The following is a 57,671-nucleotide window of genomic DNA, read 5'->3' as shown; positions in this document are numbered from 1 at the left end:
CGACGACCTGATCGACGTACTGGTCGAGCACACCGCCCGGGTCGCCTCGCCCCGCTCGTACACGCTGGTCTTCCACCTCGGCGGCGCGGTCGCCCGGGTGCCCGAGGACGCAGGGGGGTTCGGCGTCGTGTGATCGAGGCCTGGTCCGGCCCAACTCCGCACCAGGCCGCAGACGCCTCGTGACACCGCTGACCTGCGCCCCTTCCAGGTTGCTCCTACCCTGGTAAGAGTGATCACCGGTGATGAGCGGGCGGTCGATCAGGCCAGGGCCGCTGCCGGCCGAGAGGCATGGGCAGAGGCGTACACGCTTCTGCACGATCTCGGCCCTGCTCGTCTGAGCCCCGACGACCTCGCCGTGCTCGCAGACGCGGCCTGGTGGACCAGCCGGGTCGAGGAATCGATCACGGCGCGGACCGGGGCCTACTCCGGCTATGTGGCGGCGGGCGCGGGCCGGCAGGCCGGATTCAGCGCCTGGATGCTCTTCTACGAGTACCAGCTCGCGGGACGCACGGGCGCGGCCACCGGCTGGCTGGGGCGGGCGCGGCAGCAGCTGACCGGCGAACCCGAGTGTGTGGAGCAGTGCTATCTCTTCTGGGCTGATGCGGAGGAGGCGCAACGGCGAGGCGCGTTCGACGAGGCAAGGGGCTGCGCCCGGCGCATGGCCGACATCGCGCGACGATGCGGGAGCGTGGATCTTCTGGCCATGTGCACCCAGGTGCAGGCGAGCGTGCTGCTGGCCGAGGGCCGGGTGGCCGACGGGCTCGCCCTGCTCGACGACGCCATGTGCTCGGCCTTGGCGGGCGAGCTCAGCTCGTTCTTCACCGGATGGATCTACTGCCTGGGTCTGCAGGCGTGCATGGCGTGCGCCGACCTGCGGCGAGCGGTCGAGTGGACCGATGCCGCCATGGCCTGGTGCGCGTCGATGCCGGAGGAGAACAACTACCGGGGGCTGTGCCGCGTACACCGCGTGGAGGTCGCCGAGCTGACCGGCGACTGGCCCCGTGCGGCCGGCGAAGCCGCTCTGACCTGCACCGAGCTGTTGCCTTACGAGGCCCGGATCGCCGCAGAGGCGATCTACCTGACGGCCGGCATCGAGCGGCGGTGCGGTGACCTGGCGGCAGCCGAGGCGTCGTACACCCGGGCCCATGAGCTCGGCCGCGATCCGCAGCCGGGCCTTGCCCTGCTGCACCTCGCGCAGGGCAGGACCGACTCCTCCTCCGCCGCGCTCAGGCTCGCGCTGGCGGGCGGGGAGGGTGGGGAGAGCGGTGCGGGGCCCGGGCCGCTCGGCCGCTGCCGGCTGCTCGCTGCCCAGGTCGAGGTCTCGCTCGCCCTCGGAGACCTCGACCAGGCTCGGACGGCGGCGGACGAACTGGAGTCGAACGCGCTGGAGTGGCAGCGGCGGTGCGCGTCCGAGTCCACCGTGCTGCATGCGACCGCGACGGCCGCACGCGGCGCGGTCGCGTTCGCCGACCGCGACCTGGAGCGTGCGGTGCCCCTACTGCACCGGTCGCTGTCGCTGTGGCTGGAGCTGGGAGTCCCGTACGAGGCCGCGCAGGTCCGGATGACTCTCGCGGCCGCCGCCCGGGCCGCCGGTGATGCCGAGGGCGCCCGGATGGAGCTGCAGGCGGCGCGGGCGGTCTTCCAGAGGCTGGGAGCGGCGCCGGACGCGCGCCGGGCCGCCGCCCTGCTCAGCGGCGTACAGCACCGGCTCCCGGGCGACCTCACCGATCGTGAGGCCCAGGTGCTGCGCCTGGTGGCAGCCGGGGGGACCAACCGGTCCATCGCCTCCGAGCTGGTGATCAGCGAGCACACCGTCGCCCGTCACCTCAACAACATCTTCGCGAAGCTCGATGTGTCGTCCAGGGCCGCGGCCACGGCCTACGCGTACACCCACGGCCTGGCGTGATCGCGGGGGTACGCGATCCGGGGCATCGGGCATCGGGCATCGGGCATGGGCTGTTCCGCCCATGCCCCGGATCTGCGAAATGGGCTGTTCCGGCGATGAGACACGACCGGTCTCCGTCCTACAACAGTGGTGAAGGGAAAGGCGGTGGCGGCCATGACCACCTACACCTCAGTACTCGGCGAAAAGCTGTCGGAGCAGCTGCGCGGCGCTGTCCGCGGGGACGTCATCCAGCCGGACGGCCCCGGCTACGAGGACGCCCGCAAGGTTTACAACGCGATGCACGACAAGTGTCCGGCTGCCATCGTCCGAGCCGTCGACGCGGGCGACATCATCGCCACCGTGGACTTCGCCCGGGAGCAGGACCTCCGGCTGGCGGTGCGCGGCGGCAGCCACGGCGTCGCCGGATACGGGACGTGCGACGGCGGCGTGGTGCTGGATCTCGGGAGCATGCGCGGCGTCCGGGTCGACCCCGAGGCACGCACGGCCCGGGCCGAGGGCGGCTGCACCTGGGCGGACCTCAACCACGCCACGCACGCCTTCGGCCTGGCCACCACGGGCGGAGTCGTCTCCAGTACCGGCGTCGGCGGTCTGACCACGGGCGGCGGCATGGGCTATCTGGCCCGGCGGTGCGGCCTGGCCTGCGACAACCTGATCTCGGCGGACGTGGTCACGGCCGACGGATCGTTCGTGACCTGCACGGCGGAGCGCGACGCCGACCTGCTGTGGTCCGTACGCGGCGGGGGCGGCAATTTCGGGGTCCTCGCCTCGCTCCAGTACCGGCTGCATCCCGTGGCCGACATCCTGGGCGGACCGACGTTCTATCCGCTCGACCCGGATGTGATGCGCCGGTACCGGGAGCTGATCGCCGATTCCGGCGAGGAGTTCAGTGCCCTGCTCGTCGTGGCACTCGGCCCGCCGCTGGCCTTCCTGCCCGAGCGCTGGCACGGGCGGCCGCTGTGTGGGGTCGTCACCTGCTGGACCGGCCCCGAGGACCAGGACGACCGGATCCGGGCCCGCCTCGCGGCGCTCGGGCCGGTCATCGGCCAGAGCCTCGGGCGCATGCCCTACCCGGTGATCAACACGCTCTTCGACGAGCTGCTGCCCGCCGGTCTCTTCCACTACTGGAAGGGCACCTTCAGTCAGGGCCTGCCCGACGGCGCGATCGACGCGTATGCCGAGTACGGCGCCACGACCCCTACGATCCAGAGCGCGACGGTGGTCTTCCCCATTGACGGCGCCTGCCACCGGGTGGGGCTCGACGAGTCCGCATTCGCCTACCGAGACGCCGACTACTCGACGGCCCTCAGCGCGACACTCCTGACCCGCGCCGAATGCGAAGACTCCATCGGCTGGGTGCGGGCCTTCGCGGCCGCGCTCGAACCCCACTCCAGTGCAGGGGCCTACGTGAACTTCATGGACGTGGACGACCAGGACCGCGCCCGGAACAACTATCGGCAGAACTACGACCGCCTGACCGCGATGAAGCGGCGCTACGACCCCGGCAACCTGTTCCGCCTGAATCACAACATCACGCCGGACCCCGCCCCGCGGATCTCCACATCGTCCGCAGGGTGACCGGAGGGAGCCGAAACTCCGGACGGGAACTCCGGACGGGAACGCAGAAGGCCCCGGCCGGTTTGGCGTACCACGACGTCCGCCGAGAAGCCGGCGTGCCTCAGCGGCGCGGCGGCCTCGATCATCCCAGCGAGTGCCACTCCTGGAACACGCCCTGGATGCATCGACCCGCGGCGTCGTGCGGCAGCGGGTCGATAATCGCCGCGTGGACACCGACACCGATCTTGCCCGAGGCCGTGCGTGCTACGCCGCCGAGGCCTGGCTCGATGCCTTCGAGGGCCTGAGTGCCGCCGACGGAGTCACACCGATGGGCCCGGACGACTTGGAGCTACTGGCCAGGTCCGCCTACATGCTCGGCCGTGACGACGCATACGTGGCTGGACTGGAGCGCGCACATGCGATGTGGCTGGACGCCGACGACGTACCCCGCGCCGTCCGCTGCGCGGTCTGGATCGGTCACAGCATGCTGTTCCGGGGCCACGGCGCCCGGGCGAGCGGCTGGTTCTCCCTCGGTGAGCGCCTCCTCAAGGCCGACGGGCGGGATTGCGTCGAACGCGGGTATCTCCTCATCCCCGTGTGGCTGAGCCAGATGGGCGGTGGTGACTGGCAGTCCGGCCACGCGACGGCGACCGAGGCCGCCGAGATCGGCGAGCGGTTCGGCGACGCGGACCTGGTGTGGTTGGCACGCGACGAGCAGGGCCGGGCCTTGGTGAACCTGGGCCGCGTGCACGAGGGCCTGCGCCTGGTGGACGAGACGCTCGTAGTCGTCGATTCCGGTGCTCTTTCGCCGATCGTCAGCGGCATCGTCTACTGCAACACCATCGTCTTCTGCCGCGACCTGTTCGACCTGAGTCATGAGCGCGAGTGGACGGACGCTCTGACGCGGTGGTGCGAGCGCCAGCCGCAGATGGTCGCGCACAACGGTCTGTGCCTGGTACATCGGGCCGAAGTGCTGCAGTACGGCGGCGCCTGGGCCGCCGCGCTCGATGAGGCCCGCCGAGCCTCCGAACACTTCGCGCGGGGCGTGTTGAACCAGATCGCCTGCGGCCAGGCGTTCTACCGGCAGGGCGAGATCCACCGGCTGCGGGGCCGGCCGGCCGAGGCCGAGGACGCCTTCCGGGAGGCCAACCGCCGCGGTTTCGAGCCGCAGCCCGGGTTCGCGCTGCTGCGGCTGGCCCAGGGCAACGACGAGGCCGCGGCGGCGACGATCCGTCGTGCCGTGTCCGAGCACACCCGGGAGCTGGAGCGAGCGGCCCTCCTTCCGGCGTACGTCGAGATCATGCTGGCCGGGGCCGACGTCGACGCCGCGGCTGAGGCCGCCCACCAGCTCGGGGCGATCGCGGAGCACCAGGACAGCGCGGTGCTTCGCGCGACGGCGGCGTACGGCGTTGCCTCCGTGGCGTTGGCGAAGGGTGACGCCACCGCCGCTCTCACGGCAGGGCGGCGGGCGTGGCACGCGTGGCAGGAGCTCGGGGCGCCGTACGAAGCCGCCCGGGCGCGCGTCCTCGTGGCACTCGCCTGCCGCTCGCTCGGTGACGACGACACGTCTGCCCTGGAGCTCCAGGCGGCGCGCGCGGTGTTCGCCGAGCTTGGGGCCGGGCCCGACGTCGCTCACGTCGATTCCCTCGCTCGTGGCGGGCCGGACAGGGACACCCACGGTCTCTCGGCACGCGAGCTCGAGGTGCTCCGCCAGGTGGTCGGCGGCGCGAGCAACCGGCAGATCGCCACCGCCCTGGCGATCAGCGAGCACACCGTTGCCCGGCACCTGCAGAACATCTTCGGCAAATTGGGGGTCTCCTCGCGAACGGCGGCGAGCACGTTCGCGCTGGAGCACGGCCTCGTCGAGCTGCGTGGTCAGGAATGACCATCCCGGTCCGCAGCGGTTTGGTGACCATTCGCGATGCGGCGTCCACCTCCGCACGCCTAGCGTCGAATCGTCCGAACGACACGACACCGAACGAGGAGGACACCATGTACGTCGTGGTCCAGCACCGAATCCTGAACCCGGAGACCGCCTTTCCCCGCGGCCAGGCCCTGATGAACGGCACCGGAGCGCCCGATGGCACCCGGGTGCTGCAGTTCTACCCGCACGTCGACGGGTCCGTCGTGACGTGCCTCTGGGAGACGAAGTCTGTTGGGGACGTCCAGCGCTTCGCCGACACGACTCTCGGGGACTCAAGCGTCAACGTCTGCTACGAGGTCGACTCGCAGAACGCATTCGCCGACCGTCCACTCGGCCTGAAGCCGTCTCCGGCACCTGTCACCCACTAGCCAGCGGGCCCTGCTGAACTTACGGGCCGGCTAGCGGAGTTCCAGCCCTCGCGCGCCCTGTTGCCTGTCGGCGATCGTTCCTATGGCGGACGGATGGCCAATGGCGTGTGGCACACCGAATACGGCATTGAGATCAACCTGACGCAGCCTGACCTCGGGGTCAGCGGCTATCCCGGCTTGCTCGAAGAGATCATGACTAGTGTCTCGGAGCGGAACCCCCAGCTGCTGGAGTGCCTCGCGCACAAGGCGCGGCGTCACCGACGCCGTGGGTGATTCCGTCGGTGCGGCCCTCGGCGACGGCCTCTCAGGGCGGCCTCTTCGCCGGGGAAGCGCAGGGTGGCATAAAGACTCCCGCCGCTCGAACAGTCATGCGTCCACGCGGCTGCCGTGGCGGCGATGCTAACTGCTGCGACTTGTAGCCACTCTCGACGTGCCGTGCTTGCGGCTGCGGGACACAGCTGGCGGAGACTCGGCGGATGGGTCTCACCAGAGCTCGGATTCGGGTCGTTTTCGGCCCCCTCCAGGGCCGCCCGGCCTAGGGTGGTTTTCAGGCATGAGCCCGTGGACCACAGCGTGGAGGAGCCGATCAAGAGCACTGCCCCGAATCTGCCTCTCCCGCCGCGCAGACCTGAGGAGACTCATCCGCTGAGGACCATCCGGGAGATCCGGGAGTCCCTGCCCGAGCATCAGCTCGGGCACTTCGATGCCGAGCTCGCCGACACCGACATCGATGCCCTGCCCGACATGCTTCACCGCTGGGCGACGCTGGGCAGCGACGGGTTTCTCGAGCGGCTTACGGGGGCCCCGTTCGAGGGGCTGGAGTTCGGGCAGCGGTCCTACGCCGATGCGGCGAACGGCGAGTGATCTATCTACTCGACACTAACGTCGTCGCTGAGATCACTACCCGGCCGAAGCCTGCCCCAGCCGAAGCCTGCCCCGGCCGTCGTCGCCTGGGCTCGCTCGGTTCCGGCTCCTGCCTTCTACCTGAGTGTCATCACGGTCGCGGAGATCGAGGCAGGCATTGAGGGCATGCCTGATCCGGTGCGTCGTGCCGCTTTCGAGCGGGCGCTCATGGACATTCGTGCTCAGTACCGAGACCGGATCGCCGCAGTCGGAGAGCGGGAGGCACTCGCCTACCTCGTTCTTCACCGGAGGCTGAAGAACGCCGGAACCAGCATCGATCCGCCTGATGCGCTGATCGCAGCTACCGCGCTGGCGCACGGCTGGACGCTGGTGAGCCGCAACATCAAGCATCTGGCGCGATCAGGCGCACTCTTGCTGAACCCCTGGGAGTACGAGGGATAGGCCACCGAAACCGCAATGTGGCGAAACCTCCGGTTATGCCTCGAGTGTATGAGACTCGAACTGAGACCACGGCACGCAGAAGGCCCCGGCCGGTTTCCCGGTCGGGGCCTTCAAGTGCCCGGTGAGGCACTGGCGGAGGATACGAGATTCGAACTCGTGAGGGGTTGCCCCCAACACGCTTTCCAAATGTTCGCATGCCCGTCCGGCGAGGGCCGTACCCGTCCTGACCTGCAGCGGAGCCATCGGGGTGGCCCTATCTGGACAGGCCCGGACGGGAGCGAATGAGACCGGAACTGAGACCAGACGCGGTCGGCCGGGCTGCTCTCCAGGTCCCGCTCGTGGCGGCTCTTGGCCTTGCCTGTGCGGTGAGGGCTGCCCTGCGGGATTGCCTTGACCGGGCCGGTCTCTCCCTCCACACTAGGTGTATGACATTTGTACGACAGGCTGGAGGAGGCGTGGACACCGCAGCAGCTCCCAAGAAGAGGGCGGCCAAGAAGGCCGCCGTGACGGCGGTGAAGCGAAATACCGCGGCGGCCGTGCTCGGGCCCAGTCGGCTGGCTCAGGTCCGGCTCCGTGGCGATGAGATGCAGGCCCTTCAGGAGGTCATGCGGACACTGCACCTCAAATCGACCTCGGATGCTCTTCGCGAAGGGCTGAGGCTCCTCGCGCGGGAAGCGGCCGAGGTAGGGGCGGCCGAGGAGATTCGTGCCTTCTACCAGGAGCAGGGTGCGCCTCTGCCCGAGGGTGTGGTCGAGCCGGATGACGAAGAGCTTGCGGCAGCAGACGAGATGCAGTGGTGAACCCAGGCACGGCGCTTCGCGGCGAGGTGTGGGTCTGCGCACTGCCACAACCGGTGGGGCCGCACCCCGTCGTCGTCCTTACCGTCAACCGGATCGCGGAGCCGCTCGCCTCGGTGACGGTCGCGCTGATCACCGGCACATCCGGTCCGCAGGTCACGCATGTTCCGATCGGGCCTGACGCCGGACTGACGAAGTACGACGAGTCGTACGTGAACTGCGCGGACCTTCACACGGTGGCGAAGTCGCGGTTGCGACGGAAGCTGGGGCTGCTTGCTCCGGGTGAACTGCACCGCGTGGAGGGCTCGGTTCGTCTGATCCTCGGGCTGCAGCGCTGACCTGGTGTGCGCGGCCTGGCCTACACCGGCATGACGCTGTGGATGCGGGACAGCGTGAAGACTCATTCGGCGTCCCGCAGGTGGCACCACGCTTCGAGGTAGGGCGGGTCGAGTTCGAGGCGGCTGAGGGTACGGACGGTGCGGCTGCCCGAGGCGGCTGAGGGTACGGACGGTGCGGCTGCCCGAGGCGGCGACGTATTCGACCGTGATGGCGGTGCCGACGTCGAGGGCGTGGCCGAGCTGGCGGACGTCGGCGTACGTCAGCTGCCTGGCGTACCCGGCGACGATCTCCTCGGTATCCGTCCCGAAGGGAACTCCGGTGCCGAAGGGATCGGGCTCCGGGGCGGTTGGCGGGGCGTTCAGCAGCCAGGCCGCCAAGGTGTGTGAGTCGACGACCGTCGACGCCTCTGCCGCTCGGTGCGCCGCGCGTCCTGTGCCGGCCTTTGCGGAGGCCTTCCGTGGCGTCGGAACAGCGGCGGCCCGCCGAGGTGGGACCTTCTCGATGCGTACGGTCCCATCCGCGGCCTCGGCGACGGGGGCATAGCCCTGATCCCGGAGCGCGGCCAGGGTCTGGTCAGGCGTGCCGGCGCTGACGAGCACCGTCGGCGCGAGCCGACGCAGCCCGAGCGGGGCGAGTCCTCGGTGGGCGGCGAGTTCGGCCAGGAGTGCCGGTTCGTCGCTAGCGCTGCGCGAGCCGCCGTGCGTTCTGGGTGACCTGTCGGCTCTCCGCGGCGGCCGCACGAGCGCCTGGGTGACAGCGATCACGGACGCGACCGCCGTGCGGATCACGGCTTCCGCCTTCACGGACTACCTCAACGGCCTGGGGATGTCCGGCCGGTTCCTCGCCGAGGTACTGGACTGGACGTACGGAGAGGACCTCAAGCGGGCACGAGAGCGTGCACTGCCCCTGCGAATTCAGGTGGCCGCGTTCCTGCTCACCGTGGCCGGGCAAATGGCCTCCGGGCGTCTGGAGGGCTGGGACCAGGAGCAACTGGCGGCTCTCTTCCACGTATCTGGCCGGACCCTCCGGGACAAGGCCCTGCGGCCCCTGGAGCAGGCCGGCGCCGTCGTCTGCGGGCGTCGGCGCGTCACGATCGCAGACGAGAGGGCGTTGCGCCGGGAGGTCGTCAGGTTTGGTGCCCGCTGAACGGACCGCTCCGGAGGGCAAGCACAAGCGGCCGGTCGTCTGCCGGAAACCCTTCCGGCTGCGCGAGGCGGCCGCCGCACATCCTCGGATCAGGCGCAGCAGTGCCTGATCCGATGCTTCCCTCGTCAGGAGGACGTCCGTGTCCGAACCGCACCTTGTTCCCTGGGGCGAGAGCCGCGCGATGCACCCGTACGTCGGTGTCCTCGCCGTCGATGCCAAGGACTTCACCCGCCTCCCGGCCCTCGCGCATCCCGATGTCAGCCGCAGTGTCCCGGAGCTCGTGGACCAGGCCCTGCGGGCCGCCGGACTCGCAGACCTGACCAGCGCCAAGCGGTTCCCGGCCCACACCGGCGACGGCATCGCCTTCGGTTTGCCCACCGCTCTTCTGCCCTTCGGTGTCTGGCCCTTCGTGGATCGGCTGCAGGACGCCCTCGCCGAACACAACGCACGCGTCGACAGCCGCTTCGCCCTCCGTCTCCGCGCGAGCGTGCATGTCGGCCCCCTCCCCGACACCGGACACGCCGGCGACGGCGAGGGCACGGCGCGGCGCGCAACGACACCCACCGGCTCCTGGACTCCGAGCCGGTGAAGGAGGCCCTCGCCCGTTCCAGCGCGGTGGTCACGTCGCTGGCGGCAGTCTTCTCCCAGAGGGTCTACGAGGACGTGATCCTCAGTGGCTTCGCGGGCCTGCACCCGGACCGCTGCGTCCGCGTCGATGCTGCTGTACCGGGCAAGGCATTCCGGCAACCGGCGTGGCTCTACGTCCCCAGCCCCTCCGGCGACCTTCTGGGTGGCGGGCTGCGTCGTCCGGACGGCGCAGTCCCCGCGGCCGACGGGGCCCGAGCAGCCGCCCCGCAACCCACCCCTGGAACCCAGCACGTGGGACACGGAGTCGCGGTCATGGGATCCGTCTCGGGCGGGCTGAGTTACCAGCAGGGCCCGGCTGCGCGCGCCGGGCGAGGAGCCACACCTCCGGCCGCTGCGCCCCGGTGACCAAGTTTCGGTACCAGGCGGTCGGCCAGGGCATCGGTGTCCAGGGCGAGGTCAACGGAGGCATGACGCAGAACACCTTCCACATCGTCGTCGGCGTGCCACCGCCCCAGACCATCCCCACCGCACAGCAGCCGCCGTCCGGGCCCTTCGAGGCCTGGCTGGAGGCCCTCATTGCGCTGGGCCGGGCTGCCTTCCTGTCCGCCCGGCACTTCCTGCCCCCGCACGTGACGATAGGAGACGACTACACATGGGAATGACCCTGTTCAGCTTCCTGGAACGAGAGGTCGACAAGGCAGCCGCCGATGCCCACAGCCCCCTCCTGATCACCACGCCTCTCGCCGGGGGACCGGTGTGCTTGACCCCGTGGGCGGCCCGTGACTTGATCCGGCAGCCGCTTGAGGAGGCCACTGTCGCGGTGTGGCGGGAGGTCGTCGGTGCTGCACAGAAGGAAGCGGAGGGCCCCGGTCGCTGGAAGCTGCTCGCTCTCTGGCTGGCCCTGCCGAGGCTGCGCGGCCCCGTCGCGTTTGCTGTGCGTCGGTTTTTCCTGGACGCGGCGGACGCCGAGTCCGAGGCGGCGGCCGCCTTCCTGGACGCGCTGGCCGCAGCCGACCCGGAGGACCCCCGCCTGGGCTCCGCGTTGGCGGACACGACGTGCCGTCGGCTCTGGGCGTACGGAGCCCGTACGCTGCGCGAGGTCCCCGTCGTCGATGTCGCGGCGATCGCAGCGGCTCGGACCGCGGGCCTGCCCACCGAGGAGGACTTGCCGGACGAGACGGGTTGGAACCTCTACATCGCTCCCCCTGACCGGAAGGACGGACTCTCCGCGTCGCTGCGCTTCACCCTCTCGTCCGCCGCTGTCGAAGAGGTCCGCCTTACCGCCCTTGCGGACCGGATGGGGCTGAGGGACACCGTGTTCCGGGCCCGGAGGCCCGGTGAGGGCCCGCCGATCGGCACTCTGTCCCTGCGTCCGGTGGGAGCACGCCGGTGAGCGCCTGGGAACGACGACGGTCGCTGTCCTTCTCAGAGGCCTTCGATCTGCCTCTCTCAGTCGACCTGCGGACTGCTGCCCGAGCCTTCGGAATCTGCTCTGCGACTGCGTACAAGCTCATCCACCTCGGCAGGTTCCCCTGCCCCGTCCTCAGGGTCGGCCACTCCTACCGCATTCCGACGGCCTTTCTCTTGCGCGCTCTCGGCATCGAGGAGAGGCCCGTGTATGCGGTGCCTCTCGAAGAGGCCCCGGCCGTCCCGTCCACTCGCCGAGACGACCGTCCCGGAACGGAGGACCGTACATGACCACCGTCACGCCCCCCGCCGCCCGCGCCCCCGAAGACCTGGCAGACCCCCCGCGCACCTGGTCGTGCTTCGTGATCACCCCGATCGGCAACGAGCACGCAGAGCAGGGAAGCCCCGAACGGGACGCCTACGAGCACTCGTTGCGGATCTTCGAAGAAGTCGTCCTGCCCGCCTGCTCCCGCTACGGGGTCACACCGGTCCGCTCAGACGGCATCGCCGAGGCGGGCGAGATCACCGACCAGATCTGCCGCCACGTGCTCCAGGACGATCTCGTCATTGCCGACGTGGGTGGTGGCAACCCCAACGTCATGTACGAGCTCGGGCTGCGCCACGCCACAGGCAAGCCGGTCATCCACATCGGCGAACACGGACGGCTGCCGTTCGACATCTCGCCGATCAGGACCATCCAGTTCCAGGCCACCACCCGAAGCGGTCTGGTCGGCGCCCGGAAGAAGCTCGAAGCCGCCTTGGAGACCGTGCTCCGTGGTGCCTTCGAACCGCTGACGCCGGCCAGGATCCTCCGCGGCCTGCGCACCGACCCGTTCTCCCCGGCCCGCGTGGGGGAGGGCGAGGAGGACGAGGGTGAGGACACGCCCGGCCTCGTGGAGCGCATGGCCGTCGTCGAGGAACAGATGGAGGCGATGACTGAGGACTTGGACGGTGCCACCGACGCCCTCCAGCGCATTACCGATGCCGCCCAGGAACTCCTGCCGACGCTCTGGCAGCCCGATTCCCCCTCCAGCACCCAGCAGGCGATCCTGCACCGGTTCGCGCAGGCGATCGAGGAGCCGGCCGCCGACCTGAAGGGCTGTGCCCAGCGGTTCGCGGACAAGATGGGTTCCCTCGACGCCGCGGTACGGGCGGGCCTCGCCTTCCGGCGGAGCATGCCGTCGCATGCTCCGGACACACCCTCGGAGGGTCCGGCCGACCTGCTGGAACAGCTGACTGGGATGTCGGCATCGGTCCAGGAGGGTGTCGAGGCCATCATCCTGTTCGAGGCCATGTTCAAGGCCTTCTCCTCGCTCAGCCGCTCCCTGCGCGCCCCGGGCCGGGAGATCACGGCGGCGCTGAGGCTCTTCCGCCAGTCGGCCTCCTACTTCGCGCAGTGGGAGCACCTGGCCCGCACCGAGGACGGCTGAATCGCACCGCGCATCGGAGGGGAACGCCAGAGGGCCGGTCCGCTTATGCGGTCCGGCCCTCTGGGCTGGCGGACGATACGAGATTCGAACTCGTGAGGACCAGAACTGAGACCGGGGAACGCGAAGAGCCCCACCGCAAGCGGTGGGGCTCTTCAACGTATTGCCCGGTGAGAGCAATGGCGGAGGATACGAGATTCGAACTCGTGAGGGGTTGCCCCCAACACGCTTTCCAAGCGTGCGCCCTAGGCCACTAGGCGAATCCTCCGCCGCAAACAATACAAGACGTTGAGGGGTGCTCGCGAACGTGATCGTCGGCGGCCGGTCCGGGAAGACGCCGGGTCGATTCCAGGGGTCTCCATCCGCTAGTGTGGGGCCCAGCCCCTCACGTGGCGCTATCTCACCCAACTCCCCCAGGGCCGGAAGGCAGCAAGGGTAAGTGGGCTCTGGCGGGTGCGTGGGGGGCGCTTTGCGTTCCGGGGCGGTCCCGGCAGGGTCGGCGGGCCGTCGATGTCGGTGGGCCCGGATAACCTCGTAGATGTGTCGTCCCTTGCGCTGTACCGCCGCTATCGCCCCGAGTCGTTCGCCGAGGTCATCGGGCAGGAGCATGTCACTGCACCCCTGATGCAGGCCCTGCGCAACAACCGGGTCAATCACGCGTACCTGTTCAGCGGGCCGCGAGGCTGTGGCAAGACCACCAGCGCGCGCATCCTCGCCAGGTGTCTGAACTGTGAGCAAGGTCCCACGCCGGACCCCTGCGGGGAGTGCCAGTCGTGCCGGGACCTGGCGCGCAACGGACCGGGTTCGATCGATGTCATCGAGATCGACGCCGCCTCGCACGGTGGTGTGGACGACGCCCGTGACCTGCGGGAAAAGGCTTTCTTCGGGCCGGCCGCCAGCCGCTACAAGATCTACATCATCGACGAGGCGCACATGGTCACCTCGGCGGGCTTCAACGCCCTGCTGAAGGTGGTCGAAGAGCCGCCGGAGCATCTGAAGTTCATCTTCGCCACGACCGAGCCGGAGAAGGTGATCGGGACCATCCGGTCCAGGACGCACCACTATCCCTTCCGGCTGGTGCCGCCCGGCACCCTGCGGGAGTACCTGGGCGAGGTCTGCGCGCGGGAAGGGGCCACCGTCGAGGACGGTGTGCTGCCGCTCGTCGTGCGGGCCGGGGCCGGGTCGGTGCGTGACTCCATGTCCGTCATGGACCAGCTGCTCGCCGGCGCCGCCGACCAGGGTGTGACGTACGCCATGGCGACCTCGCTCCTCGGGTACACCGACGGTTCGCTGCTGGATTCGGTGGTGGACGCCTTCGCCGCAGGTGACGGGGCCGCCGCCTTCGAGGTCGTCGACCGGGTGGTGGAGGGCGGAAACGACCCGCGCCGGTTCGTCGCCGACCTGCTGGAGCGGCTGCGCGACCTGGTGATCCTGGCCGCCGTGCCCGACGCCGGCGAAAAGGGCCTGATCGACGCCCCGGCCGATGTGGTGGAGCGGATGCAGGCCCAGGCCTCCGTCTTCGGGGCGGCCGAGCTGTCGCGCGCCGCCGACCTGGTCAACACGGGGCTGACGGAGATGCGCGGCGCGACCTCGCCCCGGCTCCAGCTGGAGCTGATCTGCGCCCGGGTGCTGCTGCCCGCCGCCTTCGACGACGAGCGGTCCTTCCAGGCGCGGCTCGACCGGCTGGAGCGCGGCGGCCTGGGCGCGGCGGCCGCGATGGCCGCCGCACCGCACGCCGGCATGCCGGCCATGGGGTACGTGCCCGGGCCCGAGGCGCATGCCATGGCCCCCGCCGGGCCCGCCGGGGGTGTCGCGGCCGCGCGTGCGGCTGTACCGCGTGCCGCTGTACGGGGTCCAGGGCCGGAGGAGTCGATTCCGCAGCCGGTGGCCCCGGCAGCCGCGCCCGCGCAGCCGGTCCAGCCTGTTGCCGCGCCCGCCCCCGCGGCCCCCTCCGCCCCCGCGCCCGGTGCCTGGCCCGGGGCCGCTCAGCCGGGTGCCGGTGCCCCGGGTGCCTGGCCGGGAGCCGCTGCCCCGGCGGCCCAGGCCCCGGCGGCCCAGGCCCCAGCAGCCCAGGCCCCAGCAGCCCAGGCCCCGGCGGCCCAGGCTCCGGCGGCCCAGGCTCAGCCCGCCGCCCAGCCCCCCGCCGCCGGTGCCTGGCCCAGTGCGGCCGCGCCCGGGCAGGGTTTCCCCGCGCCCGTCGCCACCCCGGCGCCCGCGCACGCGGCGGCCGCCCCCGCCGCGCCCGCGCCCTCCCCCGGCATGGCCGCCGGAGCCGGGCAGGTCCAGGCGATGTGGCCCGGCGTGCTGGAGGCCGTCAAGAACCGCCGCCGCTTCACCTGGATCCTGCTCAGCCAGAACGCCCAGGTCACCGGCTTCGACGGGACGACCCTCCAGCTCGGCTTCCCCAACGCCGGGGCCCGCGACAACTTCGCGAGCAGCGGCAGCGAGGACGTGCTCAAGGCGGTCCTGGCCGAGCAGTTCCAGGTCAACTGGAAGATCGACGCCGTCGTCGGCGGAGGCGGAGCTGGCGGCGGAAGCCAGTCGGCGCCGGCCGCGAACGCGTACGCCGCCCCGCCCGCGCCCGCCTACAGCCCCCCGCCCGCCGCCGCGGCCCCTGCGCAGCAAGCGCCCGGCCCCCAGCAGTCCCAGTACCAGCCGCCCCAGCAGGCCGCTTCCGCCCCGCAGCCCCCCGTACAGCAGGCGCCGCCGCCGGTCGCGCCCGAGGACGACGTGCCGGAAGAGGACGATCCGGACCTGGTCGAGAGCGCCCTGACCGGACACGACCTCATCGTGCGCGAGCTCGGAGCCACCGTTGTAGAGGAATATACGAACGAGTAGGGCCGTCTCATTGGGTGGCCGCACGAAAGAGAATCCGGAGCGCGGGCTACGCTTCATGGCGTGAAGGTCCTCGTCATCGGCGGCGGCGCCCGCGAACATGCCCTGTGCCGCTCTCTGTCCCTCGACCCCGACGTCAACGCGCTGTACTGCGCTCCCGGCAACGCCGGCATCGCCGATGTGGCCACACTGCGCCCGGTCGACGCCCTCGACGGTGACGCCGTGGCCCGTCTCGCCACCGATCTCGGCGCCGACCTGGTCGTCGTCGGCCCGGAGGCCCCGCTGGTCGCCGGAGTCGGCGACGCCGTCCGCGCGGCCGGCATCCCCGTCTTCGGCCCGTCCGCCGAGGCGGCCCAGCTGGAGGGCTCCAAGGCGTTCGCCAAGGACGTGATGGCCGCCGCCGGGGTCCCGACCGCGCGCAGCTACGTCTGCACCACCCCGGAAGAGGTGGACGCGGCCCTCGACGCCTTCGGCGCCCCGTACGTCGTCAAGGACGACGGCCTCGCCGCCGGCAAGGGCGTCGTGGTCACCGAGGACCTGGCCGCCGCCCGCGCGCACGCGCTCGGCTGCGACCGCGTCGTCATCGAGGAGTTCCTCGACGGCCCCGAGGTCTCCCTTTTCGCCATCACCGACGGCGTCACCGTGCTGCCCCTCCAGCCCGCGCAGGACTTCAAGCGCGCGCTCGACGGCGACGAGGGCCCCAACACCGGCGGCATGGGCGCGTACTCCCCGCTGCCCTGGGCCGACCCGAAGCTGGTCGACGAGGTCATGGCAAGCGTCCTCCAGCCGACCGTGGACGAGCTCCGCCGTCGCGGAACCCCGTTCTCCGGGCTGCTGTACGCGGGCCTCGCGATCACCTCGCGCGGCGTCCGGGTCATCGAGTTCAACGCCCGCTTCGGCGACCCCGAGACCCAGGTGGTCCTGGCCCGGCTGCGCACCCCGCTCGCGAGCGTGCTGCTGAACGCCGCCAACGGCACCCTGCACACCGAGCCCCCGCTCAAGTGGCGCGAGGACGCGGCCGTCACCGTCGTCATCGCCTCGCACAACTACCCGGACACCCCGCGTACCGGGGACCCGATCGAGGGCCTGGTCGAGGTCGTCGCCGAAGACGAGCCCGAGGCCTACGTGCTGCACGCCGGGACCCGGCGCGAGGGCGACCAGATCGTCAGCGCGGGCGGACGCGTGCTGTCGGTGACGGCGACCGGTTCCGATCTGGCGCAGGCACGCGAGAGGGCGTATAAGGCCGTCTCGCGGATCCGCCTGGACGGTTCGCAGCACCGTACGGACATTGCGGCGAAGGCGGCCGAAGGCCACTGACCAGCGGATCCGCTCACCCGCGGGCCCGGCGCGCACACCCTGCGCCCGGGCCCGCGCGCGTGTTCGCGTGCGACTGCATCCGGCCGCGTTCGAACGCACCCACCTTTACCCAAAGCCATTCCATCGGGTGATGGTGGCCCGGTCTGCCTGACGGCCGCGCCGACCCCAACTAGGGTGCGGCGCAAGCATTCCGGCACATGGCCCACCGGCATTGCGATGTCAGTGGCGGGTGTCACAGTGGGGGAGTGAGCAAAGCCGCCGCAGGGCAGAGGGGGTGAGGTCCGGCCGTGTCCGGAACCGGTTCGATCATGGAAGTGGGCGTGCCGTCCGCGCGTTCCCGGGCCCTCGCCGTGCTGCGGGTCCGCAGCAGGGCGCTGGCCGTCGTGCTGCTGCCCGCCGCCCTTGCGGTGGTGCTGGTGGCGGCCCGGATGACGGGCCGGCTGGCCGGGGATCCCTGGCCGGCCGTGACCTTCGCCGTGTGCGTGGTCGCCGCGCTGGTGCTGCTGGTCGGCGGGATCTTCGCCGCGGTGGTGCTGCGGGCGCGCCCCGCCGTGACGCCGACGGTGCCGTTGTCGGAGGCCTCCGCGCCTGATCTGTACCGGCTGGTGCGGGATCTGGCCGACCGGATGGATGTGCCGGCGCCATCGGCGATAGCCCTGACGCCGGACTGCGACAGCTGGCTGGAGGACCGTACGCATGCGGCCCACCGCCGCGCGGGTTCCCCGGACGGCGAGCTCGGGGGCGGTATATCCGCCGGTCCCGAGTCCGAGCCGGGTGCGGCTCCCGTGCTGGTGATCGGTTCGCCGTTCCTGTGGTGGATGCGGGTCGCGGAGCTACGGGCGGTCCTTGCGCCGGTCGTCGCCGGTACGGGTCCTTCCGCGCACCCGGACATAGCCGACGCGCGGGGCTTCATACGGGGGCTGGACGCCGCCGTGGATGTGGGCAACGGGCGCGGCCTGAGCTGGATCGCCGGTCCGGCGCGGCTGCTGCTGCGGCTGTGCCGGGTGGACGCCGCCGAGATGGAGCGCGGGGTGGCCGCGGCCGCCTCGGAGCGTGCGCAGAGTGTGGATTACGGGCTGCGGATCGTGGCCCAGGAGCAGGTCGGGCTGGCCTATGCGGGCTGGGACCGGCTGCTCACCCGGGTCGCGCTGCCGGCCTGGCGGATGGGCCGGTGGCCGGCGCGCCTCGACGCCGGAGTGGTCTCCGCGCTGACCGAGCTGTCCCGGCGGGACCGGCTGGCCGAGGGGTTCACCTCGCGGCTGGGCGAGCGGCCCGCCTGCGACCTGCTGGAGCAGCCCGGGGTGATAGACGAGGCGGCTTCGCTGCTGGCCGCGCGGCTGTTCCACGGTGGTCCGGCCGAGGCCGGGCCGGACTGGTCCCCGGTGGACTGGGCGGCGTATCCGGAAGAGGTCGTGGACCGCAAGTGGCGGGCCGAGGCGGCCCGTCTCCATGCCGCCCTGGACGCGCTGGCCGTACCCGCGGGCCCGGCCGCCGGGCCGCTGGGGCCGACGCTGGAGCGGGTGCTCGGGTACCTCGCGGATCCCGGCGGCGAGGGCGCGGCCGGGGAGGCGCTGGCCGGGCGGCTCAGCGGGGACCTGGCGCGGGAGGAACGCTCCGCCGGCTCCGGGAAGGCGCGGACCTCGGATGCCGTGCCGCTGGTTCCGCTTCAGGCACCGCGGAGCGGGCGGGACCTACTGGCCGACCATGTGACGGCGATGGTGTGCTGCGCCGCCGTGGACTCGGCCGGGGCCGCACCCGGGCTGGACTGGCTGGACGGTCCGATCCTGCTCCTCAGTGGTCAGCGGCGGTCGGATCTGGCCCCCCGCGTTCTGAGCCTGGTGGAGGACGGGGACCCCGAGCCCCTGCGGGACTGGCTCGCGGAGGTCGGCGTACGCCCGGAGAAGCCGGTCCGGCTGGTGTGACGGGCTCCGCGCCCGCGCCCGCGGCGCCCACCATCCACGGCGCCCGCGCCACGGGGCCCGCGCCAGCACCACGGCGCCCGCGCCAGCGCCCGTACTCCGGCCATCCCCTGCGCCCCGGGCTCCCCTCGGCGGACGGACGACAATGGTCCGCTCACGTCAATTCGCGACGAACGGTGACGGAGTGCGTGCGTTATGTGATGTGCTGGGACCGGTCGCGGCTGCTTGTCCTGAGAGCGGCCGCGTGGAAGGCGTTCGGGGGAGCGAAGGAGGGGAACGGTATGGGTGCGGACCAGATCCGGCGGTGGGAGTCAGGTGCGCTCGCGCACGCGGTGACCGACCCCTTCGGGCAGGGCCCCCTGCCGTGGTTCCGGGGCAGCGAGCTCTACTTCGACGACACCGGCCAGGTCGTGCCCTGGTACGTGGACCCCGCGGCGGTCGATCCCGCCACTGCGGCCACCATGGCCGCCACGGGCCGGATCCCGCGCCCCCGCGGCAACGGCGGCCCCCGTACCGCCGACGACGTGCACCGGCAGATCCAGGGCTTCGCCTCCACCGGAGCCGTCGCCCCCGGTGAGGCCATCGACTTCCACATCACCGTGGACCCGCCCCAGCAGTTCTCCGTCGACGTCTACCGCATCGGCCACTACGGCGGGGACGGCGCCTCCAAGATCACTACCAGCCCCCGCCTCTCCGGCATCGTCCAGCCAGCCCCCCTCACCGCCGACCGCACCGTCTCCTGCCACCACTGGTGGCTCTCCTGGCGGCTCCAGGTCCCCTCCTACTGGAACCTCGGCGCGTACGTGGCCGTCCTCACCACCGCCGACGGATACCGGTCCCACATCCCCTTCACGGTGCGCGACGACCACCCGGCCGATCTCCTGCTCCTGCTCCCCGACATCACCTGGCAGGCCTACAACCTCTACCCCGAGGACGGCCGGACCGGCGCGAGCCTCTACCACGCCTGGGACGAGGACGGCCGGCTCCTCGGCGAGCAGGACGCGGCCATCACCGTCTCCTTCGACCGCCCCTACGCCGGCGCGGGCCTCCCCCTGCACGTCGGCCACGCCTACGACTTCATCCGCTGGGCCGAGCGCTACGGCTACGACCTCGCCTACGCCGACACCCGCGACCTGCACGCCGGCCGCGTCGATCCCACCCGCTACCGCGGCCTGGTCTTCCCCGGCCACGACGAGTACTGGTCCGCCCCCATGCGCCGCACCGCCGAGCGCGCCCGCGACCACGGCACCTCGCTCGTCTTCCTCTCCGCCAACACCATGTACTGGCAGGTCGAACTGGCCCCCTCGCCCTCCGGAGTGGCCGACCGGCTCCTCACCTGCCGAAAACGCCGCGGCCCCGGCCGCCCCAGCCTGTGGCGCGAGGTCGACCGCCCGGAGCAGCAGCTGCTCGGCATCCAGTACGCGGGCCGGGTCCCGGAGCCCGCGCCCCTGATCGTGCGCAATGCCACGCACTGGCTCTGGGACTCCACCGGCGCCACCGAGAACGACGAACTCGACGGCCTGGTCGCGGGCGAGGCCGACCGCTACTTCCCGCGCACCCAGCTCCCCGAGCACCAGGACCGGATCCTGCTCGCGCACTCCCCGTACCTCGACAGCGAGGGCGCCAAGCGCCACCAGGAGACCTCCCTCTACCGGGCGCCCAGCGGTGCCCTGGTCTTCGCCTCCGGCACCTTCGCGTGGTCCCCCGCGCTCGACCGCCCGGGCCATGTCGACGAGCGGGTCCAGCGGGCCACCGCCAACCTCCTCGACCGCATCTGCAAGAGGGACTGAGACCCGGCACCGCACACCCCTGGGCAGCGCACGAGCCCCTGTACGGGAGAATGGGTTCGCGCTCGTACAGAACCACAGGGAGACCCCGTGTCCGGATTCGTCGAAAAGCCCGAGCCGGTTCAGGTACCCGGCCTCATCCACCTTCACACCGGCAAGGTGCGAGACCTCTACCGCGACGAGGAAGGCAACCTCGTCATGGTCGCCAGCGACCGCATGTCCGCGTTCGACTGGGTACTCCCCACCGAGATCCCGGACAAGGGCCGCGTCCTGACCCAGCTGTCCCTCTGGTGGTTCGACCAGCTCGCGGACCTCGTCCCGAACCACGTCATCAGCACCGAGCTGCCCGCCGGCGCCCCCGCCGACTGGGCCGGCCGCACCCTGATCTGCCAGAGCCTCGACATGGTCCCGGTCGAGTGCGTGGCCCGCGGCTACCTCACCGGCTCCGGCCTGGCCGAGTACAACCAGACCCGTACGGTCTGCGGCCTCGCGCTCCCCGAGGGCCTCGTCGACGGCTCCGAGCTGCCCGCCCCGATCTTCACCCCCGCCGCCAAGGCCGAGGTCGGCGAGCACGACGAGAACGTCTCCTACGAGGAGGTCGCGCGCACCACCGGCGCCGAGACGGCCGCGCTGCTGCGCCAGGCCACCCTGGCCGTGTACGGCCGCGCCCGGGACATCGCCCGCGACCGCGGGATCATCCTGGCCGACACCAAGTTCGAGTTCGGCTTCGGGCAGGACGGCACCCTGGTCGCCGCCGACGAGGTGCTGACCCCGGACTCCTCCCGCTTCTGGCCCGCCGACCAGTGGGAGCCGGGCCGCACCCAGCCCTCCTTCGACAAGCAGTTCGTCCGCAACTGGCTGACCTCCCCGGCCTCCGGCTGGGACCGCACGGGCGAACTCCCGCCGCCGGCCCTCCCGCAGGAGGTCGTCGACCAGACCCGCGCCAAGTACATCGAGGCGTACGAGCGGCTCACCGGCCACACCTGGTCCGCCGACATCTGGAGCTGAAAGACGAAGAAGCCCCCCGGTCACCGACCGGGGGGCTTCTTCTACTGAGCGGACAACGCGACTCGAACGCGCGACATCCACCTTGGCAAGGTGGTGCTCTACCAACTGAGCTATGTCCGCATGCGCCGTAACGCGAGACCTACTATACCCAACCTCGCTCCCGTGCGAGACGTACCGCCGTGTGCCGGTTCTCGGCGCCGAGCTTCGTGGCCGCCGAGGACAGGTAGTTCCGTACGGTCCCCTGGGACAGCGAGGCCCGCTCCGCGATCTCAGCGATCGGCGCCCCGTCCCCCGCCAGTTCCAGTACCTCCGCCTCGCGCGCGGTCAGCGGCGAGTCCCCCGCGCTGATCGCGTCGGCCGCCAACTCCGGGTCCACATAACGTCCTCCGGCGTGCACGGTCCGGATCAGCTCGGCCAGCCGCTGCGCGGACACCGTCTTCGGCGCGAAGGCCCGTACCCCCGCCGCGAGGGCCCGCTTCAGGTGCCCGGGGCGGCCGTGGCTCGTCACGATCATGACCCGGCAGTCGGGGAGTTCGGCCCGCAGCGATGTGGCCACACTCACACCGTCGGCCCCCGGCATCTGCAGGTCCAGCACCGCCACGTCCGGCCGGTGCGCCCGCGCCATGGCGAGCGCCTCCGGCCCCGAGGCCGCCTGGGCCACGACCAGCAGATCGTCCTCCAGCGCCAGCAGCGCGGCCAGCGCACCCCGGATCAGGTGTTCGTCATCGGCCAGCAGCACACGTACGGGGCTCACGCCCGCACCTCCAGTCTCTGTCCCGGTATCTCCGCCAGCAGCCGGAAGCGGCCGCCCCCGACCAGACCGGCCTGCAAGGTGCCGTCCACCACCGCGAGCCGCTCCCGAAGCCCCGCGAGCCCCGAGCCCGGCGGCCCGGCCGGCGTCTCGGGCGCCCCGTCGTTCTCCACCAGCAGCGTCAGGGGGCCGGACGATTGCGCTGACAGCCGGATCACACAACTGCGCGCGTCCCCGTGCCGCAGTACGTTCGTGGTCGCCTCCCGCACCACCCAGCCGAGGGCCGACTGCACCTCGGAGGGCAGTACGCGACCGGCCTCGAACTCGACCCGGCAGTCCATCCCGGCGGCGCTCAGCACCCCGCGCGCGCCCTCCAGCTCCACCGTGAGATCCGCCTCCCGGTAGCCGCGCACCACGTCCCGCACCTCGCGCTGCGACTCCCGCGCGATCCGCTGGACCTCGATCATCTGATCCACCGCCTCGGGGCGTTCGCGCCGGGCCAGCTGCACCGCCAGCTCGCTCTTGAGCGCGATCACCGCGAGATTGCGGCCCATCACATCGTGCAGGTCCCGCCCGAAGCGCAGCCGCTCCTCGGCCACCGCCAGCTGCGACTGGAGCTCCCGGGCGCGGTCCAGCTCGTAGACCGTGTTCAGCAGCCAGCCCGAGAACCCGCAGGCGAGGCTGAGGAACAGACCGGTCAGCGTCACCCCGACCGTGTACCCGGCGGCCTCGCCCACCGACAGGCCCAGTACGAGGACCGCCGCGCCCGTGCCGATCCCGGCGGCCGGGGCGACGCACCACATGTGCCGGACCTTCTTCAGGCACAGCACCAGTGATCCGGTGGCGAAGCAGGTCATGCCCGTCACCAGCGACGGGGCCACCGACGCGCTGAGGCCCCCGCTCTTGCGCAGCACGAGGACGGCCAGGCAGGCCACGGCCGTCAGGACCCCAGTCACCACCGCGAGCCGCACCGGGCGTTCACGGCTGCCCACCAGCCAGTCCAGCGCCCTGGAGGAGAGGAACCCGACCATCACGGCGTGCCCGGAGATCATCACGAGGATGGCGAGCAGTCGCATCGTCGGGGCCTCGGTGGCCGTGGAGGCCAGCCCGGCCAACCCGAACGACACGATCTCGATGAGCACGAACAAGTGGAACGACCAGCGGGTGTACAGCTCCACCTTCCCCGCGCTGCTGCGGTTCTTCCACCACCCGGTCAGCTTCGACACGGTTCCCGTCCCCCGACTCGCTCTTGCCGCGCGGCTCCGGGCGGAACCGCCGCTGAACAGCAAACACGGTGATCATGATGCAGGCCATGGTTCAAGCCTCGCGGCGGCCCGGCGACGGCAGCAGTGCGCGCTGTCATCACCACCGATGACATTTGTCAGCGCGGTGATCGGCATATGGCCGGACAGCCGGACATACGACAAAGGCCCCGATCAATGATCGGGGCCTTTGCAGTCTGAGCGGACGACGCGACTCGAACGCGCGACATCCACCTTGGCAAGGTGGTGCTCTACCAACTGAGCTACGTCCGCATACCCGCGACGGCAATTGCCGAGCGGTGCGAGCATCACTCTACCCGATCCACCGGAGTGGTCGGTAAAGCGTGCAGAGCGGGTGACAGGGATCGCACACTGCGCCTTCCCCCTGGAAGAGGGATGTTCTGCTACTGAACTACACCCGCACGACCTTCGGGGCGTTGACCTTGCGGCCCGGCCCCTTGGCGTGATCCACACACTAGCCGATGCCGGGGGGTGGATGGCAAATCCGCACTCAGTGAGCCGCGTTGTAGGCCTCGTAGACGCGCTTCGGGATGCGCCCGCGCGGCGGCACGTCGAACTGGTTCGACCGGGCCCACGCCCGCACGACGGCCGGGTCCGGCGCGATCGCCGTGTGCTTGAACACCTTCCCCGAACGCGACTGGCGGCGGCCCGCGGCCACGAAGGGGGCGAGCTCCGTCCGCAGTTTCTTTGCGTTGGCGGCATTGAGGTCGATCTCGTACGACTTACCGTCCAGGGCGAAGGCGACCGTTTCCGCCGCTTCTCCGCCGTCGATGTCGTCGGAGATTGTGACTACTACGCGCTGCGCCACGGATATCGGTCCCTTCGCGCGCCATCGCCACCCGTTGACGTGCGGTGATGTCGACTGTGTGGATGTTTCGGAGCAATGCATCATTCAGTCGGAAACCCGGCTGATTCCTTTGTACCGCGATTCTCATTGCATTGCGAAGCCCATTTAATTGTCTCCGCGTGTCCCGCCGCAATCCCGGGCGCGTGGTTTTCCGGGGGATTTTGCGAAGCGTTGGTGAAGCCGAAACGCCCTCGGGATCACGGCCGCCCGATATCTACCCGCGTAGAAATTTCGGCCGGGTACGCTGAGGGAACCGCCTTCGCACCAACCACCCAACGGGAGTGCCAGTGGCACGCGTCGTAGTCGACGTCATGCTCAAGCCGGAGATCCTCGACCCTCAGGGCCAGGCGGTGCAGCGTGCACTGCCGCGCCTGGGCTTCGAGGGAATCGCCGACGTCCGCCAGGGGAAGCGTTTCGAACTGGAGGTGGAGGGACCGGTCGACCAGGCCGCCCTCGACCGCATCCACAAGATGGCCGAAACGTTCCTCGCCAACACCGTCATCGAAGACTTCACCGTCCGCGTCGAGACCGCGAAGGTCGAGGCCTGACGGTGACCACTCGCATCGGAGTCGTCACGTTCCCCGGAACGCTCGACGACCGTGACTCGCTGCGCGCCATCCGCCTCGCGGGAGCCGAGCCGGTCTCGCTCTGGCACCGCGACAAGGACCTGCACCAGGTCGACGCGGTCGTCCTCGCGGGCGGCTTCTCCTACGGGGACTACCTGCGCGCCGGGGCCATCTCCCGCTTCTCGCCGGTGATGGAGACGATCATCGAGCAGGCCAAGGGCGGCATGCCCGTCCTCGGCATCTGCAACGGCTTCCAGGTCCTCACCGAGGCCCACCTGCTGCCGGGGGCGATGCTTCGCAACAACCACCTGCACTTCATCTGCCGCGAGCAGAAGCTGCGCGTGGAGAACGCGGGGACCAGCTGGACCGGTGACTACACCGCCGGCCAGGAGATCTCCATCCCGCTGAAGAACATGGACGGCCGCTACACCGCCGACGAGCACACGCTCGACGAACTGGAGGCCGAAGGCCGAGTGGCCTTCCGCTACCTCGACGGCAACCCCAACGGCTCGCTCCGTGACATCGCCGGCATCACCAACGCCGCGGGCAACGTCGTCGGCCTCATGCCGCACCCCGAGCACGCGGTCGAGCCGCTGATCGGGACGGGCCGCACCGACGGCCTCGGATTCTTCACCTCGATCCTGAAGAAGCTGGTAAGCGCATGACCCTGGACACCGTCAAGAACGCCACGGAGACCCCGGACTCGGCGCAGCCCTGGAAGGAGCTCGGCCTCAAGGAGGACGAGTACGCGCGCATCCGGGAGATCCTCGGCCGCCGCCCCACCGGCGCCGAGCTCGCCATGTACTCCGTCATGTGGTCCGAGCACTGCTCGTACAAGAGCAGCAAGGTCCACCTGAAGCAGTTCGGCGAGAAGGCCCCCGAGAACACGGCCATGCTCGTCGGCATCGGCGAGAACGCCGGCGTCGTCGACGTCGGCCAGGGCTACGCGGTCACCTTCAAGGTCGAGTCGCATAACCACCCCTCGTACATCGAGCCCTACCAGGGCGCGGCCACCGGCGTCGGCGGCATCGTCCGCGACATCCTCGCCATGGGCGCCCGCCCGGTCGCGGTCGTGGACCCGCTGCGCTTCGGCGCGGCCGACCACCCCGACACCAAGCGCGTCCTGCCGGGCGTGGTCGCGGGCATCGGCGGCTACGGCAACTGCCTCGGCCTGCCCAACATCGGCGGCGAGGTCGTCTTCGACGCCTGCTACCAGGGCAACCCGCTGGTCAACGCCGGCTGCATCGGCGTGATGAAGCACGAGGACATCCACCTCGCCAAGGCCTCCGGCCCCGGCAACAAGGTCGTCCTCTACGGCGCGCGCACGGGCGGCGACGGCATCGGCGGCGTCTCGGTCCTCGCGTCCGAGACCTTCGACGACTCGAAGCCGACCAAGCGCCCCGCCGTCCAGGTCGGCGACCCCTTCCAGGAGAAGCTCCTCATCGAGTGCACCCTGGAGATCTTCAAGGAGAAGCTGGTCGCGGGCATCCAGGACCTCGGCGGCGCCGGCCTGTCCTGCGCCACCTCCGAGCTGGCCTCCGCCGGTTCCGGCGGCATGCGCGTGGAGCTGGACACCGTCCCGCTGCGCGACGCGACCCTCTCGCCCGAGGAAATCCTCATGAGCGAGTCGCAGGAGCGCATGTGCGCGATCGTCGAGCCGCAGCACGTCGACCGCTTCATGGAGATCTGCGAGAAGTGGGACGTCATCGCCACCGTCATCGGTGAGGTGACCGACGGCGAACGCCTGGAGATCTTCTGGCACGGCGAGCAGATCGTGGACGTGCCGCCGGGCACCGTCGCCCACGAAGGCCCGGTGTACGAGCGCCCGTACGCCCGCCCCGAGTGGCAGGACGCCCTCCAGGCCGACGACGCCGGCAAGCTGCCCCGCCCGCAGACCTCCGAGGAGCTCCGCGCGCAGGTCCTGGCCCTGGTCTCGTCCCCGAACCAGGCGTCCAAGTCGTGGGTCACCGACCAGTACGACCGCTTCGTGCAGGGCAACACCGTCCTGTCGCAGCCCGAGGACGCCGGCATGGTCCGCATCGACGAGGAGACCAACCTCGGCGTGGCCATGGCGACGGACGGCAACGGCCGCTTCGCGAAGCTCGACCCGTACACCGGTGCGCAGCTCGCGCTGGCGGAGGCGTACCGCAACGTCGCCGCGACCGGCGCCAAGCCGCTGGCCATCTCCGACTGCCTGAACTTCGGCTCGCCGGAGGACCCGGGCGTCATGTGGCAGTTCGCCGAGGCCTGCCGGGGCCTGGCGGACGGCTGCCTGGAGCTGGGCACGCCGGTGACGGGCGGCAACGTCTCGCTCTACAACCAGACGGGCGAGACCGCGATCCACCCGACCCCGGTCGTGGCGGTCCTCGGTGTGATCGACGACGTCAACCGCCGTACGCCGATGGCGTTCGCGGAGGCCGGCCAGCTGCTGTACCTGCTGGGCGACACGGCCGAGGAGTTCGGCGGCTCGGCCTGGTCCCAGGTCGTCCACGACCACCTGGGCGGCCTGCCGCCGAAGGTGGACCTGGGCCGCGAGAAGCTCCTGGCGGAGATCCTGATCTCGGCGTCGCGCGACGGCATGGTCGACGCCGCGCACGACCTCTCGGACGGCGGCGTCATCCAGGCGCTCACCGAGTCCTGCCTGCGCGGCGGCAACGGCGCGCGGGTCGTGGTCCCGGAGGGTCTGGACGCGTTCACCTTCCTGTTCTCCGAGTCCGCGGGCCGGGCCATCGTGGCCGTCCCGCGCAGCGAGGAGCTCCGCTTCACCGACATGTGCGGCGCGCGCGGCCTGCCCGCCGCCCGCATCGGTGTGGTGGACGGCGAGGCCATCGAGATCCAGGGCGAGTTCACCCTCCCCCTGGCCGAGCTCCGCGAGGCCCACGAGGCGACGATCCCGGCACTGCTGGCCTGATCCCCGCTTCCGCTCCCGAGCCCCCGTCCGGAACTCCCGGCCGGGGGCTCGGCCGTTCCCGCGCAACCGCTGAGCGGCCGTAGCGATTCCGTGCCCCGCAGGCCCTTTGAGCTGCGGGGGGAGGTCCGCATACTGACGCCGTGAGCGACATCGTCAAGAACCTGCCCGAAGCGGCCATACCCAAGGGCGGCGCCCCGGCCTGGGAGCTTGAGGCCGCACGGCGCTGGCGCGACGCACGCGTCCCCGCGGTCTTCGCGCCCATCCCCGTCGGCTGGGCCCTCGTACCCCTGGTCGTCCTCGCGTTCATGCTGGTCGGCTCGGACGAAACCCACGTCGCCCCGGCGCACGACACCCAGTGGGCCGGCTTCCACTCCGCGGTCCTGTTCCTCGCCCTGCCCGCCTGGTACCGCTTCCTGCCGGCCGCCACCATACTGTCCGCGCCCGTCATCGCCCTGGACCTGGTCGTCCGTAAGAACGGGCTGGCCTCCGCCGAGAGCGCGACACGGGCCGGAACGTGGCTGGTCGTCGCCCTCTGCGCCTGGACGTTCACCGGCGCCGTGCTGCGCCTGCGGTCCCGACGGCGACAGCGAGCCCTCTTCCTCGAAGCGGCCGGGGACGCCCGCCACCCGGTTCCGGAGCACCTCCCCGCCGGCCACCGCCACCGCGGCCGGGGGCCGATCCTCGCCGGAGCGCTGCTCTGCCTCGTCGGCGGCGCGTCCCTGCTCTGGGCCGTCACCGAGGACCTGCGGGCGGGCGAGGGGGCCCCGTACGACGCCATCGGCCAGCAGATGCTGGCCCTGCTGCTGCTCATCCCCGGGATCCCGCTCCTCGGGCGCGGCCTCACGGCACGGCGCGCCGCCCGGCGGCTGCACGACGGGCCGCAGCCAGTGCTGCGTGTCGGGGTCCGCCGTGAGGTGCTCAGGCACACCTGGCTCGTCGCGGACGCCCGGACGACGACCGCCTCGGCCCTGATCGGGTTCCGCGACCGGTTCCAGGACAATCACCGGTTCGGGAGCCGGGGCGCGCGGACCCGCGTCGGCGGGGCGGAGAGCCGGCTGCGCGCCGAGCACCACGACATCGACGAGACCCATGAGCCCTACGAGGCGCTCCTGTACGGCGTGCCCTGCGAGGGAGCCGAGGTGATCCTGGAGTACGCCGTCTACTCGGGCGGCAGCACGATCGTCTCCGAGGTGCGGGCCGCCCCGCTGCTGCCCGTACGCCGTCACCGCCTGCGCCCGTGGAAGCCGGCCGGCACTTCGTACCACCTGAGGCGCGAGGCGGACGCGGAGGAAAGGCGCAAGAAGCGGGCCGCCCGGGCCGCCCGCGGCGGCGGTGACTCCGGCGGCTACGGCTGTGGCAGCGACAGCAGCTGTGGCAGCGACAGCAGTTGCGGCAGCAGCTGCGGTGGCGGCTGCGGCGGCGGCGACTGATCGGGCAGACTCGCCGCATGGCACCCAGGATCCGTACGTACGACGCCGCCAAGATCCGCGCGGCCGTCACCGCGCAGTTCGGGCACATCGCCGACGCCGTCCGGGAACTGACCCCCGAACAGCTCGGCCGGGACAGCGGGCTCGGCGACTGGACCGTGGCCGACCTGGCCGCGCACATCGCGTGGATCGCCGACTCGCTGGCGGGCGGGCTCGCCCGCCCGCCAGCGATCATGGCGGAGCTGACGGCCGTCGAATGGCCCTCCGCCACCGCATCCCTCGCCGGGAAGATCGCCGAGGCGGCCAAGGAGACCCTGGACGGCGCCCCGCCGTCCGAGCTCCCCGAGCTGATCGACCGCGCCGGCGCCCGCATGGCCGAGGCGCTGGCCGCGAACCCCGGCAGGCGGGTGCTGAACCTGTGGATCGGCGACATGACCCTCGCCGATTTCCTCGTCACCCGGACGGTGGAGCTGGTGGTGCACACCGACGACCTGAACCGGGCCGCCGGAGTGGACATCCCGATCGAGCGGCAGGCCCTGGCCGCCTGCACCCGGCTGCTCGCCGACGCCCTCGCGCTCAAGGCGCCGGGCGGCTCCGTGGAGGTGCGGATCCCGCCCTTCGCGGTGGTCCAGTGCATCGAGGGCCCCCGGCACACCCGGGGCACCCCGCCGAACGTGGTGGAGTCCGACCCGCTGACCTGGATCCGGCTGGCCACTGGGCGTACGGACTGGGCCTCGGCCGTGGAGGGCGCGCAGGTCAGGGCCAGCGGGGAACGGGCCGACCTGTCGGCGCTGCTGCCGGTGATGAGCTGAGCGGAACCGCCTCGGCACGGTATCCGTCCCAGGGACATGCCTACGCTCCGGCACCTCCCCGCCGCCCTGGTCGCCGTACTGGCCCTCGCCACCGCCACCACCGCCTGCGGTGACGGCGGGGGCACGCCCGGCACTTCCGCCGACGGGAACACCATCGTGATGACCGACGAGCCCCCCGCGCCGGGCGCCCCGCTCACCGCGACCCGATGGACCGTGGACTCGCTGGTCAGCGGCGAGACCGTGTCCTCCGTCCCGCCCGAAGCGACCGGGAAGGCCGCCTTCACGATCGCCGCCGACGGCGCCGCGAGCGGCACCCTCGGCTGCAACCGGTTCAGCGCCAAGGCCGCGGTCGACGGCCCGAAGCTCACTTTCGGGCCGCTGACCACCACCCGGATGGCCTGCCCGGGCCCGCGCGGCGAGCTCGAGCGGACGCTGACCGAGCTGTTCGGCGCCGGCCCGCTCACCTGGAAGATCCACGCCCAGGCCCTGACCCTCACCGCCGCCGACGGCAAGGGCCTCACCGCCCGGGCGGCCTCCGCCGCGGAGTGAACCGTCAGCCCGGGTAGCTGTTCGGACGCCGGGAGTGCCGGCCGCGCGCGGCCCGGAACTCGCGCTCATCAGCGGCCGACGGGGACCCGGCCTCCCGGGCCTCGGCGCCCTGGGCGGGGGCGGCGCCCAGCCCCACCGCCGCGGCGGCCGCGGTCACTCCGACGGCGCCGCCGAAGGCACGCCGGGACAGCTTGCTGTTGTACGAAGACACAAGTACTTCAAGGCGCAGCTCACCCACCCGCCCCGGGCGGGGCGCGGGACGGCGCGCGGCACGGCAGGGCAGGGCTGGGGAGAGCGGAAATGTGAAAAGAGGGAAAAGAGTTGTGGCTACGCGAAACAGCGACAGATGGCGCTCGCGGCACGGACCAGGTCTACGTGGCGGCGCTCGACGAGGGTGACGGATCGGTCACCGAGGGGCTGCATGGGCGAGCGCCTGTACGAATGCGCTTGTAGCTGTCAACAAGTCCATCCGAATACCGAGACGGGGGCGTCCGGTCACCCTCTGTGCTGTGACATTTCCCGGCCGTCCCCAATTCGGACCAGTGGTCGATCTCGCCTACACTCGGGAGCGTGCCTCGTGGTGATGGACGACTCAACCACGACCTGCTCCCCGGCGAAAAGGGCCCCCAGGACGCTTGCGGCGTCTTCGGTGTCTGGGCTCCGGGTGAAGAGGTCGCCAAGCTCACCTACTTCGGACTGTATGCGCTGCAGCACCGTGGACAAGAGTCCGCGGGAATCGCTGTGAGCAACGGTTCCCAGATCCTCGTCTTCAAGGACATGGGCCTCGTTTCCCAGGTCTTCGACGAAACCTCTCTCGGCTCGCTCCAGGGTCATATTGCGGTCGGTCACGCCCGCTACTCGACCACTGGTGCCTCCGTCTGGGAGAACGCGCAGCCCACTTTCCGCGCGACCGCCCACGGCTCCATTGCCCTGGGTCACAACGGCAACCTGGTGAACACCGCCGAGCTTGCCGAGATGGTCGCCGACCTCCCCCGTCAGGACGGCCGCGCCACCCAGGTGGCGGCCACCAATGACACCGATCTCGTGACGGCCCTGCTGGCCGGCCAGGTCGACGACGACGGCAAGCCCCTGACCATCGAGGAGTCGGCCACCAAGGTCCTCCCGAAGGTCAAGGGCGCGTTCTCGCTCGTCTTCATGGACGAGGGGACCCTCTACACCGCCCGTGACCCGCAGGGCATCCGCCCGCTGGTCCTCGGCCGCCTGGAGCGCGGCTGGGTGGTCGCGAGTGAGACCGCCGCCCTCGACATCTGCGGCGCCAGCTTCGTCCGCGAGGTCGAGCCGGGCGAGCTCATCGCGATCGACGAGAACGGCCTGCGCACCTCCCGCTTCGCGGAAGCAAAGCCCAAGGGCTGTGTCTTCGAGTACGTCTACCTGGCGCGCCCGGACACCGACATCGCCGGCCGGAACGTCTACCTCTCGCGTGTCGAGATGGGCCGGCGCCTGGCCAAGGAAGCCCCGGTGGACGCCGACCTGGTGATAGCGACGCCGGAATCCGGCACGCCCGCCGCCGTCGGGTACGCCGAGGCCAGTGGGATCCCCTACGGCTCCGGCCTGGTCAAGAACGCCTACGTCGGCCGGACCTTCATCCAGCCCTCGCAGACGATCCGCCAGCTCGGCATCCGCCTCAAGCTCAACCCGCTCAAGGAAGTCATCCGGGGCAAGCGCCTGGTGGTCGTCGACGACTCGATCGTCCGCGGCAACACCCAGCGCGCCCTCGTGAAGATGCTCCGCGAAGCCGGCGCGGCCGAGGTCCACATCCGGATCTCCTCGCCGCCGGTGAAGTGGCCGTGCTTCTTCGGCATCGACTTCGCCACCCGGGCCGAGCTGATCGCCAACGGCATGACGGTCGATGAGATCGCCACGTCGCTCGGCGCGGACTCGCTCTCGTACATCTCGCTCGACGCGATGATCGAGGCGACGACCATCCAGAAGCCCAACCTCTGCCGTGCCTGCTTCGACGGCGAGTACCCCATGGAGCTGCCCGACCCGCAGCTCCTGGGCAAGCAGCTTCTGGAGAGCGAGCTCGCGGGCGGCACCGACGCCGCCGACGCGCTCCGCCGTCCGTAAGGCCCCGCCTCCGGCTCAACCTGCGCAGGGGCCTGTCTTTCAGGCTTTTCCCAGGTCCCTGCACCAACAGCAGTAACGACACGAAAGCTCTCTCCTGTCATGACAGAGAAGACCACCGGTGCCAGCTACGCCGCCGCGGGCGTCGACATCGAAGCCGGAGACCGCGCCGTCGAGCTCATGAAGGAGTGGGTGAAGAAGACGCAGCGCCCCGAGGTCCTCGGCGGCCTCGGCGGCTTCGCCGGCCTCTTCGACGCCTCCGCCCTCAAGCGCTACGAGCGCCCCCTGCTCGCCTCCGCCACCGACGGGGTCGGCACCAAGGTGGACATCGCCCGGCAGATGGGCGTCTACGACACCATCGGCCACGACCTGGTCGCGATGGTCATGGACGACATCGTCGTCTGCGGCGCCGAGCCGCTCTTCATGACCGACTACATCTGCGTCGGCAAGGTCCACCCCGAGCGGGTCGCGCAGATCGTCAAGGGCATCGCCGAGGGCTGTGTCCTCGCCGGCTGCGCCCTGGTCGGCGGCGAGACCGCCGAGCACCCCGGCCTGCTGGGCCCGGACGACTTCGACGTGGCGGGCGCCGGCACCGGTGTCGTCGAGTACGACCGGCTGCTGGGCGCGGATCGCATCCGCACGGGTGACGCCGTCATCGCGATGGCGTCCTCCGGCCTTCACTCGAACGGGTACTCGCTCGTCCGGCACGTCCTCTTCGACCGCGCCGGCATGTCCCTGGAGAGCCACGTCGAGGAGCTCGGCCGGACCCTCGGCGAGGAGCTCCTGGAGCCCACGAAGATCTACTCGCTGGACTGCATGGCTCTCACCCGTACGGCCGAGGTGCACGCGTACTCGCACATCACCGGCGGCGGCCTCGCGGCGAACCTGGCCCGCGTGATCCCGGACCACCTGCACGCCACGGTCGACCGCTCGACCTGGGCCCCGGGCGCGGTCTTCGACCTGGTCGGCAAGGCCGGACAGGTGGAGCAGCTGGAGCTGGAGAAGACCCTGAACATGGGCGTCGGCATGATGGCCGTGGTCCCGCAGGAGTCGGTCGACGTGGCCCTGACCGCGCTGGCCGACCGGGGCGTGGACGCCTGGGTCGCGGGCGAGATCCTGGACCGCGGCGACCACACCGAGGGCGCGACCCTGACCGGTACCTACGGGGTCTGAGCAGCACTAAACCCGGTCCGGGGCCATGGCCCTGGACCGGGTTCTTTGCTTGACTGCGCTCACCGGTCGCCTACCGGTAGGTGGAAACGCGAAAGGCGTCAAGCGCCGCGACGCTGTGCCGACGGACCGGACTCTTCGTCCTCGTCGTCGTCATCGCTGTTGTACAGATCCGCGTACTTGGCGTACGGGTCGTCGTCGTCATCCAGATCGTCATCGACTTCGACCGGTTCGCTGACAGGCAGCGGATCCGTCGGCGATGCGCCCAGCTCATTGGCCAGACGCGAGAGGTCAGTCCCGCCGCTGTTGTACTTCAGCTGGCGGGCGACCTTTGTCTGCTTGGCCTTGGCCCGGCCGCGCCCCATGGCTCGACCCCCTCGGTGACGGGGCTCGACGGCCCCAGAGTCTGACACGCGTTCATGGTTCGGAGCGGGCTCTCCGTGGAGAGACCGTCCGTAGGGGTTTAACGGTACCTGCTTCCGCGGCCATACGGTACGCCGCCCGCATGACGCGCCTCGATGCAGAACCAGCGAAGCGCCCCGTCCTCGCTGGTCAGCTGCGATTTTAACCCTTTCCTGGCGGGCGACCCGCCGAAGTGCAGTGAGTTCCGTCTCGCCGCACCCCGGCGGGCGCACCCAGGTCCCGGAGAGGGTCAGACCGCGCGGGCCGCGCGCGCGTCGGCCATCCGCTGCTCGGCGATCCGGTCGGCCGCCGCGGCCGGCGGAATGCCGTCCGTCTTCGCACGAGCGAATATGGCCAGGGTGGTGTCGAAGATCTTCGCGGCCTTGGCCTTGCAGCGGTCGAAGTCGAAGCCGTGCAGTTCGTCGGCGACCTGGATGACACCGCCGGCGTTGACCACGTAGTCGGGCGCGTAGAGGATCCCGCGGTCCGCGAGGTCCTTCTCCACACCCGGGTGGGCGAGCTGGTTGTTCGCCGCGCCGCACACGACCTTGGCGGTCAGGGCGGGCACGGTGTCGTCGTTCAGGGCGCCGCCCAGCGCGCACGGGGCGTAGATGTCGAGGCCCTCGGTGCGGATCAGCGCGTCCGTGTCGACGACCGCGGTCACCTTGCCCGGGTGCTTGTCGAGGATGCGCTGCACGGACTCCTGGCGCGGGTCCGTGATGACGACCTCGGCGCCGTCCTCCAGCAGGTGCTCGACCAGGTAGCGGCCGACCTTGCCGACGCCGGCCACGGCGACCTTGCGGCCGCGCAGGGTCGGGTCGCCCCAAAGGTGCTGGGCGCTGGCCCGCATGCCCTGGAAGACACCGAAGGCGGTGAGGACCGAGGAGTCGCCGGCGCCGCCGTTCTCGGGGGACCGGCCGGTCGCCCAGCGGGTCTCGCGGGCCACGATGTCCATGTCCGCGACGTACGTGCCGACGTCGCAGGCGGTGACGTAGCGGCCGCCGAGGGACTCCACGAACCGGCCGTAGGCCAGCAGCAGTTCTGTCCTTTGCGAGGCCTCCATGACCTCGGGGTCACCGATGATCACGGCCTTGCCGCCGCCCAGGTCGAGACCGGCGAGGGCGTTCTTGTACGACATGCCGCGCGAGAGGTTCAGCGCGTCGAGGACGGCCTCCTCGTCGGAGGCGTACGCGTGGAACCGCGTACCACCGAGGGCGGGGCCCAGGGCGGTGGAGTGGATCGCGATGACGGCCTTCAGGCCGGTGGCTCGGTCCTGGCACAGCACGACTTGCTCGTGGCCGCCCTGCTCCGTACGGAACAGGGTGTGCAGGACGCCGTCGGTCATTTCGGTCACGGTGGTGACTCCCATGGAAGAGATGCGGCGGAAATACGCCCGCCCTGCGGGTGGGGGAGGGCGTGCTGGGAGCAGCGTAAGACCTAGGGGGCCCACCCAGTCGACCTGTCCGAGGATCGGAACTCTCCCGGAGTATGTGAGGCCTCGCTGGAGGGTCGGCTGACGCCCGGCGGAGTACCGCCGGGCGGCGCGGGGGAGTACGAGAGCGTGAGCGAATCCCCCGACCCCCCGCTGCCCTCCGCGCGCCGGGCGCCGACCGTCCCGTACGCCTCTTACCTGCGCGTCTACGAGCCCCTGGCGGCTTTCCCGGAGGCGGAGCGCGCGCACTGGGCCGACTACGCCCGGCGCGGGGTCGCGCCGACCGCCCAGGACGAACTGCGCCGGTCCCTCACCGACTTGGTCCGGGTGCCCGTGGTCGCGGTGCCGGTGCACGAGAGTGCGGACGCCTTCACGGCGGAGGTGGGCGGGGCGCTGCTGGTCTGCCCGTGGCGGACCCGGCTGCGCGGCTGGCTGGCGCTCCAGGAGCTGGTGGCCGAGTTCCCGCGTCCGGTGCTCGACGCGGCGCTGCCGCCGGGGGTGCGCCGGCGGGTGACCGACGACTACGAGGCCTGGCGCGCGCGGAACCCGGACGCGCGGCCGTGGATCCGGACCGGGGTGTGGCAGGTGCCGCTGCGCTGGTTCGTCCTGGTGGCCGACGAGGAGCGGGAGTACCTGCCGGGCGAGCGGCTGCGTTACCGGACGCCGATGGTGCAGGCCCGCAGGCGGCTCGCGCGGGGGCTGCGGACACTGCGGGAGGCGGACGGTTACGCGGGGCTGGCGGAGGGCCTGGTGGAAGTCGGGAGGTGGCTGGAGGAGTTCCACCCGCGCTCGATGGTCGAACTGGACTACGGCGGGCTGCTGCACGCGCTCCCGGCGGACGGGCTGGCGGGCGACCGCTCGGCGCGGGACCTGGCGGCGGGGATCGCGGCGCTGCGGGCCGGGGACGCCGAGGGGGCGGCCGAGGCGTACGGGGAGCTCGCGGACCGGTGGCGGGCGGTCCGGGAGAGACTGTTCGCGAATTAGCCGCGGGTCGCGGGTCGCGGGTCGCACGTCGCGGGTAGCCCGCGAGCCGGGGTACGTGCTCGAGATCACATTTCGGGGTTTCGCGTTCCGCCCGTATCGGTCGATCGGGCATAATCCGCAGATCAGGGCCTTGATCACCGCATTAAGGTCTTAGTGCCAGGACCTACGTCCCGATACGGGCCATTGGCCCAAGGGTGACGGACCGCACTAACTACGCCCTTGCGCCCTTCCCCTACCCTCGTGCCAAAATAGGACAAGGAGTCCGGGGAGGGTTCCTTCCGCCCAACTAAGGGCGGAATGCTCGGTATTGCACTCTACGGGGGGTCTGACGACTCCTGATCGCTCTGTGACTGATCGTCACAGTAGGGTGACTGTCCGTTATGGGGCGGTCCATCGGCTTCCGCCGCTGATGAACACCTCGGAGGGCAATTCCATCGGTTTGGCCGTCGAGGCTGGACGGATGGTGTAGTTGTAGTGCCGAGGACAAGCCGTTCGTCCTATAACCGACTCGGCCTGCGTATGTCCATTTCGGGCAACGCGGGCCAAGGTGCAGAATTTAGAGGAAAGAACCGAGATGGTTCGGTTCTCCCGAGGAGGCCGCTCATGACCGCTCGCACCCCTGATGCCGAGCCGCTGCTGACCCCGGCTGAGGTTGCCACGATGTTCCGCGTGGACCCGAAGACGGTCACCCGCTGGGCCAAGGCTGGCAAGCTCACGTCCATCCGCACCCTGGGTGGACACCGCCGTTACCGCGAGGCTGAGGTTCGCGCACTGCTTGCGGGAATTCCGCAGCAGCGCAGCGAGGCCTGAGGTCCCGCTACACCCCGTTTTAACGGGTTCATATCGGGTCCCCCAATCCGATGAAACCCACATAGCTTCATACGGCCGGATCTGCCCCAACAGGTCCATCGGTCGTCGATCGCGCTGGACTCCGCCGGGTCCAGCGCGATCTTTTTTATGCCCAGGTCAGGGTGCGTCGGCGGGAAGTCGGGGCCCCGGCGGGATGGGTGCCATTGCACATATTAAATCGAGCGCGCGTAGGGGTGCGATAAATGTGTGAGTCCCAAAAACTCATGTGGTGACACCCGTCACAGATGATCACTCTTGTACACATGGCAATACGCCCGTAAGGGGATGTGCGTAACGCACTGCTTCATACGGATGGGGGATTTTTTCCGGACTGGCCGGAGTGGCGCCCCGATCCCTGTTCCGGCTCGCGGCCACCGAGGCCCAGCGTGAGGCGCTGGAGGCGCTGGAGGCGGTGGCAGACCAGGCAATGGCGGGAAAGGTGGGGGCGGGGCCCCACGGCCCGCAGATGGGCCCTCAGGAGCGCTCTGAACTCGTCCCGGGTCGCCACAGGGTCGTCTCCTGTCGTCCGCCAACGCATCAGGGCCCGTATCCCTGGGGGATACGGGCCCTGATGTTATTGCGAACCTGACGGGACTTGAACCCGCGACCTCCACCTTGACAGGGTGGCGAGCTAACCAACTGCTCCACAGGTCCTTGATTTGCGGCCGCTCGGCGGCTGCGAATCAGACTGTACAGCAGCTCAGGGGGTGCAGTCGAACCCGGTCGCGGGGAGGGTCACGAGGCGCCTCACGGTGCCGCCGCGTCCACCGCCTTCACGATCCGCTTGTCGGAGATCGGGTACGCCGTCCCGAGCGCGTGGGCGAAGTAACTGACCCGCAGTTCCTCGATCATCCAGCGGATCTCGGTGACCTCCGCGGGGACCGGCCGGCCCTTCGGCAACTGCTCCAGCAGCCAGGCGTACTCGTCCCGCATCTCGTGGACCTTCTCCATGCGCGTGGTGTCGCGCTGGACGCCCGTGGGCATCTGCTGGAGCCGCCGGTCGATCGCCACCAGGTAGCGCATCAGGTCGGGCAGCCGGCGCAGCCCGGTGAGGGTCACGAAGCCGGCCGGCATGAGCGCCGCCAGCTGCGCCTTCACGTCCTGCAGATTCGCCATCAGGGCGAGGCTCTGGGTGGCCTTCAGGCGCCGCTCGCAGGCCTGCCAGGCGGCCAGGATCTGCTGCACCTGCCCGACGGTCCGTACGGTCGTGTCCACCAGGTCGGCCCGTACGGCGTCGTAGAGCTTCCGGAACGAGGCCTCGTCCCAGGCCGGGCCCCCGTGGTCGGCGATCAGCTTGTCCGTCGCCGCGGTCGCGCAGTCGTCGAACAGGGCCTGGATGGAGCCGTGCGGATTGCGCGAGAGGGCCAGCTTCTGCTGGTTGGTGAGCTTGTCCGAGGCGAACTTCGCCGGATTCACCGGGATGTTGAGGAGGATCAGCTTCCGGGTGCCGAGCCACATCGCCCGCTGCTGCTCGGCCTCGGTGTCGAAGAGGCGTACGGACACACTCGTCCCCGCGTCCACGAGCGCCGGGTAGGCCTTCACGGGCTGGCCGGCGCGGCGCGTCTCGAACACCTTGGTCAGCGTGCCGATGGTCCAGTCGGTCAGGCCGGTGCGCTCCACCGACTCCCCGCCCGCGCGCTCGGCGGTGGCCGCCGCGGCCTTGGACAGGGCCTGGCGGGCCTTGGGCTTGAGCTTGAGCCGCAGGGCCTCCAGGTCCTTGTCCTCGGCGAGGTTCTTGCGGCGCTCGTCGACGATCCGGAAGGTGATCTTCAGGTGGTCCGGGATCCGGGTCAGGTCGAAGTCCTCGGCGGAGACCGGGACCCCGACCATCCGCTGGAGCTCACGCGCCAGGGTGACGTGCAGGGGCTCCTGCTGTGTCTGATCGCGGCCAGAGGCCGACGGAACGGCCGTGGCCAGGAAGCGGGTCGCGAAGTTCGGCGCGGGCACGTAGTGCCGGCGGATCGGCTTCGGGAGGGAGCGGATCAGCTCGGTGACCACCTCTTCCCGCAGACCCGGGATCTGCCAGTCGAAGCCCTCGTCGGTGACCTGGTTCAGCACCTGGAGCGGGATGTGCACGGTCACGCCGTCCGCGTCCGCGCCCGGCTCGAACTGGTAGGTCACCCGGAACTTGAGCTGCCCCTGCCGCCAGGAGTCCGGATAGTCGGCCTTGGTGACCCCGGCGGCCTTCTCGGTCAGCAGCATCTCGCGCTCGAAGTCGAGGAGTTCGGGCTCCTCGCGCTTCTTGTGCTTCCACCAGGAGTCGAAGTGCGCCCCGGAGACCACGTGCTCGGGGATCCGCTGGTCGTAGAAGTCGAACAGGGTCTCGTCGTCGACCACGATGTCCCGGCGCCGGGCCCGGTTCTCCAGCTCCTCCACCTCGGTGAGGAGCTTGCGGTTGTCGGCGTAGAACTTGTGGTGGGTCCGCCAGTCGCCCTCGACCAGCGCGTTGCGGATGAACAGCTCGCGCGAGACCTCGGCGTCGATCCGGCCGTAGTTGATCTTCCGCTGGGCGACGATCGGTACGCCGTACAGCGTGACCTTCTCGTACGCCATCACGGCCGCCTGGTCCTTCTCCCAGTGCGGCTCGCTGTACGTGCGCTTGATCAGGTGCTGGGCGAGAGGCTCGACCCATTCGGGCTCGACCTTGGCGTTGACCCGGGCCCACAGGCGCGAGGTCTCCACCAGCTCCGCCGACATCAGGAACTTCGGCTGCTTCTTGAAGAGCGCCGAACCCGGGAAGATCGCGAACTTGGCGCTGCGGGCGCCCAGGTACTCGTTCTTGTCGGTGTCCTTGAGCCCGATGTGCGAGAGCAGACCGGCCAGCAGCGAGATGTGGATGTGCTGCTCGGGGGCGTCTGTACCCGCCGAGGGCTCCTCGACGTGGAGGCCCATCGTCTTGGCGACCGTACGCAGCTGCGAGTAGATGTCCTGCCACTCGCGGATCCGCAGGAAGTTCAGGTACTCCTGCTTGCACATCCGGCGGAACGAGGACGAGCCGCGCTCCTTCTGCTGCTCGCGGACGTAGCGCCACATGTTCAGGAACGAGAGGAAGTCGCTGGTCTCGTCCTTGAAGCGGGCGTGGTTCTGGTCGGCCTGCGTCTGCTTGTCCGAGGGCCGCTCGCGCGGGTCCTGGATGGACAGGGCCGCCGCGATGACCATGACCTCGCGGACGCAGTTGTTCTTGTCCGCCTCCACGACCATGCGGGCCAGGCGCGGGTCGACGGGCAGCTGGGAGAGCTGGCGGCCCATCGGCGTGAGCCGCTTCGTGTGGTCCTTCTCGGACGGGTCGAGCGCGCCGAGCTCCTGGAGAAGCTGGACGCCGTCACGGATGTTGCGGTGGTCCGGCGGGTCGATGAAGGGGAACTTCTCGATCTCGCCCAGGCCGGCCGCGGTCATCTGGAGGATCACGGAGGCCAGGTTGGTGCGCAGGATCTCGGCGTCCGTGAACTCCGGGCGGCCGTTGAAGTCGTCCTCGGAGTAGAGGCGGATGCAGATGCCGTCCGAGGTACGGCCGCAGCGGCCCTTGCGCTGGTTGGCGCTGGCCTGCGAGATCCGCTCGATGGGCAGACGCTGGACCTTGGTGCGGTGGCTGTAGCGGGAGATACGGGCATTGCCCGGGTCGATCACGTACTTGATGCCCGGGACGGTGAGGGAGGTCTCGGCGACGTTGGTCGCGAGGACGATCCTTCTGCCGGTGTGCTGCTGGAACACACGGTGCTGCTCGGCGTGCGAGAGGCGTGCGTAGAGTGGGAGGACCTCCGTGCCGTGCCCATGAGCGCCTCGGGCGCGGGGGAGGTTCCGCTTGTTCAGGGCGTCCGCCGTGTCGCGGATCTCGCGCTCGCCGGAGAGGAAGACCAGGATGTCGCCCGGCCCCTCGGACTGGAGCTCGTCCACGGCCTCGCAGATGGCCGTGATCTGGTCGCGGTCGCTGTCGTCGCTGTCCTCTTCGAGGAGCGGGCGGTAGCGGACCTCCACCGGATACGTACGGCCGCTGACCTCGACGATCGGCGCCTCGCCGAAGTGGCGCGAGAAACGCTCCGGGTCGATCGTCGCCGAGGTGATGACGACCTTGAGGTCGGGGCGCTTCGGCAGCAGCGTGGCCAGATAGCCGAGCAGGAAGTCGATGTTGAGCGAGCGCTCGTGGGCCTCGTCGATGATGATCGTGTCGTAGGCGCGCAGCTCGCGGTCCGTCTGGATCTCGGCGAGCAGGATGCCGTCCGTCATCAGCTTCACGAAGGTCGCGTCCTGGTCCACCTGGTCGGTGAAGCGGACCTTCCAGCCGACCGTCTGGCCGATCTCGGACTTCAGCTCCTCGGCGATCCGCTCCGCGACCGTGCGGGCGGCGATCCGGCGGGGCTGGGTGTGCCCGATCATGCCCCGGACGCCGCGGCCCAGCTCCATGCAGATCTTGGGGATCTGAGTGGTCTTGCCGGATCCGGTCTCGCCCGCGACGATCACGACCTGGTGGTCGCGTATCGCCTCGGCGATCTCGTCCTTCTTCTGGCTGACGGGCAGGTTCTCGGGATACGTGACCTCCGGCATCCGCGAGGCGCGCCCGGCCAGTCGCGCGGCGGCCTTCTCGGCCTCCGCGGCGATCTCGTCGAGCACGGCCTGCTTGGCCTCGGGCTTGCGGATGCGGCGGGCGCCTTCGAGGCGGCGGCCGAGGCGGTGCGCGTCACGGAGGGAGATCTCCCCGAGAAGCGTCTGCAGGGCGGCGAAGGAAGTAGACATACCTGGTCGAGGATCTCACCCGTGGGCGCCGGGTGGCGAACGCATTTGTGTACCGTCCCCGTACCATTTCGGGACTAGATCACCTGAAGCGACCCGCCGTATGAGTGAGAGGCCTGCCATGTCCCGCGCCGCCCGTGGAGTGTGGTGCCTGGTCGCTGCGCTGGCGGTGTGCGTGGTTGCCCTGGCTGCGCCGGGTCTGGCCGGGGGCGCTGTCCCGGCTGTCCCGGCTGTCCCGGCTGCGCCGGCTGTCCCGGCTGTCCCGGCTGTCCCGGCTGCGCCGGCTGTCCTGGCTGCGCCGGCTGTCCCGGCTGCGTCGGCTGTCCCGGCTGCGCCGGGCGGAGCCGCTGCGCCCGGCGCGGCCGTGGTGGCAGGGCCCTCCGGGGCCGTCGGGCCTTTTGCGGTGGCCGCGTCCGTTGGAGCCGCGTGGCCGGCTGCGCCCGCCGCGGAGCCTGCGTCCGCGTCCGTGCAGGGCAATGGACGTGTGGGCCCCGCTGCCGGGCCCGAGCCCGCGTCCGTGCGCGGCGATGGACGTGCGGTGCCGGTCGCGGCCCTCACGGGCCATGGGCAGGGCCCGGCCTGTGCCCCCGGGGCGCCGGATCACGGGCAGGCTCCCGTCGTGCCGCCGCGCGGGGGCGGGGAGCAGGCGCATGTACCGGTGGGGCGGACCGCGGCGGAGCAGGCCGGTGGCGGGTGGACGCTGCCCGCGCGGGTCCTCGTACGCGGGCCGGATCAGCCCGCACCGGGGCCGGTGGAGCTGTCCGTGATGCGGGTGTAGGAGGGCCGGTCGAATCCGCCGGTCCGCCTCACCAACCGCTGTTCTGGAGCACCCCATGTCTTCTTCCTCCCGCAAGCCGATCCTCATCTCCGCGGGCGTCGCGCTCGCCGCCGTCACCCTCGGCCTCGTGTCCTGGCAGGCCACGGCGCCCGAGGACACCCCTGCCAGGACCTCCTCGGCGGCCGCGCCCCAGGCTTCCGAGGCCCACGCGGAGCTCAAGGCCCTCGCCCGGCGCGAGTCCGGCGACAAGCTGGCGGTCGGCCGCGCCGACGCGCCCGTCGTGCTGATCGAGTACTCCGACTTCAAGTGCGGCTACTGCGGCAAGTTCGCCCGCGACACCGAACCCGAGCTGCTGAAGAAGTACGTCGAGGACGGCACCCTGCGCATCGAGTGGCGCAACTTCCCGATCTTCGGAGCCGACTCCGAGACCGCCGCCAAGGCCGCCTGGGCCGCCGGGCAGCAGGACCGGTTCGCGCAGTTCCACGCGGCCGCGTACGCCGAGGGCGCCAAGGAGAAGGGCTTCGGCGAGGCGCGGCTGGTCGAGCTGGCGCAGCAGGCCGGGGTCCCGGACCTGGAGCGCTTCAAGGAGGACATGGCCGGCGAGGCCGCCACCGCCGCCCTGCGCAGGGACCAGGAGGAGGGTTACCGCATCGGCGTCAGCTCCACCCCGTCCTTCCTGGTCAACGGGCAGCCGATCGCGGGCGCCCAGCCGCTGGAGGCCTTCGCCTCGGCGATCGCCAGGGCCAAGGCCCAGGCGCAGCCCGCCGCCGGGGCGGCGAAGCGGTGACCGGCATCGGGTACCTGGCCGCCCTGCTGGGCGGTCTCCTCGCGCTGCTCAGCCCGTGCAGCGCGCTGCTGCTGCCGGCCTTCTTCGCGTACTCCATCGACTCCGCCTCGCGGCTGCTGGCGCGCACCGGGATCTTCTACGCCGGCCTCGCGAGCACCCTCGTCCCGCTGGGCGCGGCCGGCTCGTACGCCGGGCGGTTCTTCCACAGCAACCGCGACGGGCTGGTGCTGGCCGGGGGCTGGCTGATCATCGCGCTCGGGGTCGCGCAGATCCTGGGCCTCGGCTTCGCCTCCCGGCGGATGGCGGAGCTCTCGGGCAGGATCCGGCCGACCACCGCCCTGTCGGTGTACGCCCTGGGCGCGGTCTACGGCCTGGCCGGCTTCTGCGCCGGCCCGATCCTGGGCAGCGTCCTGACGGTGGCGGCGGTCAGCGGCAGCCCGGTCTACGGCGGCCTGCTGCTGGCGGTGTACGCGCTGGGGATGGCCGTACCGCTGTTCCTGCTGGCCCTGCTGTGGGAGCGGTTCGACCTGGGCGGGCGGCGCTGGCTGCGCGGCCGGGCGGTCACGGTGGGCCGCCTCGAACTGCACACCACCTCCGTCCTGTCCGGGCTGTTCTTCATCACTCTGGGCGCCCTGTTCCTCGTCTACGACGGGGCGAGCGCCCTGCCCGGGCTGCTGGACGTGGACGACTCGTACGCGGTGGAGCAGTGGGTCCGGTCCCTCACGGACGGCGTCCCGGACTGGGCGGTGCTCGGGCTGGTCGCCGTAGGGGCGGCGGCCGTGGGCCTGGCGCAGTGGCGCCGCAAGGAGCGGGAGGCGGCGGAGGCGGCGGAGGCGGAGTAACGCAAGAAGGCCCCGTCCGATGGACGGGGCCTTCTTTTCGTTGTGGCTGGGGCCGGGGTCGAACCGGCGACCTATCGCTTTTCAGGCGATCGCTCGTACCAACTGAGCTACCCAGCCACGAGACCGTTTCCGGCCTCAGCGATCCTGACGGGACTTGAACCCGCGACCTCCACCTTGACAGGGTGGCGAGCTAACCAACTGCTCCACAGGACCTGGTTTGTGCAAGAGCAAGTCTTGCACATGGTGTTGCGTACCCCCAACGGGATTCGAACCCGTGCTACCGCCTTGAAAGGGCGGCGTCCTGGGCCACTAGACGATGAGGGCTAAAGGCCCGCCGGGCACTTTTCAGCGCGTCGGGGACGTGAGAAGCATATGGGATCCGGGGAGCTATCGCCAAAACGGTTTCTCCCCCGCACGCGGGAGGTGCCCCCACCGGGGCGACAATGGCCCGGTGCTGGAGATGACGCGCGAGGAGTTCGAAGAGCTCGTCGCAGAGGCCCTGGACCGGATCCCGCCGGAGCTGACGCGGCTGATGGACAACGTGGCGGTGTTCGTCGAGGACGAGCCCCCGGCCGAAGACCCCGAGCTGCTCGGCCTGTACGAGGGAACCCCGCTGACGGACCGCGGGGAGTGGTACGCCGGGGTGCTCCCGGACCGGATCACCATCTACCGGAACCCCACGTTGCGGATGTGCGAGGACCGGGAGAGCGTGGTCGCCGAGACGGAGGTCACCGTGGTGCACGAGATCGCCCATCACTTCGGGATCGACGACGAGCGGCTGCACTCGCTGGGCTACGGATGACCCGGCCGGTGGAGGGGGCCGAGGCGATCGATCCGGATGTCGATCTACATGCCCGCCCAGCGGGCCGAGCCGCAGGGGCGGGTGCTCACCGCGGTGGCGGCGGGCGGTGCGGTCGGGGCGTGCGCGCGGTACGGGGCGGCGCTGCTGTGGCCGGCCGGGCCCGGGGCGTTTCCGTGGGCGACCTTCTGGACCAAATGTGGCGGGCTGTGGGCTGATCGGCGTACTGATGGTGCTGATCAGCGAGGGCGGGCGGGCGGCGGCCGGGCGCCGTTGCGCTATCTGACCGACCGTGCGGTGCAGGCGCGCCACGACTCGGTTTTCCCGTGGGGCACCTTCACGGGTGAACGCCGTCGCGTGACTGGTGCTGGGCGCGCTGACCGGGCGGTGCTGGCGGGGGCGGCCTCGTCGCGGCTGAGCCTGCTGCTGGGGACGGGTTTGTGCGGGGCGCTGAGCACGTACTCGACCGTCTCGTACGAGACGCTGCGGCTGGCCGAGCGCGGCTGGAAGTTCCTGGCGGCGGCGAACGTGGCGGTGTCGGTGCTGGTCGGGCTGGGCGCCGTACATCTCGGATCGCAGGTGGCGCGGGAGCTGTTGGCCTGAGGGGCGTGTCTCTTACGGGGTAAAGAGAGTTGGGCTCATTGACCCGCTCACCGCGGACCCGTGCCCTGTTCCGGAGGTGCCCCCCAGTGCGCCAGTTGTCCGCTTCCCTCCGACTGGCCGTCACCGCGCTCGCGGTCGCGGCGACGGCGGGCTGCATGAGTGTCGGCGAGGACGCCGCGAAGCCCGGGCCCTCCTCCCCGGCGGGCCGCCAGGATTCGGCCGCCGAGTCCGCCGGAGGTTCCACGGCCGGCCGGGGCTCCGGTGTCCACGGCAACGGCCACGGCACGAAGGAGGCCGGGGCCAAGCAGGACGGCAAACCCGGGGAGGACGGCAAGGCCTCCGGCGCGACCGGCGCGTCGCCCAGCCCGGGCGCGCCCGCGGGCCGGCCGGGTGCCCCCTCGCCGACGGCCGGACCGGGCGGCGGGGCCGGCGGCCAGGGCCCCCAGGAACCCCCCACGGCCGGTGGCGCGTCCGGAGGCGGCGGCTCGGCGGGGGCGGGCACGGACGGCGGGGCCGGCGGAGCGGGTGGTACCGGTCCCACCCCGACCCCGGAGCCGCCGACGTCCGAGCCCCCTGTGACGGAACCCACGCCGACGCCGACGCCTCCGGAGCCGCAGCCGAGCACCGATCCCGGCGGCCGGCCGCAGGCCCTCCGGTAGCCGGCCCGGGTCCCCGGGATCTTGGGGCAGGAGGCATCGTCGCAGGTGGGAAGGGTTATAGCCGGAGCGACTTGCCAGACCCCGGGGAGGGTGCGTATGGTTATAGATCGTTTGATCCCATTGCCCGGCGCCGAATCCGAAGAGCGCCGTGTGGCGCGTACTCTCCCTAGCCGTGGCTGACCGCATTGAGGCGGTCGATTTGCGATTCACGGAGTTTGGGCGCGTGCCGAGACTCCGGAAGGTTTCGCATTTCGCATGTCCATTTCCAGTTCTGACCGTGCCGTCATGCCCGAGAACGACTCCAACGAGATCGTCGACGCTGAGGCCCTTGTGGTCACCGAGGCCATTGAGGCCATCGAGGCGGACGAGATCATCGAGGCTCTTGAGGCCGACGTGACGACCGACCAGTCCACCGACGACTTCGACGACGACGCTGCCGCTGACGCGGAGCCCACGATCACCTTCGGCGACCTCGGTCTGCCCGAGGGCATCGTGCGCAAGCTCGCCCAGAACGGCGTCACCTCCCCCTTCCCGATCCAGGCCGCGACCATCCCGGACGCCCTGGCCGGCAAGGACATCCTCGGCCGTGGCCGCACCGGCTCCGGCAAGACCCTCTCCTTCGGTCTGCCGACCCTGGCTTCGCTGGCCGGCGGGCACACCGAGAAGAAGAAGCCCCGCGCGATCATCCTCACGCCGACGCGTGAGCTCGCGATGCAGGTCGCGGACGCCCTCCAGCCCTACGGCGACGTCCTCGGCCTGAAGATGAAGGTCGTCTGCGGCGGTACCTCCATGAGCAACCAGATCTACGCCCTGGAGCGCGGTGTCGACGTCCTCGTCGCCACCCCGGGCCGTCTGCGCGACATCATCAACCGCGGCGCCTGCTCCCTGGAGAACGTCAAGATCGCGGTCCTCGACGAGGCCGACCAGATGGCTGACCTGGGCTTCCTGCCCGAGGTCACCGAGCTGCTCGACCAGATCCCCGGCGGCGGCCAGCGCATGCTCTTCTCCGCCACCATGGAGAACGAGATCGGCACCCTGGTCAAGCGCTACCTGTCCAACCCCGTCACGCACGAGGTCGACAGCGCCCAGGGCAACGTCACGACCATGACGCACCACGTCCTCGTCGTGAAGCCGAAGGACAAGGCGCCGGTCACGGCCGCCATCGCCGCCCGCAAGGGCCGCACCATCATCTTCGTCCGCACCCAGCTGGGCGCCGACCGCATCGCCGAGCAGCTCATCGAGTCCGGCGTGAAGGCCGACGCGCTGCACGGCGGCATGACGCAGGGTGCCCGCACCCGCGTCCTCGCGGACTTCAAGGACGGCTACGTCAACGCGCTCGTCGCCACCGACGTCGCCGCCCGCGGTATCCACGTCGACGGCATCGACCTGGTCCTCAACGTGGACCCGGCCGGCGACCACAAGGACTACCTGCACCGCTCGGGCCGTACCGCCCGCGCCGGCAAGTCGGGTGTCGTGGTCTCCCTCGCCCTGCCGCACCAGCGCCGCCAGATCTTCCGCCTGATGGAGGACGCGGGCGTGGACGCCTCGCGCCACATCGTCCAGGGTGTCGGCGCCTTCGACCCCGAGGTCGCCGAGATCACCGGTGCGCGTTCGCTGACCCAGGTCCAGGCCGACTCCGCGAACAACGCCGCCAAGCAGGCCGAGCGCGAGGTCGCCGACCTGACGAAGCAGCTGGAGCGCCTGACCCGCCGCGCCGCGGAGCTGCGCGAGGAGGCCGACCGCCTCGTCGCCCGTTCCGCCCGTGAGCGTGGCGAGGACCCGGAGGCCGCTGTCGCCGAGGTGGCCGAGGCCGCTGTTGCCGAGGTCGCCGCTCTCGCCGCGGCCGCGCCGGTCGCCGAGGAGCGCCCGGCCTTCCAGAGCCGCGACGACCGGGGCAACTACGAGCGCCGCGACAACCGTCGTGACGACCGTGGCGACCGTGGTGGCGACCGCGGTGGCGACCGTGGCGGCTTCCGCTCCGGCGGCGACCGTCCGTCGGGCGGCTTCCGCTCCGGTGGCGACCGTCGTGACGACAACCGTGGTGGCGACCGTGGCGGCTTCCGCCGTGACGACCGTCCGTCCGGTGGCTTCAACCGTGACGACCGCGGTGACCGCGGTGGCGACCGTGGCGGCTTCCGCTCCGGTGGCGACCGTCCGTCGGGCGGCTTCCGCCGCGACGACAACCGTGGTGGCGGCTTCCGTCGCGACGACCGTCCGTCCGGTGGCTTCAACCGCGACGACCGCGGTGACCGCGGTGGCGACCGTGGTGGCTTCCGCTCCGGTGGCGACCGCCCGTCCGGTGGCTTCCGCTCCGGTGGCGACCGCCCGTCCGGTGGCTTCCGCTCCGGTGGCGACCGTCCGTCCGGGTCCGGCACCTACAACCGCGACGACCGTCGTGACGACAACCGTGGTGGCGGCTTCCGCCGCGACGACCGTCCCTCGGGTGGCTTCCGCTCCGGCAGCAGCGACCGTCCGTCCGGTGGCTTCCGCTCCGGCAGCAGCGACCGTCCGTCCGGTGGCTTCCGCTCCGGCGGCGCCGGCGACCGCCCGTACGGCCGCCGCGACGACCACCGCCCCTCCGGCTCCGGTTCCACCGGTTCCACCGGTTCCTTCGGCGGCCGTCGTGACGACAAGCCGCGCTGGAAGCGCAACGGCTGATCCCAGCTGAACTGATCGCCTGACAGGGCCCGTACGACACCAGGTGTCGTACGGGCCCTGTCGTGCTCCGGCGCTACACCGGCCAGGGCACGGGCAAGTTGGACAAGCACGTGCAAAACGGCGGAGGCTGGGGTGCACAGCCCGCCTGAACTGATGACGACCGGGCCGGTCAACCGATATCCGATCGGCTGGCCCGTGCGGTCCGGCTATGCTCTGGGGTGAGCACGTGGAGGGCCATTAGCTCAATTGGCAGAGCAGCGGACTTTTAATCCGTTGGTTGTCGGTTCGAGTCCGACATGGCCTACCGCTCCTGGGTCAAGGAAACACCCCCTGACCTGCGACTGAGCGCCCCACCCGGTTTCGGCCGGGCGGGGCGCTCAGTCGTTTTCGAACCTCTGCGTGAGCGGACGGTCCGTCATCCCCTGGTCAGGACGCGGACGGGCGGGCACGAGGCACCAGTTTGGCCGCCGCTTCGGACGCTGCCAGATCGACCTCGGGGAGCAGGCTCTGTGTCGATGTTCAGGACGGTGCCTCCGAACAGGAGGTGCGTTCCCACTTCGCCGATGAACTCGAACCCCTGGCGCCGGACCGTAGGCGACACGTCGCACGGCAGAGATCCCCCTGAAAGCGGCGCAATCACCCAAGATACGGTTCCCTCTGGGTCGCTGACCAGCACTTGGGGGATGAAGATCATGGAATTGACCGGGGAGATAGCAGCCATCCGGGATGGCGGGGGTGATCCGGCTCGGTTGGTGGGTGAGTTCCGACGGGCTGTGCTGCTCGTTCCGCTCGCCGCCGACGCCAACGGTCTCAGCGACCCTGACGGTTCCCATGGCGGCCTGATGTCCGCAGTCCGGGGCGGGATCCGTTGGCTGTATGCGTTCACGGATGAAGAGGCGCTGGCCCGCTTTGCGGAGGCGCGTGCGGAGGCCGACCGGGAGTGGCCTTACCTCTCGATCCTGGGTGCGCGGCTTGTGGATGCGGTGGCCCCGATGGCCGACGGACCGGCGGGTATCGCCGTCAACGTGGCCGACGAGGACGGTTCCATGTTCTTTCCGCCGGTCGCGGGGATCGTCCCCGATGCGTATGCGGTGGACGTCGATCACGGGGACGCTGCCTGATGGCCGGCGATGGGGACCTGGAGGTCTCGCCTGCCGCGGTCAAGAACATTCAGGACGGTCTGCGCGCGGCGATCTCCGAGCTGTGTGAGTCGTCGGACGCGGCGGGCGCCTCGCAGGGCGCGGGGTTCAGTAACTTGTCGATGACGGGGATGGAGGCCGGGCACGCTGGGCTGGCCGCCGACTTCGAGGACTTCTGCGAGCGCTGGGAGTGGGGCGTGCGGAGCCTCGTACAGGATGCCAGCACCCTCGCCCAGTCCCTCGGCATCGCCGCAGGCACGATCTGGGAGGAGGACCAGTACATGCAGGGTGCCTTCAAGGTGGTCGCCAATGCCGCGTACGGCAATCCGCATGCGAGCGAGGACGAGATCGAGAAGAAGGACTGGGACGACATCTGGCGGGCTGATGTCTACAAGCCGGACTACAGCTCCGAGTCCTTCGAGAAGAGCCGCGAGGACATCAAGAAGAACTGGTCGGAGACCAAGGACACGCTGACCTCCACCGGCAAGATCGGTTCGCTGAAGGACCTGCTGGACCAGGCTGACGGCAACGGGGGCGGTAACTGATGGGATGGCGCGACTACATACCCGACTCGGTCGAGGACGTGGCCGAGGACGCCGTCGAGGGGGTCGGCGACGCCATCGAGTGGGCTGGCAACAAGACGGCCGACGTGGCGGAGGACATCGGCCTCGACGATGCCGGCGACTGGATCCGCGACAAGAGCCGCTCCGCCGCCAACCGGCTCGGCGCGGACGTGGAGGAACTCGAGCTCGGCCAGACCGACGATCCGAAGAAGCTGGTCTATGGCAGCGTCGCCAAGATACGGGACCAGGTCTCGCACCTGAACGACTTCAAGGCCTCCTTTGAGCAGGTCGGCAACGGCCTCAAGGGCATCGGGGAGCCCGAGGGTCTCAAGGGCAAGTCCGCGGACGCCTTCCGGGAGGCGGTGGCCAAGGAGCCGCCCCGCTGGTTCGAGGCCGCCGAGGCCTTCGGCAAGGCCGCCGACGCGATGGGCCGTTTCGCCGAGACCGTGGAGTGGGCGCAGGGCCAGGCGAAGGAGGCCCTGGCGGACTACGAGCACGCGCAGAAGGTCTCCTCCGACGCCCGCAACGCGTACGACAAGCAGGCTGATGCCTACAAGGACGCGGTGAAGGCGAAGCAGGACCACCTGCCGCCGAGGCCGTCCGATGACTTCGACGACCCCGGAAAGCCCCTCACCTCCGCTGCCAAGGAAAAGCTCACCAGCGCCCGCAAGCAGCGCAACGAGGTCGCGGAGACGACCCGTACGGCAGTCTGCGCGGCCCGCGACAAGGCCCCGAAGAAGCCCTCGTACTCCGAGCAGCTCAGCGACGGTCTGGACTACCTGGAGCTCGCCGAGACGCACTTTGCGGGCGGCGTGCTCAAGGGCACAGCCGGCACCCTCAACTTCGCCCGCGCGCTAAACCCGTTGGACTTCTACAACATCTCGCATCCCGCCGAGTACCGGACGAACCTCAACTCGACGGTCACGGGCCTGCTCACCATGGCCAACGACCCGTGGGGCGCGGGCAAGCAGATGCTCGACGAGTTCATGAAGGACTCCAACGAGGGCATCGGCAAATTCATCCCGGACCTCATCGGCTCCAAGGGCCTGGGCTCCGCGAAAAGGCTCGGCTCGGCCGCCAAGCACCTGGACGACAAGAAGCCGGGCGGCAGCCGCGGGGATCACGAACAGAACCCGGACAGCAACGGCAAGCGGTGCGGCGAGACGGTGTGCAGGAGGGACCCGGTCGACATTGCGACCGGCCGCATGCTGCTGCCCGCGACCGACATCGCTCTGCCCGGCGCGCTTCCCCTCGTCTTCCGGCGCACCTTCGACTCCGCACGCCGCTCCGGGCGCTGGTTCGGGTCAACGTGGTCGTCCACGGTTGACCAGCGGCTGGAGATCGATTCTGCGGGCGTGATCTTCAGCTGCGACGAGGGCAGTGTCCTCGCCTATCCCCACCCGGCCCCCGGGGTTCCGGTCATGCCCTCGCACGGCAGGCAGTGGCCACTGGACCGGGTCCCGGGCGGTTACACCATCACCGATCCCGACACCGGCAGGGTCTGGCACTTCGCCGACCACAGCGACGAGCTCGCGCTCCTGGCCCAGATCGACGACCGCAACGGCCGCTGGGTCACCTTCGAGCACGACGAGGCGGGTGCTCCGACGGCGATCGTCCACCACGCCGGCTACCACCTGAAGCTCACCACGAGCGCAGGCCGAGTGACGGCCCTCCACCTCAAGGGAGCTGCGACGGACGGATCCGACCAGGAGATCCTGCGCTACGGCTACACCGATGGCCATCTCACATCGGTCACCAACTCCTCCGGCCGCCCCCTGAGCTTCGACTGCGACGAACACGGCCGCATCACCTCGTGGACTGACACCAACGGAAGCCGCTTCGACTACGTCTACGACGATCAGGACCGCTGCACCTACCAGTCAGGCACGAACGGACACCTCGAATCCACCTTCACCTGGGACGATGTCGATCCCGCAACCGGGCTCCGCATGACCACCCTCACCAGCGGTCTGGGGCACACCGAGCGTTACTTGATCAATGACCGCTCACAGGTAGTCGCCGAGATCGACCCTCTGGGCGCGGTCACCCGCTTCGAATACGACCGCTACAACCGACTGCTGTCACGGACCGATCCGCTGGGCCACGTGAGCCGCGCCACCTTCGACGAGCGGGGCCGCGTGACCGTGGTCGAGCGCCCGGACGGACAGCAGGCACGAGCCGAGTACAACGAAATCGGGCTCCCGATACGCGCCGTTGGTACCGACGGCAATGTCACGCGTCAGAGATTCGACACAAACGGCAACCGGACGTCGGTCACAGACCCGTCCGGAGCAACCACCCACTTCACCTACGACGAGACCGGCATCGTCACCTCCGTCACCGATGCGCTCGGGAACACCACGACAGTCGTTCCCGACAAGGCCGGTCTGCCCCTAGCCATAACCGATCCGCTGGGGGCGACCACGCGCTACGAGCGTGACGCCTTCAGCCGAGCCGCGTCGATCACCGACCCGCTGGGTGCCGTCACGCGCCTGGAGTGGACGGTCGAGGGCAAACTTGCCCGCCGTATCGAGGCCGACGGCAGCGAGCAGTCATGGACATACGACGGCGAGGGCAACTGCGTCGCCCACGTTGACGTTCTTGGCGGGGTCACGACCTTCGAGTACACGGACTTCGATGTCCTGACCGCCCGCACGGGGCCGGACGGTTTCCGCTACGAGTTCAGCTACGACACCGATCTCCACCTCACTCAGGTCACCAACCCCCAGGGCCTGACCTGGGACTACGTGTACGACCCGGTCGGCCGGGTCACGTCCGAGACCGACTTCGGCGACCGGACGCTAACGTACGAAAGGGACGCGGCGGGGCGGCTCGTTTCCCGGACGGACATGCTCGGCCAAACCATCCGCTACGAGCGGGACGAGCTGGACCGAGTCGTCCGCAAGGACGCCGCGGGCGCTGTGACGACATTCGCGTACGACTCCGGCGACCAACTCGCGGAAGCGGTCAACGCGGATGCCACGCTCACGCGCCTCCGCGACCGGTACGGCCGCCTCAAGTTCGAGACCGTCAACGGCGGGACGACGGCGTACGCGTACGACGAGCTCGGCCGCCGCACGACCCGCACGACCCCGACGGGGGCGGTCAGCACCTGGACCTACGACGCGGTCGGCTCCCGCACCTCCCTGACCACGTCCGGCAGCACCATCACCTTCGGCTACGACGCGGTCGGCCAGGAGATCACCCGCCGGATCGGCGAGACGGTCACGCTGTCGTCCCGGTACGACCACGGGGGCCGCCTCACCACCCAACACGTCACCGGCGCCGGTCACAGCATCCAGCGCCGCGACTACACGTACCGTGCCGACGGCAACCTGATCGGCCTGGACGATCAGCTCATGGGCGCGAAGACCTTCGACCTGGACGCAGCCGGCCGGGTCACTGCCGTCCGCGCGGAGGGTTGGACCGAGCGGTACGCCTACGACGAGGCGGGCAACCAGACGACAGCCTCCTGGCCGTCCACCCACCCCGGCCAGGACGCCGTGGGCCCTCGCGAGTACACCGGCACGACGATCACGCGCGCGGGCAGGATGCACTACGAGCACGATGCATTGGGCCGTGTCACCCTGCGCCGGAGAACCCGCCTGTCCGGCAAACCGGACACCTGGCGCTACGAGTGGGACGCCGAGGACCGCTTGCGTACGGTGACCACCCCCGACGGCGCTGTATGGCGCTACGCGTACGACGCCCTCGGCCGCCGCACTTCTAAGCAGCGCCTCGCCGCCGACGGCACGACGGTCCTCGAACAAGTCACGTTCACCTGGGACGGCACGACCCTGTGCGAACAGACAACGGAATCGCCGGACCTCTCCCATTCGATAGTGCTCACCTGGGACCACAAGGGCCTGCAGCCCCTGACCCAGCGAGAACGCCTCCTGGACCGGAAAACGCCCCAAGAGGTCATAGACACCCGCTTCTTCACCATCATCACCGACCTGGTGGGCGCCCCCACAGAACTGATCGACGAGTCCGGCACACTGGCCTGGCACACCCGCACCACCCTGTGGGGCACCACAACCTGGGCGTCCACCAGCAGGGCGTACACCCCACTTCGCTTCCCAGGCCAGTACTTCGACCCAGAAACGGGCCTCCACTACAACCACTTCCGCCACTACGACCCCGAAACCGCCCGCTATCTCAGCCATGACCCCCTGGGCCTCACCCCAGCGCCCAACCCGGCGGGTTATGTCCCCAATCCCCACACATGGGTCGACCCCATGGGGCTGGCAGGCTGCCCGGCCTTCACCCCGGGAGAAACGCTGGGGGACGTTGACAAAATTGAAGGATGGGTACCCAAGTCCATCCCTAAGGAGGCCATGGAAGTCCTTCAGGACGTGCGCAAGGAAGGTTGGGGCTGGGGGGGTGGACCCGGCTTCTATGGGCCGAAGTGGTGGACTGAGCCATTTGAAAACAGCGGCAAAAATGGCGGCTACCAACTTCCCACCCACGAACCTTCAGGCAAGCCGATCACCTATAACGAATATGGGACCTACCCATCACCAGACAACCCTAAGCCAGGCGGTGAGCGCTGGGTGTTCGGCAGCGATGGGTCCGCCTACTACACTCCAACTCACTATCAGACGTACATTGTGGGCGAAAGTCCCAGATGGGTGAACTGATGACAGAAGAGGAACCGGCAATCCGTATCGCCCCGTGGATGCACATCATCACGACAGGCGGTGGCATGCCTCTTGATGAACTCCTGCCCACGTCGGGCAGCGTTTACGTGGTGCGCCTGAGTGGGCAAGATATGCCCGACGAGATCTCAACGTTTCAGCAGTTCGATGAATTGCTAAAGTTCCCCGAATATTTTGGATGGAACTGGAATGCATTCTATGATTGCCTTCGCGACCTCCGATGGCTTTCGTCGGATTACCACGTCCTGATCATCGAATCCGCGGAGAGCGTCCTTTCCGGGGATGACGTTGCTCGCGAGGAGTTTTTCAGAAGCCTATGGCGCGCTGGTCAGCGGTGGTCCTACACCAAGCGACCCGAGGGTGTGACGCTCAGCAAACTCTCCGTTGTCCTGTCATGCGGCAAGGAGTCCGCATCCAGCCTCGCGAGACGGCTTGGAGAACTTCAGGGCCCACCCAACTTCTAGCCACCTTCGTCCACGACGCACGACTGGGCCTGAGCGAGGTGGTCAACCCGCACGGGCTCAGCTGGCGGTACCTGTACGACGCCGCCGGTATGCCGGAGTCGGAGACCGACTTCGACGGCCGCAACCTGCGCTACGTCCATGACGCGGACGGTCGGCTGGTCACCCGCATCAATGCGGCAGGCCAGGCCGTCCGCCTGGAGTACGACGTCCTCGACAACCTGATCCTGAACGAGTCGGACGGTGCGGTCACCCGCTACGAGTACGACTACTCGGACCGGATCGAAACGGTCACCGGGCCCGGGGGCACCGTGACGTACCTCCGCGACCGGTTCGGCCGGATCCGGGAGGAGTCGGCCGACGGGCGGACCCTGACCCGTGCGTACGATGAGCTCAGCCGCGTCGTCTCCCGGACCACCCCGTCCGGCGCGACCGCCGAGTGGACGTACGATGCGGCCGGCCACCGGACTGACCTGACCCACCTCGGGCCGACGGCTCGCCTTCGAACGGGATGCGCTGGGCCGCGAGACAGGCCGCCGCATCGGTGACCAAGGACGAATCGAATTCATCGCCCGGTCCCCATCCGGCCACCACATCTGCGGTATCACCGCAGAGGAATACGACTACTGGATTGTCAGCCTGAACCTCTGACGGCGGCCACATCGGGGTCACGCATCCGACCCGGGTACCACTGGCCGTGGTGCCCCGAAAGGCAGCCGAAGCTGGGACACCTTCCCGGCGGCGCGGGTCAGATAGAGATCATGGAATTTCGAAGACCGAGCCGGACTGATCCCAGTCGGCCCACCCAGGGAGATTCCCAAGTGACAGAAGACGATTCCGGCGTCGTGGTCACCTGGGCCCGGGGCGACACCACGGTCCGGTGGAGCGGCCCGGCGGGGAACGTCGAGAAACAGTACGAGCTGCCACCACAGATTGTCCTGGCGTGGCGGGAGTACGACGAGCCGCTGGTGCTGGAAGCCATCAACAGCGCACCCTTCACCCCGTCGGACAACGCGGTGGTCTACCGGGCCGACGGCTCGGAGCGCTTCCGGCTGCACCCGCCGAGTGACCTGGTGTACGAGCGGCACGACATGCACGGCTTCTATGCCGCCTTCCTGCAGGACGGGCGGCCTCTTCTGATCATGGTCACGCGCAACGCGGGTGATTTCCAGGGCCGCATCGACGTGGAGACCGGCGAGATCGTGGACACCAACACCTGGCGCTGAGCCCGGAGGAAGAGCGTTGGCTGCCAAACGTGAAGTGGTGTGGCTGTGTGTGTGTGTGGGGGGGGGGGGGGGGGG

53 protein-coding genes, 9 tRNA genes and 1 other RNA gene (1 of these 63 running past the window's edge) are annotated in these 57,671 nt (G+C 70.3%); 46 read left to right on the top strand and 17 right to left on the bottom strand.

The features are described 5' to 3' along the window. The 16 genes from J7I97_RS32775 to J7I97_RS32700 all read left to right on the top strand — a co-directional run. Window positions 1-133, top strand: partial view of a hypothetical protein gene (locus J7I97_RS32775; protein WP_214942447.1) — the 3' portion only. The gene continues 68 nt to the left of window position 1, outside the view; only the last 133 of its 201 coding nucleotides appear in the window; its start codon lies off the left edge, out of view; the stop codon is at window positions 131-133. A 96-nt stretch (window positions 134-229) separates the two neighbouring features. Then, window positions 230-1,906, top strand: a complete 1,677-nt coding sequence (locus J7I97_RS39730) for a LuxR C-terminal-related transcriptional regulator (RefSeq protein WP_308369194.1) — start codon at window positions 230-232, stop codon at window positions 1,904-1,906. Between the two features lie 153 nt (window positions 1,907-2,059). Beyond that, window positions 2,060-3,481 (top strand): FAD-binding oxidoreductase, encoded by a 1,422-nt coding sequence (locus J7I97_RS32765; protein WP_214942444.1) that lies wholly within the window; start codon window positions 2,060-2,062, stop codon window positions 3,479-3,481. Between the two features lie 205 nt (window positions 3,482-3,686). Next, the gene (locus tag J7I97_RS40090; protein WP_308365590.1) at window positions 3,687-5,345 is read left to right on the top strand and encodes a LuxR C-terminal-related transcriptional regulator; all 1,659 of its coding nucleotides are present in this window, start codon (window positions 3,687-3,689) and stop codon (window positions 5,343-5,345) included. Between the two features lie 107 nt (window positions 5,346-5,452). Beyond that, window positions 5,453-5,752 carry a hypothetical protein gene (locus J7I97_RS32755; RefSeq protein WP_214942441.1) on the top strand — a complete coding sequence of 100 codons (300 nt, stop codon included), beginning with the start codon at window positions 5,453-5,455 and terminating at the stop codon, window positions 5,750-5,752. Between the two features lie 93 nt (window positions 5,753-5,845). Further along, entirely contained in the window at window positions 5,846-6,025 is a 180-nt protein-coding gene (locus J7I97_RS32750; protein ID WP_214942438.1) for a hypothetical protein, read from the top strand. 288 nt (window positions 6,026-6,313) lie between these two features. Next, window positions 6,314-6,616, top strand: a complete 303-nt coding sequence (locus J7I97_RS32745; protein WP_308369193.1) for a hypothetical protein — start codon at window positions 6,314-6,316, stop codon at window positions 6,614-6,616. Window positions 6,617-6,619: 3 nt separating this feature from the next. Beyond that, entirely contained in the window at window positions 6,620-7,057 is a 438-nt protein-coding gene (locus J7I97_RS32740) for a type II toxin-antitoxin system VapC family toxin (protein WP_308369196.1), read from the top strand. 455 nt (window positions 7,058-7,512) lie between these two features. Further along, on the top strand, window positions 7,513-7,857 hold the full coding sequence (locus J7I97_RS39210) for a hypothetical protein (protein ID WP_251050606.1): 345 nt from the start codon (window positions 7,513-7,515) through the stop codon (window positions 7,855-7,857). Further along, window positions 7,854-8,192 (top strand): type II toxin-antitoxin system PemK/MazF family toxin, encoded by a 339-nt coding sequence (locus J7I97_RS32730; RefSeq protein WP_308365198.1) that lies wholly within the window; start codon window positions 7,854-7,856, stop codon window positions 8,190-8,192. The genes J7I97_RS39210 and J7I97_RS32730 overlap by 4 nt, the downstream gene beginning before the upstream one ends. Before the next feature lie 751 nt (window positions 8,193-8,943). Next, complete coding sequence (locus tag J7I97_RS32725; RefSeq protein ID WP_214942429.1) at window positions 8,944-9,339, top strand: hypothetical protein; 396 nt, start codon at window positions 8,944-8,946, stop codon at window positions 9,337-9,339. A gap of 139 nt (window positions 9,340-9,478) precedes the next feature. Continuing rightward, on the top strand, window positions 9,479-9,928 hold the full coding sequence (locus J7I97_RS32720) for a hypothetical protein (RefSeq protein WP_214942426.1): 450 nt from the start codon (window positions 9,479-9,481) through the stop codon (window positions 9,926-9,928). Window positions 9,929-10,328: 400 nt separating this feature from the next. Further along, a complete protein-coding gene (locus tag J7I97_RS32715) occupies window positions 10,329-10,589 on the top strand; it encodes a hypothetical protein (RefSeq protein ID WP_214942423.1) in 261 nt (86 codons plus the stop codon). Then, on the top strand, window positions 10,580-11,320 hold the full coding sequence (locus J7I97_RS32710) for a hypothetical protein (RefSeq protein ID WP_214942420.1): 741 nt from the start codon (window positions 10,580-10,582) through the stop codon (window positions 11,318-11,320). The genes J7I97_RS32715 and J7I97_RS32710 overlap by 10 nt, the downstream gene beginning before the upstream one ends. Then, entirely contained in the window at window positions 11,317-11,625 is a 309-nt protein-coding gene (locus tag J7I97_RS32705) for a DNA-binding protein (RefSeq protein ID WP_308378379.1), read from the top strand. Before J7I97_RS32710 ends, J7I97_RS32705 begins: the two co-directional genes overlap by 4 nt. Beyond that, a complete protein-coding gene (locus J7I97_RS32700; RefSeq protein ID WP_214942417.1) occupies window positions 11,622-12,764 on the top strand; it encodes a hypothetical protein in 1,143 nt (380 codons plus the stop codon). The genes J7I97_RS32705 and J7I97_RS32700 overlap by 4 nt, the downstream gene beginning before the upstream one ends. Window positions 12,765-12,941: 177 nt before the next feature. On the opposite strand, the gene J7I97_RS32695 is transcribed toward J7I97_RS32700, so the two are convergent. Next, window positions 12,942-13,029: transfer RNA gene (locus J7I97_RS32695), tRNA-Ser, on the bottom strand. Between the two features lie 108 nt (window positions 13,030-13,137). Here J7I97_RS32695 and ffs point away from each other — a divergent pair. The 6 genes from ffs (at window position 13,138) to J7I97_RS32665 (ending at window position 21,627) form a co-directional block, all read left to right on the top strand. Continuing rightward, an RNA gene (gene ffs / locus J7I97_RS32690) (signal recognition particle sRNA small type) lies at window positions 13,138-13,236 on the top strand. Window positions 13,237-13,301: 65 nt separating this feature from the next. After that, window positions 13,302-15,599 (top strand): DNA polymerase III subunit gamma and tau, encoded by a 2,298-nt coding sequence (locus J7I97_RS32685; RefSeq protein ID WP_214942415.1) that lies wholly within the window; start codon window positions 13,302-13,304, stop codon window positions 15,597-15,599. 60 nt (window positions 15,600-15,659) lie between these two features. Beyond that, window positions 15,660-16,913: a phosphoribosylamine--glycine ligase gene (gene purD, locus J7I97_RS32680; RefSeq protein ID WP_214942412.1), complete on the top strand. Its 1,254-nt coding sequence runs from the start codon at window positions 15,660-15,662 to the stop codon at window positions 16,911-16,913. A gap of 287 nt (window positions 16,914-17,200) precedes the next feature. Next, window positions 17,201-18,835 (top strand): hypothetical protein, encoded by a 1,635-nt coding sequence (locus J7I97_RS32675; RefSeq protein ID WP_214942409.1) that lies wholly within the window; start codon window positions 17,201-17,203, stop codon window positions 18,833-18,835. A 278-nt stretch (window positions 18,836-19,113) separates the two neighbouring features. Continuing rightward, window positions 19,114-20,622, top strand: a complete 1,509-nt coding sequence (locus J7I97_RS32670) for a N,N-dimethylformamidase beta subunit family domain-containing protein (RefSeq protein ID WP_214942406.1) — start codon at window positions 19,114-19,116, stop codon at window positions 20,620-20,622. A gap of 87 nt (window positions 20,623-20,709) precedes the next feature. Continuing rightward, complete coding sequence (locus J7I97_RS32665; protein WP_214942403.1) at window positions 20,710-21,627, top strand: phosphoribosylaminoimidazolesuccinocarboxamide synthase; 918 nt, start codon at window positions 20,710-20,712, stop codon at window positions 21,625-21,627. Between the two features lie 47 nt (window positions 21,628-21,674). Here the strand turns inward: J7I97_RS32665 and J7I97_RS32660 are convergent. The 6 genes from J7I97_RS32660 to J7I97_RS32635 all read right to left on the bottom strand — a co-directional run bounded on the left by J7I97_RS32660 (window position 21,675) and on the right by J7I97_RS32635 (window position 24,469). Next, a tRNA-Gly gene (locus J7I97_RS32660) sits at window positions 21,675-21,747 on the bottom strand. Window positions 21,748-21,769: 22 nt separating this feature from the next. Then, window positions 21,770-22,381: a response regulator transcription factor gene (locus J7I97_RS32655; protein WP_214942400.1), complete on the bottom strand. Its 612-nt coding sequence runs from the start codon at window positions 22,379-22,381 to the stop codon at window positions 21,770-21,772. Next, on the bottom strand, window positions 22,378-23,604 hold the full coding sequence (locus J7I97_RS32650) for a histidine kinase (protein WP_214942397.1): 1,227 nt from the start codon (window positions 23,602-23,604) through the stop codon (window positions 22,378-22,380). Before J7I97_RS32650 ends, J7I97_RS32655 begins: the two co-directional genes overlap by 4 nt. Window positions 23,605-23,840: 236 nt before the next feature. Then, a tRNA-Gly gene (locus J7I97_RS32645) sits at window positions 23,841-23,913 on the bottom strand. Window positions 23,914-23,990: 77 nt separating this feature from the next. Beyond that, window positions 23,991-24,062, bottom strand: a tRNA-Gly gene (locus J7I97_RS32640). 89 nt (window positions 24,063-24,151) lie between these two features. Continuing rightward, on the bottom strand, window positions 24,152-24,469 hold the full coding sequence (locus tag J7I97_RS32635; protein ID WP_214942393.1) for an Lsr2 family protein: 318 nt from the start codon (window positions 24,467-24,469) through the stop codon (window positions 24,152-24,154). A 326-nt stretch (window positions 24,470-24,795) separates the two neighbouring features. On the opposite strand from J7I97_RS32635, the gene purS reads away from it, so the two are divergent. The 6 genes from purS (at window position 24,796) to J7I97_RS32605 (ending at window position 30,773) form a co-directional block, all read left to right on the top strand. Continuing rightward, complete coding sequence (purS, locus tag J7I97_RS32630) at window positions 24,796-25,056, top strand: phosphoribosylformylglycinamidine synthase subunit PurS (RefSeq protein ID WP_214942389.1); 261 nt, start codon at window positions 24,796-24,798, stop codon at window positions 25,054-25,056. A 2-nt stretch (window positions 25,057-25,058) separates the two neighbouring features. Beyond that, window positions 25,059-25,739 carry a phosphoribosylformylglycinamidine synthase subunit PurQ gene (gene purQ, locus J7I97_RS32625; protein ID WP_214942387.1) on the top strand — a complete coding sequence of 227 codons (681 nt, stop codon included), beginning with the start codon at window positions 25,059-25,061 and terminating at the stop codon, window positions 25,737-25,739. Beyond that, a complete protein-coding gene (gene purL / locus J7I97_RS32620; protein WP_214942385.1) occupies window positions 25,736-27,985 on the top strand; it encodes a phosphoribosylformylglycinamidine synthase subunit PurL in 2,250 nt (749 codons plus the stop codon). Before purQ ends, purL begins: the two co-directional genes overlap by 4 nt. A 140-nt stretch (window positions 27,986-28,125) precedes the next feature. Then, complete coding sequence (locus J7I97_RS32615; protein ID WP_214942384.1) at window positions 28,126-29,415, top strand: hypothetical protein; 1,290 nt, start codon at window positions 28,126-28,128, stop codon at window positions 29,413-29,415. A 17-nt stretch (window positions 29,416-29,432) separates the two neighbouring features. After that, window positions 29,433-30,224 carry a maleylpyruvate isomerase family mycothiol-dependent enzyme gene (locus J7I97_RS32610; RefSeq protein WP_214942383.1) on the top strand — a complete coding sequence of 264 codons (792 nt, stop codon included), beginning with the start codon at window positions 29,433-29,435 and terminating at the stop codon, window positions 30,222-30,224. A 36-nt stretch (window positions 30,225-30,260) separates the two neighbouring features. Beyond that, complete coding sequence (locus J7I97_RS32605) at window positions 30,261-30,773, top strand: META domain-containing protein (RefSeq protein WP_214942381.1); 513 nt, start codon at window positions 30,261-30,263, stop codon at window positions 30,771-30,773. 4 nt (window positions 30,774-30,777) lie between these two features. On the opposite strand, the gene J7I97_RS32600 is transcribed toward J7I97_RS32605, so the two are convergent. Both J7I97_RS32600 and J7I97_RS40495 read right to left on the bottom strand, forming a co-directional pair. Beyond that, a complete protein-coding gene (locus J7I97_RS32600) occupies window positions 30,778-30,984 on the bottom strand; it encodes a hypothetical protein (protein ID WP_214942379.1) in 207 nt (68 codons plus the stop codon). A gap of 116 nt (window positions 30,985-31,100) precedes the next feature. After that, entirely contained in the window at window positions 31,101-31,196 is a 96-nt protein-coding gene (locus tag J7I97_RS40495; RefSeq protein ID WP_374103631.1) for a putative leader peptide, read from the bottom strand. A 147-nt stretch (window positions 31,197-31,343) separates the two neighbouring features. Between J7I97_RS40495 and purF the strand changes: the two genes are divergently transcribed. Together purF and purM are read left to right on the top strand one after the other, a co-directional pair. Further along, the gene (gene purF, locus J7I97_RS32595; RefSeq protein WP_214942377.1) at window positions 31,344-32,861 is read left to right on the top strand and encodes an amidophosphoribosyltransferase; all 1,518 of its coding nucleotides are present in this window, start codon (window positions 31,344-31,346) and stop codon (window positions 32,859-32,861) included. A 99-nt stretch (window positions 32,862-32,960) separates the two neighbouring features. Further along, the gene (gene purM, locus J7I97_RS32590; RefSeq protein WP_214942375.1) at window positions 32,961-34,031 is read left to right on the top strand and encodes a phosphoribosylformylglycinamidine cyclo-ligase; all 1,071 of its coding nucleotides are present in this window, start codon (window positions 32,961-32,963) and stop codon (window positions 34,029-34,031) included. A 98-nt stretch (window positions 34,032-34,129) separates the two neighbouring features. Here purM and J7I97_RS32585 read toward each other — a convergent pair whose 3' ends face one another. Further along, window positions 34,130-34,393 (bottom strand): DUF3073 domain-containing protein, encoded by a 264-nt coding sequence (locus J7I97_RS32585; RefSeq protein ID WP_214942373.1) that lies wholly within the window; start codon window positions 34,391-34,393, stop codon window positions 34,130-34,132. 287 nt (window positions 34,394-34,680) lie between these two features. Continuing rightward, window positions 34,681-35,784: a Glu/Leu/Phe/Val dehydrogenase dimerization domain-containing protein gene (locus J7I97_RS32580; RefSeq protein ID WP_308364417.1), complete on the bottom strand. Its 1,104-nt coding sequence runs from the start codon at window positions 35,782-35,784 to the stop codon at window positions 34,681-34,683. 207 nt (window positions 35,785-35,991) lie between these two features. Between J7I97_RS32580 and J7I97_RS32575 the strand changes: the two genes are divergently transcribed. Continuing rightward, on the top strand, window positions 35,992-36,846 hold the full coding sequence (locus J7I97_RS32575) for a hypothetical protein (RefSeq protein WP_214942371.1): 855 nt from the start codon (window positions 35,992-35,994) through the stop codon (window positions 36,844-36,846). Window positions 36,847-37,449: 603 nt separating this feature from the next. Then, window positions 37,450-37,656, top strand: coding sequence for a developmental transcriptional regulator BldC (bldC, locus tag J7I97_RS32570; protein ID WP_003949541.1), 207 nt, complete (start codon window positions 37,450-37,452; stop codon window positions 37,654-37,656). A gap of 343 nt (window positions 37,657-37,999) precedes the next feature. On the opposite strand, the gene J7I97_RS39200 is transcribed toward bldC, so the two are convergent. The 3 genes from J7I97_RS39200 to hrpA form a co-directional block, all read right to left on the bottom strand. Continuing rightward, window positions 38,000-38,233, bottom strand: coding sequence for a DUF6274 family protein (locus tag J7I97_RS39200; protein WP_251059379.1), 234 nt, complete (start codon window positions 38,231-38,233; stop codon window positions 38,000-38,002). Window positions 38,234-38,275: 42 nt separating this feature from the next. Then, window positions 38,276-38,349 (bottom strand) — tRNA-Asp (locus tag J7I97_RS32565). A 93-nt stretch (window positions 38,350-38,442) separates the two neighbouring features. Further along, window positions 38,443-42,426 (bottom strand): ATP-dependent RNA helicase HrpA, encoded by a 3,984-nt coding sequence (gene hrpA, locus J7I97_RS32560; protein ID WP_214942369.1) that lies wholly within the window; start codon window positions 42,424-42,426, stop codon window positions 38,443-38,445. A gap of 616 nt (window positions 42,427-43,042) precedes the next feature. Here hrpA and J7I97_RS32555 point away from each other — a divergent pair. Genes J7I97_RS32555 through J7I97_RS32545 form a run of 3 tightly spaced genes read left to right on the top strand, consistent with a single transcriptional unit; the run spans window position 43,043 to window position 44,830 of the window. Beyond that, on the top strand, window positions 43,043-43,201 hold the full coding sequence (locus tag J7I97_RS32555; protein ID WP_214942367.1) for a hypothetical protein: 159 nt from the start codon (window positions 43,043-43,045) through the stop codon (window positions 43,199-43,201). Between the two features lie 55 nt (window positions 43,202-43,256). Beyond that, a complete protein-coding gene (locus J7I97_RS32550) occupies window positions 43,257-43,988 on the top strand; it encodes a thioredoxin domain-containing protein (RefSeq protein ID WP_214942366.1) in 732 nt (243 codons plus the stop codon). Next, window positions 43,985-44,830 carry a cytochrome c biogenesis CcdA family protein gene (locus tag J7I97_RS32545; RefSeq protein WP_214942365.1) on the top strand — a complete coding sequence of 282 codons (846 nt, stop codon included), beginning with the start codon at window positions 43,985-43,987 and terminating at the stop codon, window positions 44,828-44,830. The genes J7I97_RS32550 and J7I97_RS32545 overlap by 4 nt, the downstream gene beginning before the upstream one ends. Before the next feature lie 43 nt (window positions 44,831-44,873). On the opposite strand, the gene J7I97_RS32540 is transcribed toward J7I97_RS32545, so the two are convergent. The 3 genes from J7I97_RS32540 to J7I97_RS32530 form a co-directional block, all read right to left on the bottom strand. Next, window positions 44,874-44,947 (bottom strand) — tRNA-Phe (locus tag J7I97_RS32540). A gap of 22 nt (window positions 44,948-44,969) precedes the next feature. Then, a tRNA-Asp gene (locus J7I97_RS32535) sits at window positions 44,970-45,043 on the bottom strand. 38 nt (window positions 45,044-45,081) lie between these two features. After that, window positions 45,082-45,154: transfer RNA gene (locus J7I97_RS32530), tRNA-Glu, on the bottom strand. A 127-nt stretch (window positions 45,155-45,281) separates the two neighbouring features. Between J7I97_RS32530 and J7I97_RS32525 the strand changes: the two genes are divergently transcribed. The 11 genes from J7I97_RS32525 (at window position 45,282) to J7I97_RS32475 (ending at window position 57,596) form a co-directional block, all read left to right on the top strand. Further along, on the top strand, window positions 45,282-45,632 hold the full coding sequence (locus tag J7I97_RS32525; protein ID WP_214942364.1) for a metallopeptidase family protein: 351 nt from the start codon (window positions 45,282-45,284) through the stop codon (window positions 45,630-45,632). Between the two features lie 204 nt (window positions 45,633-45,836). Beyond that, window positions 45,837-46,232: a CrcB family protein gene (locus J7I97_RS32520; RefSeq protein ID WP_214942453.1), complete on the top strand. Its 396-nt coding sequence runs from the start codon at window positions 45,837-45,839 to the stop codon at window positions 46,230-46,232. Window positions 46,233-46,318: 86 nt separating this feature from the next. Further along, a complete protein-coding gene (locus J7I97_RS32515; protein WP_214942363.1) occupies window positions 46,319-46,891 on the top strand; it encodes a hypothetical protein in 573 nt (190 codons plus the stop codon). A gap of 255 nt (window positions 46,892-47,146) precedes the next feature. Then, entirely contained in the window at window positions 47,147-49,549 is a 2,403-nt protein-coding gene (locus tag J7I97_RS32510) for a DEAD/DEAH box helicase (RefSeq protein ID WP_214942362.1), read from the top strand. A 231-nt stretch (window positions 49,550-49,780) separates the two neighbouring features. Beyond that, window positions 49,781-49,853 (top strand) — tRNA-Lys (locus J7I97_RS32505). A gap of 388 nt (window positions 49,854-50,241) precedes the next feature. Continuing rightward, window positions 50,242-50,670, top strand: a complete 429-nt coding sequence (locus tag J7I97_RS32500) for an SseB family protein (protein WP_214942450.1) — start codon at window positions 50,242-50,244, stop codon at window positions 50,668-50,670. After that, a complete protein-coding gene (locus J7I97_RS32495) occupies window positions 50,670-51,233 on the top strand; it encodes a hypothetical protein (RefSeq protein WP_214942361.1) in 564 nt (187 codons plus the stop codon). Before J7I97_RS32500 ends, J7I97_RS32495 begins: the two co-directional genes overlap by 1 nt. Continuing rightward, window positions 51,233-55,891, top strand: coding sequence for a putative T7SS-secreted protein (locus J7I97_RS32490; protein ID WP_214942358.1), 4,659 nt, complete (start codon window positions 51,233-51,235; stop codon window positions 55,889-55,891). Before J7I97_RS32495 ends, J7I97_RS32490 begins: the two co-directional genes overlap by 1 nt. After that, window positions 55,891-56,373: a barstar family protein gene (locus tag J7I97_RS32485; RefSeq protein WP_214942355.1), complete on the top strand. Its 483-nt coding sequence runs from the start codon at window positions 55,891-55,893 to the stop codon at window positions 56,371-56,373. The genes J7I97_RS32490 and J7I97_RS32485 overlap by 1 nt, the downstream gene beginning before the upstream one ends. Before the next feature lie 38 nt (window positions 56,374-56,411). Then, window positions 56,412-56,918 carry a hypothetical protein gene (locus tag J7I97_RS32480; protein ID WP_214942352.1) on the top strand — a complete coding sequence of 169 codons (507 nt, stop codon included), beginning with the start codon at window positions 56,412-56,414 and terminating at the stop codon, window positions 56,916-56,918. A gap of 273 nt (window positions 56,919-57,191) precedes the next feature. Further along, complete coding sequence (locus J7I97_RS32475; RefSeq protein ID WP_214942349.1) at window positions 57,192-57,596, top strand: hypothetical protein; 405 nt, start codon at window positions 57,192-57,194, stop codon at window positions 57,594-57,596. The last annotated feature ends 75 nt before the right edge of the window (window positions 57,597-57,671 follow it).

The organism is Streptomyces sp. ISL-87 (genome assembly GCF_018614095.1).
GTDB lineage: Bacteria > Actinomycetota > Actinomycetes > Streptomycetales > Streptomycetaceae > Streptomyces.
The sequence above is the reverse complement of the archived record's forward strand: the minus strand, read 5'-3'. Positions and strand labels throughout refer to the sequence as shown.

Bases quoted from the DNA above. Each gene is read 5' to 3' on its own strand.
- J7I97_RS32485 (WP_214942355.1), top strand. From the start codon at position 55,891: ATGACAGAAGAGGAACCGGCAATCCGTATCGCCCCGTGGATGCACATC.
- J7I97_RS32700 (WP_214942417.1), top strand. From the start codon at position 11,622: ATGACCACCGTCACGCCCCCCGCCGCCCGCGCCCCCGAAGACCTGGCA.
- J7I97_RS32605 (WP_214942381.1), top strand. From the start codon at position 30,261: ATGCCTACGCTCCGGCACCTCCCCGCCGCCCTGGTCGCCGTACTGGCC.
- J7I97_RS32670 (WP_214942406.1), top strand. From the start codon at position 19,114: ATGGGTGCGGACCAGATCCGGCGGTGGGAGTCAGGTGCGCTCGCGCAC.
- purM (WP_214942375.1), top strand. From the start codon at position 32,961: ATGACAGAGAAGACCACCGGTGCCAGCTACGCCGCCGCGGGCGTCGAC.
- purL (WP_214942385.1), top strand. From the start codon at position 25,736: ATGACCCTGGACACCGTCAAGAACGCCACGGAGACCCCGGACTCGGCG.
- J7I97_RS39200 (WP_251059379.1), bottom strand. From the start codon at position 38,233: ATGCGTTGGCGGACGACAGGAGACGACCCTGTGGCGACCCGGGACGAG.
- J7I97_RS32710 (WP_214942420.1), top strand. From the start codon at position 10,580: ATGGGAATGACCCTGTTCAGCTTCCTGGAACGAGAGGTCGACAAGGCA.
- J7I97_RS32610 (WP_214942383.1), top strand. From the start codon at position 29,433: ATGGCACCCAGGATCCGTACGTACGACGCCGCCAAGATCCGCGCGGCC.
- J7I97_RS32495 (WP_214942361.1), top strand. From the start codon at position 50,670: ATGGCCGGCGATGGGGACCTGGAGGTCTCGCCTGCCGCGGTCAAGAAC.
- J7I97_RS32510 (WP_214942362.1), top strand. From the start codon at position 47,147: ATGTCCATTTCCAGTTCTGACCGTGCCGTCATGCCCGAGAACGACTCC.
- J7I97_RS32500 (WP_214942450.1), top strand. From the start codon at position 50,242: ATGGAATTGACCGGGGAGATAGCAGCCATCCGGGATGGCGGGGGTGAT.
- J7I97_RS32755 (WP_214942441.1), top strand. From the start codon at position 5,453: ATGTACGTCGTGGTCCAGCACCGAATCCTGAACCCGGAGACCGCCTTT.
- J7I97_RS32750 (WP_214942438.1), top strand. From the start codon at position 5,846: ATGGCCAATGGCGTGTGGCACACCGAATACGGCATTGAGATCAACCTG.
- J7I97_RS32550 (WP_214942366.1), top strand. From the start codon at position 43,257: ATGTCTTCTTCCTCCCGCAAGCCGATCCTCATCTCCGCGGGCGTCGCG.
- J7I97_RS32585 (WP_214942373.1), bottom strand. From the start codon at position 34,393: ATGGGGCGCGGCCGGGCCAAGGCCAAGCAGACAAAGGTCGCCCGCCAG.
- J7I97_RS32490 (WP_214942358.1), top strand. From the start codon at position 51,233: ATGGGATGGCGCGACTACATACCCGACTCGGTCGAGGACGTGGCCGAG.
- bldC (WP_003949541.1), top strand. From the start codon at position 37,450: ATGACCGCTCGCACCCCTGATGCCGAGCCGCTGCTGACCCCGGCTGAG.
- J7I97_RS40495 (WP_374103631.1), bottom strand. From the start codon at position 31,196: ATGCAGCCCCTCGGTGACCGATCCGTCACCCTCGTCGAGCGCCGCCAC.
- J7I97_RS32765 (WP_214942444.1), top strand. From the start codon at position 2,060: ATGACCACCTACACCTCAGTACTCGGCGAAAAGCTGTCGGAGCAGCTG.
- hrpA (WP_214942369.1), bottom strand. From the start codon at position 42,426: ATGTCTACTTCCTTCGCCGCCCTGCAGACGCTTCTCGGGGAGATCTCC.